This is a genomic window from Methanosphaera sp. WGK6 (genome assembly GCF_001729965.1).
In the GTDB taxonomy this organism is placed as follows: Archaea; Methanobacteriota; Methanobacteria; order Methanobacteriales; family Methanobacteriaceae; genus Methanosphaera.
The window spans coordinates 57,672-115,342 of sequence record NZ_JRWK01000003.1; the positions used below are offsets into that span (position 1 = coordinate 57,672).

At 27.8% G+C, this 57,671-nt stretch carries 40 protein-coding genes and 1 tRNA gene (1 of these 41 only partly in view); 17 read left to right on the forward strand and 24 right to left on the reverse strand.

Translation table 11 applies throughout. The annotated features are described in order from the left end of the window. Positions 1 to 505: the 5' end (the start) of a hydroxylamine reductase gene (gene hcp, locus NL43_RS02305; RefSeq protein WP_069592434.1), read on the reverse strand. Its footprint begins 797 nt before the window's first position; only the first 505 of its 1,302 coding nucleotides appear in the window; it begins with the start codon at positions 503 to 505; the stop codon falls past the left edge of the window. 129 nt (positions 506 to 634) lie between these two features. Between hcp and NL43_RS02310 the strand changes: the two genes are divergently transcribed. Then, complete coding sequence (locus NL43_RS02310) at positions 635 to 1,387, forward strand: TrmB family transcriptional regulator (protein ID WP_069592435.1); 753 nt, start codon at positions 635 to 637, stop codon at positions 1,385 to 1,387. Positions 1,388 to 1,393: 6 nt separating this feature from the next. Here NL43_RS02310 and NL43_RS02315 read toward each other — a convergent pair whose 3' ends face one another. After that, a complete protein-coding gene (locus NL43_RS02315) occupies positions 1,394 to 2,263 on the reverse strand; it encodes a DUF89 domain-containing protein (protein WP_069592436.1) in 870 nt (289 codons plus the stop codon). Between the two features lie 182 nt (positions 2,264 to 2,445). Here NL43_RS02315 and purF point away from each other — a divergent pair, with 182 nt between their 5' ends. The 3 genes from purF to cfbC are packed head-to-tail and all read left to right on the forward strand — an operon-like array spanning position 2,446 to position 5,934. Next, entirely contained in the window at positions 2,446 to 3,864 is a 1,419-nt protein-coding gene (purF, locus tag NL43_RS02320) for an amidophosphoribosyltransferase (protein ID WP_198923180.1), read from the forward strand. Between the two features lie 54 nt (positions 3,865 to 3,918). Next, positions 3,919 to 5,136 (forward strand): U32 family peptidase, encoded by a 1,218-nt coding sequence (locus tag NL43_RS02325; protein WP_069592437.1) that lies wholly within the window; start codon positions 3,919 to 3,921, stop codon positions 5,134 to 5,136. A gap of 6 nt (positions 5,137 to 5,142) precedes the next feature. Further along, complete coding sequence (gene cfbC / locus NL43_RS02330) at positions 5,143 to 5,934, forward strand: Ni-sirohydrochlorin a,c-diamide reductive cyclase ATP-dependent reductase subunit (RefSeq protein ID WP_069592438.1); 792 nt, start codon at positions 5,143 to 5,145, stop codon at positions 5,932 to 5,934. Here cfbC and NL43_RS02335 read toward each other — a convergent pair. Next, entirely contained in the window at positions 5,927 to 6,376 is a 450-nt protein-coding gene (locus NL43_RS02335) for a DUF123 domain-containing protein (RefSeq protein WP_069592439.1), read from the reverse strand. The two genes, cfbC and NL43_RS02335, sit on opposite strands and share 8 nt — an antisense overlap. 108 nt (positions 6,377 to 6,484) lie before the next feature. Between NL43_RS02335 and NL43_RS02340 the strand changes: the two genes are divergently transcribed. After that, positions 6,485 to 6,817 carry a hypothetical protein gene (locus NL43_RS02340; RefSeq protein ID WP_069592440.1) on the forward strand — a complete coding sequence of 111 codons (333 nt, stop codon included), beginning with the start codon at positions 6,485 to 6,487 and terminating at the stop codon, positions 6,815 to 6,817. A 14-nt stretch (positions 6,818 to 6,831) separates the two neighbouring features. Then, positions 6,832 to 7,242 carry a DUF371 domain-containing protein gene (locus NL43_RS02345; protein ID WP_069592441.1) on the forward strand — a complete coding sequence of 137 codons (411 nt, stop codon included), beginning with the start codon at positions 6,832 to 6,834 and terminating at the stop codon, positions 7,240 to 7,242. A gap of 45 nt (positions 7,243 to 7,287) precedes the next feature. Here NL43_RS02345 and NL43_RS02350 read toward each other — a convergent pair. Continuing rightward, positions 7,288 to 7,371 (reverse strand) — tRNA-Leu (locus NL43_RS02350). 147 nt (positions 7,372 to 7,518) lie between these two features. Further along, positions 7,519 to 8,379, reverse strand: a complete 861-nt coding sequence (gene rfbD, locus NL43_RS02355; RefSeq protein ID WP_069592442.1) for a dTDP-4-dehydrorhamnose reductase — start codon at positions 8,377 to 8,379, stop codon at positions 7,519 to 7,521. Between the two features lie 184 nt (positions 8,380 to 8,563). Between rfbD and rfbB the strand changes: the two genes are divergently transcribed. Continuing rightward, positions 8,564 to 9,505 carry a dTDP-glucose 4,6-dehydratase gene (rfbB, locus tag NL43_RS02360; RefSeq protein ID WP_198923182.1) on the forward strand — a complete coding sequence of 314 codons (942 nt, stop codon included), beginning with the start codon at positions 8,564 to 8,566 and terminating at the stop codon, positions 9,503 to 9,505. Between the two features lie 231 nt (positions 9,506 to 9,736). Here rfbB and NL43_RS02365 read toward each other — a convergent pair whose 3' ends face one another. From NL43_RS02365 to NL43_RS02390, 7 genes are all read right to left on the reverse strand, one after another. Then, entirely contained in the window at positions 9,737 to 15,187 is a 5,451-nt protein-coding gene (locus NL43_RS02365) for a cobaltochelatase subunit CobN (protein ID WP_069592444.1), read from the reverse strand. 237 nt (positions 15,188 to 15,424) lie between these two features. Then, positions 15,425 to 17,992, reverse strand: coding sequence for a hypothetical protein (locus NL43_RS02370; protein WP_069592445.1), 2,568 nt, complete (start codon positions 17,990 to 17,992; stop codon positions 15,425 to 15,427). 307 nt (positions 17,993 to 18,299) lie between these two features. Next, the gene (locus NL43_RS02375; RefSeq protein ID WP_069592446.1) at positions 18,300 to 23,840 is read right to left on the reverse strand and encodes a right-handed parallel beta-helix repeat-containing protein; all 5,541 of its coding nucleotides are present in this window, start codon (positions 23,838 to 23,840) and stop codon (positions 18,300 to 18,302) included. Between the two features lie 206 nt (positions 23,841 to 24,046). After that, positions 24,047 to 24,220 (reverse strand): hypothetical protein, encoded by a 174-nt coding sequence (locus NL43_RS08250; RefSeq protein ID WP_158005541.1) that lies wholly within the window; start codon positions 24,218 to 24,220, stop codon positions 24,047 to 24,049. Between the two features lie 61 nt (positions 24,221 to 24,281). Then, positions 24,282 to 24,617 carry a DUF2149 domain-containing protein gene (locus tag NL43_RS02380; RefSeq protein ID WP_069592447.1) on the reverse strand — a complete coding sequence of 112 codons (336 nt, stop codon included), beginning with the start codon at positions 24,615 to 24,617 and terminating at the stop codon, positions 24,282 to 24,284. Continuing rightward, a complete protein-coding gene (locus tag NL43_RS02385) occupies positions 24,617 to 25,261 on the reverse strand; it encodes a MotA/TolQ/ExbB proton channel family protein (protein ID WP_069592448.1) in 645 nt (214 codons plus the stop codon). Before NL43_RS02385 ends, NL43_RS02380 begins: the two co-directional genes overlap by 1 nt. 32 nt (positions 25,262 to 25,293) lie before the next feature. Beyond that, on the reverse strand, positions 25,294 to 25,995 hold the full coding sequence (locus NL43_RS02390) for a DUF2162 domain-containing protein (protein ID WP_069592449.1): 702 nt from the start codon (positions 25,993 to 25,995) through the stop codon (positions 25,294 to 25,296). Positions 25,996 to 26,679: 684 nt separating this feature from the next. Between NL43_RS02390 and NL43_RS02395 the strand changes: the two genes are divergently transcribed. Next, positions 26,680 to 29,757, forward strand: a complete 3,078-nt coding sequence (locus NL43_RS02395; RefSeq protein WP_069592450.1) for an Ig-like domain repeat protein — start codon at positions 26,680 to 26,682, stop codon at positions 29,755 to 29,757. Positions 29,758 to 30,234: 477 nt separating this feature from the next. Then, on the forward strand, positions 30,235 to 30,378 hold the full coding sequence (locus NL43_RS08130) for a transposase (protein ID WP_084790345.1): 144 nt from the start codon (positions 30,235 to 30,237) through the stop codon (positions 30,376 to 30,378). Between the two features lie 253 nt (positions 30,379 to 30,631). Here the strand turns inward: NL43_RS08130 and NL43_RS02400 are convergent, their stop codons facing one another. Continuing rightward, complete coding sequence (locus NL43_RS02400) at positions 30,632 to 31,060, reverse strand: hypothetical protein (RefSeq protein ID WP_143741307.1); 429 nt, start codon at positions 31,058 to 31,060, stop codon at positions 30,632 to 30,634. Positions 31,061 to 31,962: 902 nt separating this feature from the next. Further along, on the reverse strand, positions 31,963 to 34,455 hold the full coding sequence (locus tag NL43_RS02405) for an Ig-like domain-containing protein (RefSeq protein ID WP_069592452.1): 2,493 nt from the start codon (positions 34,453 to 34,455) through the stop codon (positions 31,963 to 31,965). A 259-nt stretch (positions 34,456 to 34,714) separates the two neighbouring features. On the opposite strand from NL43_RS02405, the gene NL43_RS02410 reads away from it, so the two are divergent. Both NL43_RS02410 and galU read left to right on the forward strand, forming a co-directional pair. Next, positions 34,715 to 35,782: a glucose-1-phosphate thymidylyltransferase gene (locus NL43_RS02410; protein ID WP_069592453.1), complete on the forward strand. Its 1,068-nt coding sequence runs from the start codon at positions 34,715 to 34,717 to the stop codon at positions 35,780 to 35,782. 12 nt (positions 35,783 to 35,794) lie between these two features. Then, a complete protein-coding gene (gene galU, locus NL43_RS02415; RefSeq protein ID WP_069592454.1) occupies positions 35,795 to 36,649 on the forward strand; it encodes a UTP--glucose-1-phosphate uridylyltransferase GalU in 855 nt (284 codons plus the stop codon). A 465-nt stretch (positions 36,650 to 37,114) separates the two neighbouring features. On the opposite strand, the gene hacA is transcribed toward galU, so the two are convergent. The 3 genes from hacA to cyaB all read right to left on the reverse strand — a co-directional run bounded on the left by hacA (position 37,115) and on the right by cyaB (position 40,236). Continuing rightward, positions 37,115 to 38,362 (reverse strand): homoaconitase large subunit, encoded by a 1,248-nt coding sequence (gene hacA, locus NL43_RS02420; RefSeq protein ID WP_069592455.1) that lies wholly within the window; start codon positions 38,360 to 38,362, stop codon positions 37,115 to 37,117. Between the two features lie 8 nt (positions 38,363 to 38,370). Continuing rightward, positions 38,371 to 39,543, reverse strand: a complete 1,173-nt coding sequence (locus tag NL43_RS02425; RefSeq protein WP_069592456.1) for a homocitrate synthase family protein — start codon at positions 39,541 to 39,543, stop codon at positions 38,371 to 38,373. A 150-nt stretch (positions 39,544 to 39,693) separates the two neighbouring features. Next, a complete protein-coding gene (gene cyaB / locus NL43_RS02430; RefSeq protein ID WP_069592457.1) occupies positions 39,694 to 40,236 on the reverse strand; it encodes a class IV adenylate cyclase in 543 nt (180 codons plus the stop codon). A 335-nt stretch (positions 40,237 to 40,571) separates the two neighbouring features. Between cyaB and NL43_RS02435 the strand changes: the two genes are divergently transcribed. Next, complete coding sequence (locus NL43_RS02435) at positions 40,572 to 41,123, forward strand: TATA-box-binding protein (RefSeq protein ID WP_069592458.1); 552 nt, start codon at positions 40,572 to 40,574, stop codon at positions 41,121 to 41,123. 268 nt (positions 41,124 to 41,391) lie between these two features. After that, positions 41,392 to 43,014: a phosphoserine phosphatase SerB gene (gene serB, locus NL43_RS02440; protein WP_371325639.1), complete on the forward strand. Its 1,623-nt coding sequence runs from the start codon at positions 41,392 to 41,394 to the stop codon at positions 43,012 to 43,014. Between the two features lie 213 nt (positions 43,015 to 43,227). On the opposite strand, the gene NL43_RS02445 is transcribed toward serB, so the two are convergent. The 5 genes from NL43_RS02445 to NL43_RS02465 are packed head-to-tail and all read right to left on the reverse strand — an operon-like array spanning position 43,228 to position 49,834. Further along, positions 43,228 to 45,189, reverse strand: coding sequence for an SMC family ATPase (locus NL43_RS02445; protein WP_069592460.1), 1,962 nt, complete (start codon positions 45,187 to 45,189; stop codon positions 43,228 to 43,230). Between the two features lie 28 nt (positions 45,190 to 45,217). Then, positions 45,218 to 45,943: an AAA family ATPase gene (locus NL43_RS02450; protein WP_069592461.1), complete on the reverse strand. Its 726-nt coding sequence runs from the start codon at positions 45,941 to 45,943 to the stop codon at positions 45,218 to 45,220. A gap of 9 nt (positions 45,944 to 45,952) precedes the next feature. Beyond that, positions 45,953 to 47,125: a DNA repair exonuclease gene (locus NL43_RS02455; protein ID WP_084790347.1), complete on the reverse strand. Its 1,173-nt coding sequence runs from the start codon at positions 47,123 to 47,125 to the stop codon at positions 45,953 to 45,955. A 2-nt stretch (positions 47,126 to 47,127) separates the two neighbouring features. Further along, entirely contained in the window at positions 47,128 to 48,654 is a 1,527-nt protein-coding gene (locus NL43_RS02460; RefSeq protein ID WP_069592462.1) for an ATP-binding protein, read from the reverse strand. Between the two features lie 25 nt (positions 48,655 to 48,679). Continuing rightward, the gene (locus NL43_RS02465; RefSeq protein WP_069592463.1) at positions 48,680 to 49,834 is read right to left on the reverse strand and encodes a DNA double-strand break repair nuclease NurA; all 1,155 of its coding nucleotides are present in this window, start codon (positions 49,832 to 49,834) and stop codon (positions 48,680 to 48,682) included. Positions 49,835 to 50,184: 350 nt separating this feature from the next. On the opposite strand from NL43_RS02465, the gene NL43_RS02470 reads away from it, so the two are divergent. The 4 genes from NL43_RS02470 to fen all read left to right on the forward strand — a co-directional run bounded on the left by NL43_RS02470 (position 50,185) and on the right by fen (position 53,814). Then, complete coding sequence (locus NL43_RS02470; RefSeq protein WP_069592464.1) at positions 50,185 to 50,655, forward strand: hypothetical protein; 471 nt, start codon at positions 50,185 to 50,187, stop codon at positions 50,653 to 50,655. Positions 50,656 to 50,810: 155 nt separating this feature from the next. Beyond that, positions 50,811 to 51,791 (forward strand): UDP-glucose 4-epimerase GalE, encoded by a 981-nt coding sequence (gene galE, locus NL43_RS02475; RefSeq protein WP_069592465.1) that lies wholly within the window; start codon positions 50,811 to 50,813, stop codon positions 51,789 to 51,791. Beyond that, on the forward strand, positions 51,788 to 52,801 hold the full coding sequence (locus NL43_RS02480) for a glycosyltransferase family 2 protein (RefSeq protein WP_069592466.1): 1,014 nt from the start codon (positions 51,788 to 51,790) through the stop codon (positions 52,799 to 52,801). The genes galE and NL43_RS02480 overlap by 4 nt, the downstream gene beginning before the upstream one ends. A gap of 26 nt (positions 52,802 to 52,827) precedes the next feature. After that, entirely contained in the window at positions 52,828 to 53,814 is a 987-nt protein-coding gene (fen, locus tag NL43_RS02485) for a flap endonuclease-1 (RefSeq protein WP_069592467.1), read from the forward strand. 35 nt (positions 53,815 to 53,849) lie between these two features. Here fen and NL43_RS02490 read toward each other — a convergent pair whose 3' ends face one another. Both NL43_RS02490 and NL43_RS02495 read right to left on the reverse strand, forming a co-directional pair. Then, entirely contained in the window at positions 53,850 to 55,103 is a 1,254-nt protein-coding gene (locus NL43_RS02490; protein WP_069592468.1) for an adenosylhomocysteinase, read from the reverse strand. Between the two features lie 189 nt (positions 55,104 to 55,292). Then, entirely contained in the window at positions 55,293 to 57,485 is a 2,193-nt protein-coding gene (locus NL43_RS02495; protein WP_069592527.1) for a CDC48 family AAA ATPase, read from the reverse strand. Positions 57,486 to 57,671: the final 186 nt, after the last annotated feature.

Sequence of the window (57,671 nt, forward strand, 5' to 3'; positions counted from 1 at the left end):
TTTTAAGTTCTGGATATCCATGAGCTATTAACATTTCACTATGGGTGTATATATTAATTCCCTTACCTTCAGTCTGTTTTAATAATTCTTCAAGTACTTTAAGATCATGACCTGTTACAATAATACCATGTCCTTTACTTGCACCTTTTTTGACTTCAACAGGAACAGGTTCACCGTAATTTCTAATATGTGCTTCTTTCAATCCTGCCATAGCTTTAGTATTGATGTGTCCTGCTTCAATAGCTAAGTCAATACAACTTGTTATATCAAAGTTCACATTAGTTAATGTACTGTATAATCCTTTTTCAAGAAATGCATTTATTTCTTCATCCATTACTCCAAATTCTCTCATTTGATAGGCATATGCTGAAATTCCTTTTAATTCAAAAACAAGATTATCTTGTAATCTTGCTAAAGTTTCATTTTTTCCACAAACTCCTACTACTCTACATCCTTCACCGTTAGCTGTTTGAGAACATTGATAACAAAACATGTTATTGTTCATTTTAATCACCTTATATTTTATAAATAATAATTTTATGGTGTGAATATATAATAATTTGTAACCTTCTAAGTGAAAATAGAAATGTTTTTTATACTTATTTTTAAAACTTTAATATAACTGGTGAAAGTAATGGCTGAAAAAATAAAAATATTAAAACATTTTGATTTAACAGAATATGAATCAAAAGCATATTTGGCATTGTTAAAGCTTATCTCTGCAAAAGCAGATGAAATAAGTAAAGAATCAAAAGTTCCAAGATCTAAAATTTACAGTGTGTTAGAAAACTTGGAAAAGAAAGATTTTATTAAAATTAAAATGAGTCGTCCATTAGAATATACCATAATACCTCCAAATGAATCATTAACTAACTATAAAAATAATTTATTTGATGAAATAAATGAAACAATAGAAAATATGACTTTGATCTATGAAAATAATTTACCTAATGTTAAAACACCAATTTCTGCTATTGAAGATGTGGATAAAATCATTCAAAAAGAATATAATATGATGAGACGTTCTAAAAATGTTATATTTATGAGATTGGGATTTGTAATTCCATCTGAGATTGAAAATCTTAAAAAACAAGTTATGTATTTATTAAAAAGAGGAATCACTGTAAAAATATTGGCTGCAAGGTCTTGCACAGTGAAAGATGAGGAAATTTCTATAGAAAACATATTTAAAGATATACCTGTGGATATAAAGTATATGAATCTTCCAGCAGGACAATTAATTATACGTGATTATAAGGAAATGTTACTAGTCTTTACTGAAAATAATGGTAAATCCATATCAAATAAAAATATGATTGGTTTATTAAATACATATCCTACATTGATTTCAAATTATGTATTAGCATTTAATAAACATTGGGGATGAATATGTTTAGTTAAGATTTTTCTTAATAACTACACTACTACCTAGAGGAACACCAATTTCATTTGATATAACATTACATTTAGTACTTAATAAAAAGAATACGGGTTTTTCAATAGTCATTTCAGTTAATCCTTCAAAATTACCCATACCTTTACTAATTATTAAATCAACACTATTAAGAAGATTAGTCATTTCAATAGATATGTAGTCTTCAACAATCCCTACACTAGCAGCACCAGTAGTTATTAATGTTGCATATTTATATAATTCTAGATTTTCAGCATCTTGCATCAATGCATCATTTAATATTGGTCCTTCTTTCACTGCTAGAATAATTTCAACATTATAATCTTCTTTTATTTTTTTAACTAGTAATTTATCAAATACTATTTCTCCACCATTATCCACCAAATATAGAATAGTATTAGCTTTTGTAAGTGCTGAATCTAATTTGTCTAAATCATTAATTATAAATGGCTTGTTTATTTGTTTTTTAATTAAAGTTTCCATATCAGTTGTCTGATCTAATGCTCCAAAATCAATAATATTTCCTGCAACAGCAGCTTTAACATAGTTTTCAAGTGTAGGATTTTTTTGAATCATTTCTTCAATACTGGGAATTAATTTTTCAGCAACACTATTTCCTTCTTCACGTAAAACTTTATAAGGATCATTATTTCCTGTTTTTTTCATAATAAGGTGATGTAAGTCTGTACCTAATTTGTTGGAACGTGTATTTTTTTTAAAATTTTTTTCAATAAATGTTAACACATCTAATGTAACATCCATACGTTTTTCATCATCATCCACAGCATGTTCTATTGCTTCTCTTGATTGTCTTAGCATACATGATGCACATTCATAGTTAACTTTCACTCTATCGTAACCTCTTTTAATTTATTCTAATTCTTTATTTTATTATTATATTGATTTTTACTCTTTATCTATTTTTAAATATTTTCTAGTAAAAATACCTAAAATATAAGTATTGTAAAAATGAAATCTAATAGTATAATTAACTATTAACTTTCAACTTCGATTTTTCTAATTATAATAAAATGGAGAGACATAAAGTGCAAAATGATTTGCAAGATAAATGTGGTGTTATAGGTATATACTCTTATGATGAATCTGTAGATGTAGCGTCTTGGATTTATTCTGGATTATATACTCTCCAGCATAGAGGACAAGAATCTGCTGGAATAAGTGTTTTAAAAGAAGGACGGATAAATACACATGTTGGAATGGGTTTGGTTTCTGACGTGTTTGATAATGATTTATTAGATATATTAAATGGTAATGTAGGAATAGGCCATGTACGTTATTCAACTACTGGTGATTCATCCTATGAAAATTGTTCACCTTTTGTAGAACATAAAGAAAATATTATTATTTCAATGGGACACAATGGGGATATTGTAAATTCAAGTATACTTCGTAAAGAACTTTTAGATTCAAATCATGATTTTAAATCAACCACTGATTCTGAAGTAATTTGTCACATGATTATTGATGAATATAATAAGAATCCTGATGCAGTTGAAGCAATTAAAAAAACATGTTCTAAATTAATTGGATCATATGCTTTAGTAATTCTAATTAATGGTATTTTATATGCTGTTAGAGATCCATTAGGTATGAAACCTTTGTCTTTAGGTAAAAGTGATGAATTTATAGTGGTTGCTTCTGAATCAGTAGCATTTGATTCCTTAGATATTGAGTATATTCGTTCATTAGAACCTGGGGAAATTCTTGCTATTGATGAGAATGGTAATGAATGTAGTTATTATTTAGATAGGGGAGAACATACTGCAAATTGTATGTTTGAGTACTTATATTTTGCAAGACCTGATAGTATAATTTTTGATAAAAGTGTTTATGAAGTACGTATGAATATAGGTAAAAAATTGGCTGAAGAATATCCAATTGATGCAGATGTTGTAATTGCAGTTCCTGATTCAGCAATACCTGCAACATTAGCTTATTCAAGAGCATCAGGGGTAGAATATGCTGAAGGCTTAATAAAAAATCGTTATGTTGGAAGAACATTTATCATGCCAACACAAAAAGATAGGGATCTTGCAGTAAAACTTAAAATGAATACTATTTCATCAGTACTTAAAGATAAACGTGTAATTGTATTGGATGATAGTGTTGTAAGAGGAACAACATCTAAAACCATAATTAAAATGTTACGTGATGCAGGAGCAAAAGAAGTACATTTATTAGTGGGTTGTCCTGAAATTATATCTCCATGTTATTATGGAATAGCAATGGCAACTAAAGAAGAGTTATTAGCAGTTGACAGAACAAATGAAGAAATTAGAAAAGAGATAGGTGTGGATTCTATTGGATATATAAGTATTGAAGGACTTGTTGATGCAATTGGAACTCCAAGGGAAGATTTATGTTTAGGTTGTATAACTGGTGAGTATCCAACAGTTATTCCTCCAGAACTCGAAGATAATGAAGATTAAATGCTCTTCTACTTTTTTTATTATTTATTTTTTTAATTTTAGGTATGTGATAGTATGGTTGAATTATTAGCACCTGCTAGGGATAAACGTTCAGTAAGTGCTGCAATAAATAATGATGCAGATGCAGTTTATGTAGGTATTACTGATTATAATATGCGTGCAAATGTAGCTAATATTAATATTGATGATATTAAAGACATATCTCAGCAATGTCATGATAATGATAAACAATTATATGTATGTACGAATACTATTGTCACTGATGCTCAACTAGAAAAATATAGTAAACAATTAGTTAAATTAGAACAATATGATGTAGATGCACTTATTATTTCAGATATGGGTATGATTAATGTAGCAAATAAGACATCTATTCCATTACATTTAAGTGTTCAAGCAAATATTACAAATACGGAATCTTTAAAACTTTATAAAGAATTAGGTATAACACGTGCAGTTTTATCTAGGGAATTATCATTAGATAATATAAAACAAATTAAAAAGAATTCACCCATTGAAATAGAAACATTTGTTCATGGAGCAATGTGTGTAGCAATATCAGGTAGGTGTTTTTTAAGTTCTTATTTCTATGATAGAAATGCTAATTGTGGTGAATGTTTACAACCATGTAGGCAGGAATGGGTTCTGAAATCTACAGAAGAAAAAGAAGTGATTTTAACAACACCTGAAAATAATTCAATTGAACATTCAAGGTTATTAAGTCCACGTGATTTATGTTTAATAGAACATATTCCTGATTTAATGGATGCAAAAATAGATGCATTTAAATTAGAAGGAAGAGCACGTGCTGCAGATTATGTAGCAACAGTAACGAACTGTTATAGAAGTGCAATTGATTTATACGAATCTGGAAAATGGGATGAATATAGTGATGAATTATTACCTAACTGGAAGCATGAATTAAGTTCAGTATTCAATAGGGGATTTGATACTGGATTTTACTATAGAACACCTAAAAAAACTAGCTTTGATAATAAAGCAACATATAAAAAGTTAGATATTGGACAAGTAACTAATTTTTATAAGAAAATTAATGTAGCTGAAATAAAATTATGGGCTGATTTAAAGATAGGTGATACATTAATAATTCAGGGAAATAAAACTGGAAGTATAACTGAAGAAGTTAAATCGATGCAAGTTGATGGTAAATCAGTTAAAGAAGCTTCAAATAAATATGTTGGAATAAAAATTAAGGGAATTGTTCGTGAAAATGATCATGTGTATAAAAAAGTACCAATAAATGAGGAGTGAATAGTTATGACTTTTAAAAAAATTGCTATATATGGAAAAGGGGGAATAGGAAAATCTACAACTGTATCTAATATTGCAGCAGCATATGATGGTTCAACATTTGTTATAGGTTGTGATCCTAAGGCTGATACAACAAGAACACTTGTAGGAAAACGTATCCCTACAATTTTAGATTCTATTAGAGAAAAAACAAATCCTGATTTGGATGATATTGTATATAGTGGGTATAATAATACATTATGTGTTGAATCAGGTGGTCCTGAACCTGGGGTAGGTTGTGCTGGAAGAGGTGTTATTGTTGCAATGAAATTGCTTGATAAAGTAGGTGCTTTTGATGATAATCCTGATTTAATAATTTATGATGTTTTAGGAGATGTTGTATGTGGTGGTTTTAGTGTACCATTACGTGAAGAATATGCTGATGAGGTATATATTGTAACTAGTGGTGAGTATATGTCATTATATGCAGCTAATAATATTGCGAAAGGTATTGAAAGTTTAAATGGAAAATTAGGTGGTATTATTTGTAATTGTCGTAATGTGAAGGATGAAGTAGAAATTGTTACAGAATTTGCCTCTTTAATTTCAAGTAAAGTTATTGGTATCATTCCACGTAGTGATCTTGTACAAACTAGTGAGTTTAAGGCAAGTACGGTAGTAGAAACATTTCCTGATTCTGATCAATCAAATATATATCATGATTTAATTGATACTATAATGGATAATGATAATTTTTCATCACCTACTCCTATGAATTCCGATGAATTTGAGAAGTTCTTTTATTCATATGTTAGTTAAACCATTTATATGGTTTATATTCTATTTTTTTATAAGAGTTTATACAACTTTCCAGGGCATCTTCATAAGTGTCAAAATAATATAAATGTGAATTACAATTACAGTCAGAACAGCCAAATGATTTAATATATTTTGATGTATCTTGGTTTATTTCATGGGATATTTCACATTCTATTTTTTCAGTACAGTATGTATATATCACTTGTTCTATTTTTGTAGTTTCATGAAGAAGTAAGTAATCAGCATGCCAATGTTTTTTCTTATCATTAGATAAATGACGTTTTATTCTATTAGATAATGTACCTAATGCAGAACCCACATATACATAAAATCCTTTTTCAAAATCCATATTTCCTTTAGCACCAATTTTGATTGTTGTATTTTCTTTCATATTTATTATTAAACAATAATTTCCTTTATCCGGTAAATTTTTAACATTCATATTATCATTTAATACATTATAATTATCCTATTATTATATTTTAATAAAAATATTATAGTTTTGTATATAAATAATAATATATCAATTAAAAATAAAAATATGATATTTATGAAATTAGGAAATTTAATTCAATATTTATTAGTCATTTTTTTATCATTAATAATCTACCTATTCTGTGCATTTTTTGATGTAAATACTAGTTATCCTATTATTGGTCTGGAAGTGCTGTTAATTGTATTACTTTCATTGGGTCTAGTTTATATTAGTAGATTAGGTTATGATTTAGAAATATATTCAATTTATATTGTATTAGCAGTATTATTATTAACTTTCTGGTATCATTATGCATTGATTGTTATGATTAGTCTTATATCAATGGCAATCATGGTTTGTATTAAAAAGATAACTAATAATGAATTTGATTATGAAAATATCATATAATAGGTGGTGGAATTTTGGAGTATAGTTTTATAGCTACAGGACATGAAAATGTAACCTCCCTTCATAAATCAACTTTTGAAATAACAACAGATAAATATTTAACATTAAAAGGTGATTGTATTATTGGAGTTAATTCGGATAAAACTTTAAATGATTTGCCTGATGAATTAAAAGAACTTATAATGACTGATGATACTAAAATAGAATTAATATTAGAAACAAATAATGCTTCTGATATTATAATTGGTTATGGTTCATCTAATCTAACTTTAAATCATCCCTCAGATATGGTTTGTCGTAAAAGTACATTTACATGTAGTCGTACTTTAATGATAAATTCAAATAAAGCTGCTACTGATTTAAAGAAAGAATTAATAAATGATTTAAAACAAGGTTCTAATTTAAAAGTTACTATTAGAATTTAACTTTTTTTTAAATTTTTATAGAAATAGTTTTTTTTTAAGTTTAAATGCGGGAGACGGGAATCGAACCCGCGAAGAGACTACCTCAATAGGCCCTCAACCTATCGCCTTTGACCGCTCGACCACCCCCGCATATAAAAAAATTTTTTTTATATATTTAGATGGATTTAACCAATAAAATAAATAACCTTACATAAAGGCTATTCATATCTCTTTTATTTATACTATTTATACTTTTTGGTGTAACTAGTATAAAAAGATAAAAAGAAATAAAAATATTTATTCACTATCTGCCATTCTACGCAATGACTCTGAACAAGTTTCCATAGGAATGCCTAATTCTTTTTCAACTTTACTAACATTTAATGATGAATCCATAGGTCTAGGAGCTTTTTGAACAAATTCTTCACTAGTCACTGGATTAATTAAATCTTCATTTAAATTAAATTCTTCAGCAATTTTTTTTGTAAAATCATATCTACTAATTCTATCATTACCTGCAGTGTGGAAAATACCTGTTTTATCCTGTTTTGCAATTTCAAACATAATTTCAGCAGCATTATCCGCAAAGGTAGGTGAATTAATTTGATCAGTCACAATATTTATAGGATTATTTTGTCTTAACTGATTAATAACCCATGTTGTAAAATTAGGTCGATTATGCCAACCATACAATACACTAACTCTGGCAATAGCCCAATTATTACTATATTGTTGTAATTGTATTTCACCATCATACTTAGATTTAGCATAAATTCCAAGTGGATTAACAGAATCCTCTTCTTTATAGTAACCATTTTTTCCATCAAATACAAAATCTGTGGAAACATAAATTATTTTAGCACCAATCTTTTCAGCAGCTTTAGCAAGATTACCTGTACCATTTCCATTAATAGCATATGCTTTATCTATCTCATCCTCACATAAATCCACATTAGTCATAGCAGCACAATGAATAATTACATCGGGTTCATATTTTAATATGACTTGTTCAACCTCTTGCTTATTTGTAATATCACATTTAATAGTATTTTCAGTAGGATTTACATTATGTGATGAAATAAGTTCATAATCATTATCAGCAACGGCAGATAATCTTTCACCTAAAAGACCACTACCTCCAGTTATAAAGAATTTCATATTTAATTATTAATTATTTTAAGTATAAAATTATTTTGGATAAGTATCATATTTAGGATTAAAAATTAATTTCACACGTTTTCAATAATTATTAATATTTTAAACAATAAAAATAATCATAATATAATGTTATTATTTATAAAAAATAATTCAAGAATATAATTGGGTGACTACTTTGAAAATAATGATTACAGGTGGAGCAGGATTTATAGGCTCTAATTTTGTTCACTATATAGCAAATAAATATGATGACTATGAAATCACAGTATTAGATAAATTAACATATGCTGGAGATATGGAAAACCTAAAAGGAGTAAATGTAAACTTCATAAAAGGAGACATAGCAAGTGAAGAAGAAGCATCAAAAGCAATGAAAGATGCAGATTATGTTGTAAACTTCGCAGCAGAAACACATGTTGATAAATCAATAACAAATCCTGCTTCATTTGTAAAATCGGATGTATTAGGTACACAAAACTTATTAGAACTAGTACGAAAATATGATGTAGAAAGATATATTCAAATCTCAACAGATGAAGTATATGGTAGTATAATGGAAGGTTCATTTAAAGAAACAGATAATATAGATCCATCAAGTCCATATTCAGCAAGTAAAGCAGGTGGAGATTTACTAGTAAACGCATATTACAAAACTTATGATATACCAGTAATAATAACAAGAAGTAGTAATAATTTTGGACCAAGACAATTCCCAGAAAAACTAATACCATTATTCACATTAAAAGCAATAAATAATGAACCATTACCAGTATATGGTGATGGAAAAAATGTACGTGACTGGATATACGTTGAAGATAACTGTGCAGGAGTAGATACAGTACTACATAAAGGTAAGGTTGGAGAAGTATATAATATTGGTGGAGGAAATGAGAAAAATAATCTTGAAATAACCAAATTAATACTTGAAAAACTAGGAAAACCTGAAACTCTCATACAATATGTAGAAGATCGTCTAGGTCATGATAGAAGATATTCTCTTGATGCATCAAAAACAAGGAAATTAGGATGGGAACCTAAATGGACATTTGAAGATGCAATGGAAGAAACAATAAAATGGTATAAAGAAAACGCAACAAGACTATATGATGCAGTACTAACATTATAATGCATCTTTTTTACTCTTTTTTTTTAAAATAATTTTTTCTATTTATTAAAACTAATTCTAGTAATAATTTATTTTTTCTAATAATGATTATAACACTTTTTTTAAAACAAGATAATATTTTTAATTAAATTTAATTTTTTTATAGAATTTCTTCTAAAAAAAAATAAAAAAGAAAAAAAGGGGGAATTTTTATTTATTTTTGAATTGTACTTTATGTATGATTTTCTTTGTCTACTCTTCACGAGCACTACGTCTAGTAAATCCTAAGAAGAATAACATAGCAATTAAAACAATAGCTAATATATAACCTAAAGCAATTTCAGCTTGAGAAGATGCGGATTCTCCACCACTTTTAGCAGATACTTCATAAACAGCACCAGTAGCACTTGCAGCACCACTAGATGCAGCACTTCCTCCAGCAGAACCTTCAGATGAAGAACTTGATGCTTGACCTAAAGCAGAATCACCAGAATTTGTGGAGTTACCGTTTCCATCACCGTTTCCAGATCCAGAACCTGAACCAGTTCCATTTCCCTGTCCGTTTCCAGATCCGCCGTTTCCACCATCGGAACCACCATTTCCACTAGAAGATCCACTCATTTGATTAATTGATTTTTCATTTGATGAACCTTGACCATTAGTGGTATATGCTCCAGGTCCAGAGAGTTTACCTGCATCTTTATATGCATCGAAACTTTCTTTTGAAATATCAGTTCCTGTTCCAGATCCACCAGAACCTTCATTTTCATCTCCAACATTACCATTACCAGAACCTGAACCAGTACCTGAACTTCCAGTACCTAATACAGTTCCTTTTTTGGTAGCCGAATTGTATTGTTGAGAATATCTTTCTAATCCTTTAACACCCATTGATGAACCAGTAGTTAATATCCATTCATGGAGATTAACGTTACCACAGGTGTGGTGACAACATGCAACACCGTATTTATTAGCAGCATCAACATATTTTTGGATAAGGTCTTTTAATAATTTTGTATTGGATACTTTCCAATAATTATTCATTGCCAATGTCATTGCCCATCCAGTCATTGATTGGATTGAATATGATTTATAGTTAGCATCAGCTACAAGATATTCACTATATACTAATACATAAACAGTGTTTTCAAATAATTCTTGACTAATTAATCCTGTTGAGTTTCCACTAGTAGTTCTATGAATTGCTTTTCCATTTTCATCTTCTTCATATCCTTGTGTTGTGAAAATAGATTTTATTAAATTTTCATAGTTTTGTGCTAATTGGTTCCATCCACCAACTGATGATGTCATGGTTTGTAACCATTGTGGATTAGTAATAGTAGTTCTTACTTCACGACTTACTTCTTGACTTATTGTACTTGAAATAATATTATTTCTGTTACGTATATCAAGAAGCATGGTGTTTGGAATAGCTCCATGAACATTTGCTGCGTTAAGTAATCCTCCAAACCAGTCTGTATAATCATCTGAATCAAGGTATCTCCAGGTACTATCTAAATCTTGAATTACTAAATCCACGTTAGATAATAAGTATGCAAACAATTCTTTCTGACCAGAAATAACAACTATTTGGCCATCTGAATTTATTGTCCATGCATTGGATAATCTTGATTCATATACTGTTGCTGCTTCATATGATACTCCATCGGTTGAATTTTGCCATGATGCTATGTTGTTAAGTAAATCAGATACTCCTGTACCTTCTAATTTTGCTCCATTTAAACCAAATAATCTGTATGTTGAATTAAATTCAGTATAATGTTTTTTAACATAATTATCATTTACACTTTCATTTAATGCATTAACTTTATTTGTTGCTTCATAGAGTAAACTTAGCCAGTAAGGGTTATTTGATACTATTGTAGCAAATACATCGATTCTTGGTCTTTGATAGATTGTACCATCAATTGTTAAAGTAAGTTCTTCAAGAGGTATTACTTCGGTACCATTTACTTTTCCACTTTGATCCCATGTAGGTTTTACTCCTAAAAGGTAGAGGAATTGTGCAAGACTTACTCCTTCTGTACGTAAGACTTCTGTACCCCAGATAATTTCTCCAACTAATTCAGGGTATGTATCTTCTCCAAGATTTGTCATGTATTTAATAAGCATTTGATTTACTGATTCAATAGCAGAATTCCATGCTGCTTTACTTGGCATTTTAGTAGTATCACTTGAATACATGGATCTACCTGTAGGTAATACATCTGATAATGATGGTTCTCCTGATAAACCCGAAATAACATATCCTCCACTAAGAGCATTCATTATTGATTTCCATTCACGGTTATCTCGAACACCATCAATAAATGATTTAATTTGAACAAGGTCATTATAGAAACTACTGTTTTTATCTTGATTTTGTTCAGCAGCAATTTGGGCAACATTTTCAAGACTTGTATCTTCAACTAATCTTGTCACAATGTTTTGTAATGTTGTTTCAATAGCTGTTTGATAATCTGAAAAACTAATATCTTTTATTTTTTTATAGTAATCTCCCTCGATATTATAGTATAATGTCATAATATCTTGAAGAATATTAGTTCTTGATGATGATATTGTTGTTATTCCTTGAATCATCTCAGTATCATTCCAAATATAACCTAAAGTATGTACTCCGTAGGTAATGGTATCTCCACTCATACTTTCAAGTGTTTCATGTATTGTGGATAACCATGCTTCAAATGCAGCTTCACTTGTCGTATAATTATACATTTTTTCTAAATATTCATTAAATGGAAGATTAGATTTTATTGTGTAATTATAGTATGATAACATGGATTTATTCAAACTTTGAGATAGATTTAAGATATTACTTCTACTTATTATAGTAAGATTTATATCATTTAAATCTATTCCATCCCAATATAATTCAATATTTTGACTCATTTTTAAGAAATTAGGTGATGGGAAACTACTATTTGTAGTAGTTATATTTAAAATAACTTCTTTATAGTATTGTATGTTACTACTATCACCTACTTTTTTATTTTCTTCATATTGGGTAATAGCATTTTCAAGTTGAGAATATTCTCCATATAATGTAGCAGCAGTTGTTACTGGTGTCATATGAGTTATTACTTGTGCAAAGCTTCTTTCTTTAGCAGTCATACCTTCCCCAGGGTTTGAAACAATATAAGGGTATATAATTGGTGTTTCAATTAATTGGAATGGCCAATCACTGGATTGAAGACCAAGAGTACGTCCTGGTAACCATTCTAATGTTCCGTGAGTACCCATACTTACAATTCCATCAACACTATTTCCTCTAATACCTAAATAATATTGATATAAGTATTTATAGAATGCTATATATTGTTGTGGTGGTGCAAGTGTATCACTATGATAATCAGTCACTGAATCCCAACCTCTTGCAGGTTGTATTGTTATGAATATATTTCCGAAATATATTCCTGGAATTACAAGTGAACTTTCATTATAAATCATAGATCCATTACCTAAACCATTTCCCCAACAAGCAACTAATTGTTGTTGGAGATTGGATGGTAATTCATTATACATTTTTTTAAATTCACTAGCACTGATTAATTGATGATATTTGGTTAAATCAGCTAAATTATCTTCAACATAAGATTCAAGAAGACCTTGAGCCCAATTACCTTTATTACCAATATCAATAATTTGTGTGGTTAATTCTTCAGTAGTTGGAATTTCATCCACAGACATACCAATATCATAACCTTCTTCAGCCATTTTCACTAGTAAATCATGTACACTTGTATATACATCAAGATATGATGCACCAATGTTTGCTTTACCTGGTGGATAATCGTATACGACTATTGCTATTTTTTTATCTGCATTTTTTTTCTCTTTAAGATTTGCCCATCCATTTACTAATTGAACATGTTTTTCAATACCTTCTTGAATAATAATTGTTGTACCATCATCATCAACATATGATATTGGTAGAGCACCAATTACTCCTTCAAATTGAGGTATTGTTACTTTATATGTCCATTCAGATTGAGGTCCATATTCACTTTCATAACTATACTTACTTATACCACTTAGAGCATTAAGAATAGTAATATCTGTATGTTCATAAGTTGTAATAGTAGTGTTAGTTTGCATTTCAGAATATGATGTTGACCATGAATATAATGAACTAGCAGCACTAATTCCTCGGGATAAACCATTTTTATCAGTCACTGCAATGTCTAATAATTCAGTCATTGTTGGACTTGTAGTTGCATATTGATATAGACAAAATGTTGCTCTTTTTTGTTTTTCAAATTCTTTAATTAAAGCTTCTACTTCATCATTTGTTTGATAATAACTTAAAATAGCAACAAATGGACCTTTTAAATTTACATTTTTATTGTACCATTGTTCAAATGCTCTTAAAATATCTGTTGGATTTTGATGTTCAAGAATCCATGGATTATAGTAATCAGTCATCCAGTTTAAACTTCCAGAGCCATCATTATCATAACCAGGATCACTTTCAATCCAATATTTTATTTGAGCACTTGTTGGTGTTGGTACTTTTATGTTAAATCCAGGATAATAAATACCCCATTGTGGACCACTAAGTAACGGTATATTTCCATTAGTGGTTGGATTTACATTACTTTCTCCAAGTAAGTATAATATATAATCAAATAAATTTTTCATATTGGTATTAACTATAGTTTCATTTTTTATAGCTTCTGCTTGCCAATATGATCCAACATATGTGTTTTCAACGGAGTATGGATTACCTCCAACATAACCCCAACCTAATGATTGTACTAAACTTCCATATATACCAAAAGTATAAGCAATCATTTCATTTTGGGATGCTGGTGAAGTTTTAATTCGATCAGTATCCACTCCAAATCCATTACCTAAACTATACATATCTACCAATATGAAATTTGTATAATCTAACATCCATTCATCTGATACATCATATGAACTATTTAAATTATAACTTTCAAGGAAATAGACACGATCACTTAATGCTTTCAATGCATCAACTTTATTTTTTTGTCCATCACTTGAACTTCCAGAATATGATATTATAGCAATATCTGGGATGAATACATAATCCATAGTTTGAGTACTATTTATTATATGTACGGTTTCATCACCAATAGCATAAGTACCATATTCAAATTCCATATCATAAATACCTTCAGATAATCCTCTAATAGTATAATTTCCATTAGAATCGGAACGTACAGTATTAAGAAGTTTACCTTTTGTATTGTAAACACGTATTGTTGCATTTGCTACACCAATAGCATCTTCTTCTCCTCCAACATAGGAACCTGTTGTTTTATCATAAACACAAGTTACTTTACCTTGGATGTTATATGTAGAATCAGTAGCTGCCTTTAAAGTAGCAGTCATTGTTTTTAGTATGTTTGAATTTATGTTGGTTTTTATTGTTGTATTATTTTCTTTAGTTTTTGTTGTTACACTTGACTCATTTTTTGTTGTATATGTCTTTGTTGTATCTGAAACAATGTTTTTAGTATTAGTTAAATTACTTGTTTCAGATGTGGAACTAGTCACATCATTTATAGTTTGTTGATCTATTGTGGTTATTCCTGAATCACTAACAGTATCTTCTACTGTGATAGTATCATTGTTTATGTCACTTGCAGTTACTGTTGTACATATTAAGAGAACAAAGATTATCATACATAATGAAAAGGTCTTAGTTTTCATCATATATAACTCCTTGAGCAGTGTATTCAACAATTATTTTTTTTCATACTTTATTTTATTATGAATAAGAATACACTGGTAATAGTTAAGTTTAATTATATTAATATACTTATGTATTTTTTATTTTTAATAAAATTTATTTGTTTTTTTTCAAAAAAAGAAGACTATTCATATTTTATTATATAAAATATATGATGATTTGTTTTAAATAAGCGAAAAAAAAATAAAAAAAAGAATTTTTTATAATTTTATAATTAATGCATTGGTAGTATTGGTTGCTGAATTAGCTTGATTAGAACCGGAATAAGTTAAGGTTATGTTATATGTACCTTCTTTAAGATCATTATTTAACCAAGTACTTAATGTAGCAATACCATTTGTGATGGATTGTATTTTAACTAAATTTTCTCCATATTCATCCATATTATAAAGAGTTTTACCATTTAGTTTAAATACATAATTTCCACTTGTTATTGGTGTTTTAGTAATACTTGTAACAAGCATTGCTTTAAATGTAGTATAACTTCCTGGAAGAGATACTATTTCATCAATGGTGATTATCGCATTTTGTTTTAGTATATTGAGTGTACTTGTACTTATACTGGATGTATATCTATTATTTTCACCGATAATAATTGTTAAATTATTTTCACCACTTCTTAATTGGGATGGTAATGTAATATTTGTTTTTAAAACACCATCAACAATAGTGGTATGAGCAATTGTTTTACCATTTATTTTAATAGCTACCTTGTTAGTTCCATATAAAATATTACCATTTTCATCAGTTACTATTTCATTAAATTCAATCGTTTCACCACTATTTGCAGTAATATTCTTTAATGTGAAATTAATGTTAGTTTTTTGAATTTCTAATACTTTTTTAGCTTCACATCTATTATATGATGAATTAGCAAATACTGCAGTTATAGTATAATTCCTTGCAGCATATCCTTTTAAGGTATATTCAAGTGTTGTAGTTCCATTAATAACATTTAGTTTTATTGGTTTATTGGTTTCATCTTTTAATGTAACACCATTAAGTTTGAAAACTAATTTACCATTTAATACTTCAGCACTATCGTTATCAGTTACCTTTGCTTTTATTTGGATAGTACTTCCAGTAGATATATTTTCTGGAATTATTATAGAAATCACAGCATTTCTTTTCACTGCTGGTTTGGTATTATCTGAAATTATAATATTACTGGAGTTCAAATCAATTATTACAGCATCATTACCTCCAATATTATTAGCAAGTAATATATTATCTGTTACTATTAAGTTTTTAGTACCTTCAATATTAATTGCTTTAGCGTTATCTCCAGAATCTGTTGTGATAACGGTGTTTTTAGTTATTGTGGAATTATCTGATTTTTGTTGGATTTGAATACCAATATTTGCAGGTCTAATTTCTTCAACAATCTCATTAATGTACTGGGAACTATTTCCTTTAGTTTCAATATTATTATCTTTAACAGTAATATTATTGGAATGAGCTAAACTAATACCCATACTGTAAGCACCATCATTTATAATATTATTATTAGTTACATTTGAAACTGATGTTGAGTATATTTCAATACCATATGTAATTGTACTGTTTAATTTTATATTATTGTTCGTTACATTAATTTTGGTTGTAGGACCAAAACCACCCATAGTGGATGTAATAATTCCAAAAGCCATTGCTTCATTATCTTGATCATATTCTGTTGTATTATAACAATAACAGGTAATATTATTTCCACTGATGTATAATTGGTCTGCATTATTTCCTACTTGAATACCATCAGTATATCTTTCACCTGTAGCGTTAAGGATATTATTACTTATTGTAATATTTTTAAGAGCATCTAATGCATTAACTGCATATAAGAATCTTGATCCAGAAACATTTACTTTATTATTATTTACAATAACATTAGTTCCTTGTTTTACTTCAATTCCATCAATTGTACCATAAGAATTTCCAGTACAATTTTTAGATTTAGTAGCAACTACTGTATTGTTTTCAATAAGTACATTAGTTCCACCAAAATTCATAATACCTAAAGTACTAGCTAAACCTTTACGATCTCCACCAGTCCAATCAATATCTATATCATGACCTTCAACAATAACAGTATTATTTGCAATAATGACATTATCGCCTAGGTTATTAATACCTTCTGTTACTTGGTTGGTACTACCTTCAATATAACTCATATTATCATCATTAATTATATGTATATAATTATTGATTATTGTTACATTTTCACCTTCATTCTTGAAAGCAGTTTCATAACGGGATGTATTAAGAGTAATGTTACTTATAGTACTATTTGATGCATCTTCAATAATGTATATATAACCTCCATTGATTATTGCATTATCTCCAGTTAATGTAACACCAAATTTATCTATTATAAATACTTTGTCAGTGAAATTACCACTTAATATGATATTATCATAAGCATTAATATTGGATGTTGTACCTTCATTGTCAAAGTATCTTCTGAAGTTACCATTAGTAACAGTAATTGTATTTGCTGTTTTAAGGTTATTTTCTTTTTTACTAGTTTTATTATTTACTACTGAATCTAAATCTATTTTTTTAGTAGTTGTTAGTTGTGTTTTAACTGCATTACTTATACTTGAATCTACATTCTTGTCAGTCAAGGAATTACCAGTATCTGAAATAATATTATCAGAACCTGTATTTTGTGTTGAATCATTTGTAACAGTAGTTGCTGTCACAGTACTAATTCCTATAAATAATACAATTAATGTAGCTACTAAAAGAAAAAGTTTTCTTTTTTCATACATGTAATCAGTCCTTTTATTATTTAATATATAATCAAGTTATTTCTAAATTAAACAAAAATGTTTTATAATATTTTAAAACTACTTGATTATATAAAATTTATTATATTCTTTTTAAATAATAAAATTTATTATTTTTTTTGAACATGAATGGAGTAATGTGTAAGAAAAAACATGATTTAAGGGTTATTATAAATTTAAAAAGTTATATGAATTTATTTTTTAATCTATTTAAAATTAGTTGTTTATTGTTTTTAGTTATTTTTAAAAAAAATTAGAAGAATTTATTAAATTAAATTCTTCCATTTAATTATTGGGGGTATGTGTTGTTACCAGTACTTGCAGTATTTCCTGTAAATGTGTTACTTGAAATTTTCATAGTAGCACTGTTATAAACAGCTCCACCTTTTTGTTTTGCACTATTTTTAGTGAATATATTTTTGGTAATTGTCGCATTCTTTGCATTGAATATTGCTCCACCGTTACGTGCAGAGTTTCCAGTAAATGTATTATTGTTTACTGTGAAATTACCTATATTATATATTGCTCCACCAGATACACTTGCTACACAATATGTAATTGTATTATTGGTAGTTGTTACGGTATTGTTGGAGTATATTGCTCCTCCATATACTGCTTTGTTTCCTGTTATTTTATTGGATTTGAGTGTTACTATTCCTTTGTTTGCCACAGCTCCTCCAGTTTGTGATGCGTTGTTATATCGTATTGTATTTTTCTCAATAAGTGCAACACCACCATTATATATTGCTCCTCCATATTTTCCACGATTATTTTCAAATGTGTTTGAGGTCATGGTAGCATTTGCATTGTTAAACATTGCACCACCTAATTGACCAGCAGTGTTTAGTGCAAATTTATTGGATGTTACTGTGATGTTTCTTGCATTATGTACTGCTCCACTCCATTGAGTTGCAGTATTTGATGTGAAATTATTACTTCTTAAATCCATTACTCCAAAGTTGTAGATTGCTCCACCATTTTTAGTCACATGGTTTGAAATGAAGTCGTTAATAGTAATTGTATTTACTTTTCCACTTGCATATAGTACACCACCAAATGCTGCACTATTATTGATAAATCTATTAGATTTTAGAGTAACATTTCCTTTACTGTTAATTACACCACCAGATTTAGTTGCATTATTATTTGTTACATTGTTACTTGTCATTGTAAGGTTTCCAGCATTGAGAATTACTCCACCATAATTTCCACTGTTTGTTTTAAATATGGATTGTGTTATTGTCATAATTCCATTATTATATATTGCTCCACCTTGATTTGCATAGTTATTAGTAAATGTAACTTTACTTAATGTTAATAGTCCATTATTATATATTGCTCCACCATTACTAGTGTTACCTTTGGTAAATTGAACATTTGTAATGCTTATAGTATAGCCTTTAGCTATGTTTAATAATTGATTTTTATTTTGTCCATTGAATATTATTGTTTTATTAGTTAAACCTACAATTTTTATTGTTTTTGCAGTTGTTGTTGTAGTGTTAATTACTATTGGTTTAGTTAGAGAGTATGTGTCTGATTTAGCATTGTTCATGGTTACAAGATTTATAGTTCCACCATTAGCAACAATTGTTAATGCATCAGTTAATGTTGTAGGACTATTTGCTGAAAATCCACTTCCTGTTCCATTATGACTTGCATAAATCATTTTAGTTGTTTGATTTCCAGTAAGGATAATTAATCCATTTTTAAATGTTTTTGAACTACTATTAAATTGATCGTTTCCATAGAAAGTTAATGTTATGTTATTTTTACCTTGTAGTGTTGTTGGTGCTGTAAATGTAAATTTAATTGTTCCATTATTGTTTGAGGTTCCAAGAATAATAGTATTATTGGTGTATTTTAGTACTTCACCATTAATTGCAATACTTATATTTCCATTTTTAGTAAAGAAACTATTAGTTAAATCACTAACTCTAATTGTAAGAGTTGTACGATTTCCAGTGTATGTATATGTTGTATTATAGTTAATAGAACTTTTTGTTTTCTGCACTGTTAATGTATTTGTTGCATTAGATTGTTTCAATGTGTTATTTCCATTATATATCACTACTATGGAGTATTTTTTTGTTGATACAAAGTTAGTTGATACAGTATATTTGTATGTAGCAACACCATTTGATACTTTAGCAGTACCTACTGTATCACCATTAATTTTTATGGTTACAGTTCCACTGTTAACTTTTTCTCCATTACTTGTAGTAACTGTAGCTTTTATTGTAGTTGTATTACCAATTATTCCTGTTGCACTATTTACTGTAGTGGTTGTTGTAGTTTGAACTCCTAATATATTACTTCCTTCTCCAGAAGAATGATCTTTATTTCCATTATAAATTACATTTATGTCATATACTCCTATATTCATAGTATTTGGTATTTTATAAATGTATGATGCACGTCCTGTGCTTAATGTTTTAGTAGTTAGTGTTTCTCCATTAACTATGAATGTAACATTTCCTGTTAGTTCAGCATTATATGAATCTGTTACACGAGCTGTAATTGTTACATTTTCTCCAGGTAATCCTGTTACTTTTGTAACATTTACAATACTTTCTTGCAGTGTTTTATTAAAGTTTAATGAAGCTGTTCCAGTACTGTTTTGGAAGTTATTACCGGTTACTGTTGCAATAATTGTGTATCTTGTTGTAGAAAATCCTGTTGTTGAGTTACAGGTTATTGTTGCTTTTCCATTAACTACTTTAGCTGTTCCTATTTGAGTTATACCAATTCTAAATGTCACAGTTAGATTTTTTAAATCCGTTCCTGTTGATATTACTGTAGCTGTAAGATTAAATGGTTTTCCAAGTGTTCCTTGCATTGGATGTACAATTATATTTGTGAAGTATATGAAGTTATTTGTAACTTTATTTGTTTTATGACCGATATATACTGCTTTATCACCAGAATATTTTGTAGATTGTAATGAATTTTCAACTACTGTATTATTAATAGCTTGTTCAGTTAGTTTTACTGCATATTCACTTGCATTTGTTTGTATTGTGTTTTTTGTGATATTGTTATAGAAACTATTTCTCATAAGCATAATGCCTTCATCACCATAAGGTATTGCATCTGAATGTAATGCTGGAATTATAGTTCCATAAGGCATTTGTTTTGTTGTAATGGTATTTCCTGTAATTGTATTATATGATGATTGGTATCCTGCAATTCCATAAGGATGTGATGCTTCAGCATATAATATATTATTCATTATTTTATTGTTTCTTGTACCATACATTTCAATAGTGTATACTGCAGCTCCACTTGCATTTATAGTATTATCTATGAATGTTGTATTTAGACAAGATTCAAGAGTTAAACCATACACGTAGTCTCCTCTATTTGTGTTATTGTGTAATGCTTTAACATTAAATGTATTATTTTCTACAAGAGTATTTACACTGTTTAATCCAGCAATAAATCCTGTAGCAAAGTATCCTCCAGTTACATTTACTTGGTTGTTTCTAAATGTGTTATTTGTTGCATTTGATGATGTAATTGATGAACCCCATGGAGCTCCTAATACTCCCATACCATAAGTATATGGTCCAAGACTAGTTACACTGATTTTATTATTGGTAACTGTGTTATAGTCACTTTCATAGTATATGTCTATTCCAACAACACTATTTTTGAAGTCATCATCAGGGTGTTTGTATTGCTTAAAGTTTGAGGTTATTACAACATCATTATTATTAATTACATTGTATGATGAGTATATTGCAACAATACCATAATTATGTAATACTTCATATATAGCACCTATTTTATCTTCAAACATTATTTCATAGGTATATGAAATGTTTTGTGAACTTTGATTTAAACGAACTTTATTATTTGATATATTATTTAAGTCAGATGCATATGCAAATATATTATAATTCAAGTAATCTCCTGATGTAGTTATAGTGTTATTTACTATAGTGTTACCTCCAGAAGAATATAAGAATATACCAAAACTTTCCCATTTATCATAGTTATTAATGGTTACATTACTTATTACACAATTACTTACTTCATCAAGCATAACTCCATGTCTGTTAACACTTGAAGTATCATAGTTAATGATTGTTACATTAGTTAATGTAGATGCAGATGCATCAGTAGTAAAGTCAATAGAACCATTATATATTATACAATTTTGTCCTATTACATGTACTTTCATTGGGAATACAAAGTCTTTTCCACTAAATGTTCCTCTAAGTATAACTGTATCATTTTTTAATATAGCTCTAGTATCTGCACCATCAGTAGAGAAGTAATTTGCATAATTCTGTGAAGTTATAATTATAGTTTTATTTGAATCTTTAACATCATCTACAGAACCATTTACTGGTGGAACATATGCTAATTCTAATCCAATTCCACTAGAACAATTTAATATATTTGATTCATCAACTAATACATGTGAATCTTCTATAAGTTTAGCTCCAGCTTCACTGAAATCAATAGAAGCATAACCATAACTTTGAATTCTATTTTTTGTTACAGATATATAGTTTATTTTTTTACTAGAAGATTGTTTTTTAAATAATATTCCTACTTTTTTACTAGTAATATTATTGCCTTCTATTGTAATGTTAGTATATTTACCTTTTGAGTAAATACCATAACCTTCAGATGACATTAAACTGTTATTTGCTATAACAATTTGACTTCCACTAATAATAATACAAGGACCATCATTTGATGTTATGGTGTTATTGGTAAGTATAGCTCCATCTCCTCCAATTTCAATACCTGTGGTTGAACTATTTACATGTACTATATTATTAGATACAATTGCACCTTCACATGCATAAATACCTTGAGCTGTAGCATTTACTTCATTGCCTATAATTGTATTGTTGGTAAAGTCTTGTGTAGATATACCTCTGTATCCATATTCTACTTTATTTTTTGAAATAATGTTACCAGTTCCCATAATTTGGATACAGTAACTCCATGATGTGTCTCCACCAGTTACAGTATTTCCAGTCACATTATTGTAATCACAATATCCTCCTTGGAATAATCCAGATCCCCAGAAACTAAAGTAGATTCCATTTGCTTGATCACTATGAACAGTGTTATTTACAATATTATTATAAAAACTTAAACCTAGTGCTAATGCAGTATGTGTACGGTTCATGTCTGTTCTATGTGATGTTTCAAGGTAGTTGTCAATAATTAAACTATTGTTCATTTGATCTGCAGCCATTGCAAATGCAAATGGTCCGTTTACATGTATCGTGTTATTTGCAACAAGAATGTTTTTTGTTACATTAACATAAATTCCACTACCATAATAATTACTATTTTCTATAGTTAAATTTGTAACAGTTGCACCAGTTGAATTAATTCCTTGAATATTAACAGTACAATTGTATAATTTTGCAGTTTTTCCTGTACTTGTTATAGTAATATTGGTTTTATCTATTGTGAAATTAACATTAGTAAATGTTCCTTGTAAATCTAATAAATCTCCTGATTGAACTAAACTTGTTGTTTGTGTCATATTTGATGTTTCATTGAATCGGAAATAATAATTATAATTATTACTTGTTATTTTAGTTGTTGCTTGTTTGATTGTCTTTGTCGGTGTTGTATTTACAATATTTTTGTCACTTGAGGTTGTTTGGATAGTTTTAACTGTTTTACTAGTAATATCATTTGTACTAGTTATGTTTGTATTAACATCTGAAATATCCTTATTTAAACTATTATCTTGATGATTTATATCATTCGATGTATCACCAGCAGATACACAGCTTAAACCAACCATAAATAAAACCATTGTTATTAATAAGAATTTATTAATGGTTTTCATTATTTCACCTTTTTATTTTCATAAAATATTTTTTTTCATTTTCGTTTATTTTCAATATTCTATGATGGTTATATTTTTATTTTAAGAAATTAATTAAATTAACTAAAAAATATTTCAAATTTAATTTATTATATAATCAATTTTAAAATTTAATAATGAAAACTAATTAGAATTAATTTATACTTGTATGTATGTAAAAATAGGAATTAGGTTGATATTTTACTAAATAGTAATGGTATGTAATTAATTAGATTAATAACAACAATAAAAACAGCTATTATTAATAAAATGCTAAAAATAGTTTTAATAATTCTTTTTTCCTTAAATAAATATTCAGGATCTTTTTGTATTTTATGTGATGTTCTTAGTTTGTTTTTCATATTGTTTATCTCCTTTTTTTTTAAAAAAAAAGGATTGGATATGTTGTTCATAGTATATGTATTATGAACTAACCATAACCATTTTTCCAGTTTCAGGATCCTTGTATACTTTTCCCATTTCCTGATATCCTGAACCTGATTGTGTTACACTTTCAGGGTTTTCATTAATGTCTTGTGTTTGATCTTCTAATTCTGTAGTTTGTGTGGCAGTTTGCATAGCTTCTTGTTTTTCTTGTGGTGACATATCGCTATTGGTTATATTTTCAATTCCAGTAGCCATTACTGCGAAGATTAAAAAACCCATTGCTAATACTAGCATAAGATCAGTCATGTTCACTGCTGAAGACATGGGATCTATATCTGTTTTAGTTTTTCTAGTTCTTCGTCTGAGAGTCATTATATCACCTCAAGAATTACTTCTGCTAAATCATATAATGTTGCAACATCTTCTTCATACCATCTACTACGTATTGCAGATATTACAAAACATAAACTACCTGAAGCTAACCCTGCAGTTGTCGTGTTAAATGCTACAGTTAAGTTTGAAGTTAATGTAGTCATATCTCCACTACCTAAAGCAGCAAGACCTGGCCCCATTGGAATAATTGTACCAAGTAATCCACAACCAGAACCTATTTTTGCTACTATATCTAATTTTTCAAGTGATTTTGCTATTTTAAATTCTTGATCTTCAAGAAGGTTTCTAGCTAATATTTCACGTGTTTCTTTATCATATAATTCTGTATCTAATTTTGCTACAGAACATAATAAATCTTTATCATTCTTAGTGAATTTTGTATGATTAATAACTTGACAAATTTGTTCTCGTGTTTCACATGAAGCAATATTTTTTATAATAATTTCTTTTTCTTGAGCAGTAATTGTTCTACGTCCTGTATATTCTGCAACTATTGATCCTAGTTCAACAACTGCAAATATGAGAAAGATTATCAATAATATCATTACTGGAAGTAGTAAACTTTGAGATACGACATTTAATATTCCAGATAATATTTCTCCTCCAGGAATTGTTGTTGCCATAGAGTAATCCTCCCTATCTATATATTCTTATCTTAATTTTTTAGTAATCTACTATTTCTTTTAGCATAAATAACACCTACAAACATTAAAGCAAGTATTGCTATTATCATGTAAGCTACGTTTATGATAGATTCTATTTGTATTGCTGTTCCACTTGTTGCTAAACTCATATTGGGCAGTATAATTAAACATAATACGAAATATAATCCTATAAATATCATGAAATTACCTAATACAATAGGATATGGTTTGTGAATTCTTTTAACAATCTCTGTTGAGAAAAGATATGTTAAACCCATAACTACTATGAGCATTACTGATGAAAGAGCACCTAAAGATACTGAGGATATACCTGTCATAGGAGCCACTATAAGTATTGATGTTAATATAGCTCCAAAACAACAAGGACATGGTGCAATTACAGCCATACTTGTGGTTGAACCAACATTGGTTCCAGTAATTTTCCAATCATATACAGTTTTAAATCCTGTTATAAGAATTACTATTGCAATAGCTGCAAATATATAACCAGTATAATTATATACAAATGTATATAATTGTTCAGTATATGGTTGAACAATATATGATAAAATAGTTAGACTAATTCCATAACCTGCTAGAATTTTAAGAACACCTTTCCGTGTAATACCTGCAAAACCTAATGTTAGTCCTATTTTGATACCAAATATTAAAACTGCTGCTAGTATTCCATATTGTACAAATTGTTCAAACATTCATCATCCTCCTAATTCTTTTTTTAATAAAAAAAGAAAAAATATTCAAAGTATATTGTGTAAAGTCTTTGAAAACTTTTTTGAATTTTTATAAGTATATATTTATTTTTTAATAAGTATTAATATTATTCATTTTTTTTTAAAAGATAACATATTAATTTTAATAGTTTAGTCTAAAAAACTGTAATTTCCGTGTTAAATTTAATTTTTGAACATTTTAAATAATTTAATCTTAATTTAATTTAAATTTCATTGATTAGTATTTATGAATAAACATATATAATTCTTAAATTAGAATATTATTCATGAAGAATTATTATTGTATAAATTTCAAGTTTATTTGAATCGTATAATTTTTCTTCAAGTATTAATTGAAACGGAGGTTAAACTATTAATATAAAAAGGAGTCATGTTATTTTAACTTCCCTAACAATATTATTTGTATTAGTCTCAATAACTGCAATTTCTGCAGAAAACACGGATAATTTAACAGATGCTGGTGATATATCTGATAATTATGAAAATACATTTAATAATGAAGTTAATGATAACACTGAAAATTCAATTACTACAAATTCATTAAATTCAATTCAAACGAATAATCAAATATCCAATGATGATTCGGAGAAAGATATTGAAAATTCAGAAAAAATTGATCCTGATATAAGATTAAATAATGATCCATTGGAACCTGGAAAAAATACTACCTTTATAGCAATACTACCTGAAGATGCTACTGGACAAGTAATATTTAAAATAAATGATGTTAAAGTATCTGAAAAAATAGAAGCTTCAAGAACAGTAATGTACACATATCAAGTTCCAACAAATTTTAGAAATCCTACATACACATTAACATTAGTATACTCAGGAGATTCTACATACAATATGAAAAGAGTAAATACAACTCTATCATTAAGAGCTGATGAAATAAATGTAAATCCAAACATGACTGTTGAAGATACTACAGTAAAATATGGGGATATTGTTAATATAACAGTACATTTACCTTCAGATGCATCAGGTAATGTTGTATTTAAACTTAATAGAAAAACAATTTCAGATAAAATTTCTATTGTGAATGGTTCTGCAGTATTTTCATATAATGCTACAGCAAATCCTGGAAGTTACAGATTACAAATATTATATAGTGGAAACTATAAATATGCTGGAAATATGACTAGATGTAATTTAATTATAACTAAATTAAATTCAACTGCAACAACTAATAATATAACATCAAAAGCAGGTTCTAACACTACATTCACAACACGTTTTGTTGATGAATTAGGTAATCCTGTAAATAATACCTATGTGGTTTATAAATTAAATCAAGTAACTATTGGAAATGCAACAACTGATGAAAATGGATATGCAACATATAGTTATATACTACCTTCATTATTCAATGCACAAAATTATACAATAAATGTAATCAGTAGGGAAACAAAAACTGTGGCAGGAACAAGAATAAATGCAACATTATCTCTAACACAATTATCTACAAAAGTAGAAGTACCTAGAGTAATAGCTAAAATAAATGATACAGTAACTATTGGTGCAACAATAATTGATGAAAATAGCAATAATGTATTACAAGGAAGAGTACTATTTTATCAAGATGGTAAACTAATAGCTAGAGTAAATGTATCTTTAGGACATGCATTATATTCATTCAAACCAACTACTAATATTGCAAGAATATATAATATAACAGCAGAGTATATTGGTTATTGGAAATACGCAAATTCCACAAATAAAGGTATATTAAATATAACCAAAATCGGTACTTATACAACTACAAGATATGTTGATGCAAAAAGTGGAATGAATGTAGTTCTTTCAGCAAGTGTCAAAGATAAAAACCAGTTAAATATTAATGGAGGACAAGTCCGATTTACTCTTAATGGTACTGAAGTTGGAAGAGCAGATGTTATTAATGGAGCAGCTAATCTAACATTCAATACTGGAATACGTCCTGAAGGAATTTACAGACTTAATGCAACATACATGGGTAGTGATTCATATTATTCAAGTCACAACCTAAATTACATGAATGTATCTACACTTAATACAAGAATAGTTGGAAGTCCAATCTATGTTACAATTGGTCAAAAAACTAACATAACAGTCACAGTTCTTGATGAAACTAATCATCATGCAGAAAATGGTACAATAACATTCACATTAAATGATACAGTAATTGGAAAAACACAAGTTCATAATGGAACAGCAAGTATCCAATACACACCACCTAATAAATACAATGGATTAACACTACGATATATAGCAAGACTAGAAGCAAATCAATATTATAGTTCTACATACACTGTTAATAATATAACAATATCCAGTCTATCTGATGTTTATGTAAGTCCAAAGGGTAATGATAGTAATATAGGAAGTAGTTCAAAACCATTTAAAACAATTACATATGCAGTAGGACATGTAAGCACATTTGGAACAGTACATATATCAGCAGGAACTTATTCAGAATATAATATAATGTTAAATAATTCTATAAAAATAATAGGTTCTAGTCTAAATAATGTAATTATCAATGGAAATAATAAAGGTAAACCAATATTTACCCTAACTAAAGAAAATACATTCATTACATTAAGTTATATGACTATTACAAATGGTTCCAGTAACACAAATAGAAGTGCTGGAGCAATAGTATCACATGGAAAATTAAATATTTCCAATGTATTATTCAAAAATAATAAAGCATATGGAAATTATTCTGCAGGAGCTATTTACTCAGTAGGTTTATTAAACTTAACCAACACATACTTCACAAATAACTTTGCAAAATCAGTTAATGCAGAAGGTGGAGCACTACGTTTAATAAACAATACCACTAACATAAATTCAGCAACATTCTCTGGCAATAATGTTAACGGTGCTAATAATACTGGAGGAGGAGCAATATACCTTCAAGATGGTGATTTAGTAATAAATAATGCATCATTCACATCAAACAAAGCAATGGGACAATATGTATTAGGAGGAGCTATAAAAGCAGCATATGGAGATATAGTTATAACTAAATCATCCTTCCATAAAAACACAATAAATGCCACAGGATATGGTATAGGTGGAGCAATAAATAGTCTAGGTGCAGGATTATACATCAATGATACAAAATTAACTGAAAACAAAGCATATGGATCAACAATAGCAGGTGCTGGAGCATTATACATACAATATGCAGTAGCAGATATTCAAAACAGTGTAATTAATTCTAATTATGCTAGAGCTCAATCAGTAATTGGTGGAGCAATAGAAGGTTATGAAGCATATATTGACTTTAAAAAAGATACATTTAAAGATAACAAAGCATATGCATCAAAAACAAATGCATTTGGAGCAGTACTCTATCATGAAAAAGGTAATTTAACATTCAATGGATGTAAATTTATTAACAATTCATTAAGCTCTGCAAATATATCCATTGGTGGAGCATTATATATCAATGCTAACACAACAATAGTAAAATCTGAATTCATAACAAACAATGTAACAGGTAAAAATATTGGTGGTGGAGCAATAGCAAACATGGCTAAAATGAATGTTACAAGAACAAACTTCATAAACAACAATGCTACAACAATGGGTGATGCAATAACATCACTATCCAGTGCTGAAAATACAATTGAAAACAATTACTGGGGATCAGAAGAACCAGTATGGAAACAATTACTCAATGGAATATCAACAAAACCAAAAACATATTCAAAAACACAATTCACATATTAGAATATAAAAAAAATATATTCTATGTTTTCTTTTTTTAAAAAAATTTAACTTATCTTATTCATTTCAATTAATGAAAACTATTTTACACTAAAATAGGTCCTTTTCAAATTAATTTTTATAAAATATAGTTCTTCTTGAAAAATTTAAACCATATTAATTATAATTTAAGATAATGACTAGCCCCACAAAAAAGTAAAATAGATAGAAATAAATCATCTATATCAAAAAAATAACTTAGAAGCTATCTCAAATAAAATGGTATAAAAATTTAGAGATAAATTATACAAAACAAAAATCATTAGAATCTATCAGAAGAATCTGTAATAAAGAAGATTTAAATAATAAAATAAAAATAGAAAGAAGAAAAAGAATAAATCTAAAAAATAACTTAGAAAATCCAAAAATAAAAGAATTAACAAGTAAAGAAAAAAAACAATAAATATTGTTCTGGGCAATGCTAGAATACACACAGCAAAAATGGTGCAAAAAGCTGCAGAAATATTGAACATAAATTTAATCTTTTTAAAACCATACTGTCCATGTTTAAACCCTATAGAAGATATTTGGAGAATAATAAAAAAACAATCAATAAAACAAGATATAAATCAACCAAAGAACTAATAAAAATATTTAAAAATAAATTCTATGAAATTATAGATATAAAATCATTTTATGAAAAACTGGCTTAAATTAAATAGTATAAACTTTTAAAGAAGAACTATAAAACAAGAAATAAAAAATACAACAGAAAATCTAGAAGATTTCTGTGAAAGTACATCAATTAAAAACCATTTAAAACTAGATGTAATAATATTTTAAAAAAATAAAAAATTTTATGAAATTTAATTTTTGGTGGACACCATTTCATGTAGTTTTATTTTTCCTGAATTATAGCTTTATATAGTTTTCTTGTTTCTTTTATATTGTCAAATACATAGAAATTTTCAAATATTAGTGTAATAAAAAACATTAGTTGTAATATATAACTATAATTATATGTAATAATTAATAGATACAGGATATACTCAACTATTTTGAAAATAAAATTAATACAAAATAATCTTAAACCATGTTCATAATCACCAAGATATATTAAACCAAGTCCACATAAAGGAATCCAAATAATCCATGGTACAATACTAATAATATCTGAATAAAAACATGCAAGTATCAATAATAATAGGAATACTATTCCAAACTCATGTATTATTATATTTGTTTGTTCACTTTCTTTTAATTTTATTCGCTTGATTACTTTAAATTTATTTCCTAAAGGATAAACTATTATAAGCCACAACATCATTACAATAAGGTAACTCATTTGATTAAAAATATCTAAAGAGAGAACTAAAAATTGAAAAAATAAAGAAATATATGATAAAATAAATACCATATATTTATTAGTTCTTTTATACAATTCAACCACCTATTTTTTTTAAAAAAATTTAACCAATATTCGCCTAAATTATTTTCTGGAAGATATTTTATTTTATTTCTATTGTATTATTTGCATGGATGATTTGTGTCGTAGTACTTGTTTGAGGGTTTGTTTCATCTGTTGTATAATATATATTATTATTTAATTTAATATTTTCTATTGTATCTTCATGAGATTTAATTTTTTGATTTTTGTTACTTATGTTCTGTTCTAATAAGTTACTATTACTTATTTGTTTAGTAGTATTTCCTATAATATGTGAATTATGATATATGTTTTGTGTTGATTCTATTGTTGTTTAAGTGCTATTACTTATAGAGTCATTTGCGGATACTGTACTTAATCCACATATTAGAAGTATTATGAACAAAAAGATAAAAGTATATTTATTCATATTTTTTTATCTCTTAGTTATTATACAAATAAAAAAAACATTATTAACTCTATTTTTTTTATTTAATTACATATTTCGCCGTTTTTTATAATTAATTAGATTAATTAATTCTTTAAATTCATAATCTAACTAATGTCGTTCATAATTAATATTCATATTTTATTTAAAATAATCATTATTAATTATGTTTATTTTTCCATTGTTTAAGTATATAAATATTATTATTTTTCTTAAAATTATTCATACTTAATTTAAATATAAACTCGGATTAATACTATTTTAAAGAAAAATAGATGTATGTATCTAGAGTAATACTTGAAATTTAATAATAAAGTCTATTAATATTCATAAAAAAAGTGGGTGAAGTAGGGGTTTATTGGATTGTAATTGGAATATTTATTGTAAGTTTGTTATATTTACTGTTTTCTCCATTTATGATAGTTAATGTTTGTTTTGATGTGCTTGTTGTTGGAATTGTATATTCAAATGATAGTATACTATTTGTTATAACTTTATTGTTTTCAATTGTTTTTCCATTAATTGTGTAATTTAATTTTATGGGTGTTTTTATACTGTTATTAAATATGTCTAGGAATTTAATTGAGATTTTTGTTTTATTTCCACTATGTGTAAAGTTAAGTGAAGTTGTATTTGTATGTATTGTTTGCTTTTGAATAGTTAGTGTTGTTGAGTTTCTATTTGCATTTTTATTTCCATCTCCTCCATATACAATACTTAGATTATATGTTTTAGCACTATATGATGATGGTATTATGTAGTTAATTGTAGCTGTTCCATTTTTAATACTGATTGTGGATCCAATTGTTTTTCCATTTATCTTAAATACTACTTTACCTGTTGTTAGATATTGATTTCCACATTTAATTTCTACTGTTATTTGAATTGTTTTTCCCGCGTTTATTTTTGTTGAGTTGGTGTTTATTGTTATTTTTGTTGTTACACTTCGTTTTGGTATGGTTATTGTTTTATTTTCTTCTATTTTAGAGTTATCTGATGTGATGATTATTGTTGTTTTATATTTTTGTTTATTCCATGATGTTGGTATAGTGTAGTTTATGATTGTAGATGTACTTGTTATCTCATGTTTGTTGATTATTGTAATACCATTTATTTTAATAGATATTTTTCCAGTATTTTTATTTGTTGTAATATTAAATAAGATGTTATTATTGTTATTTGTTAGTTTGTAGTTTATATTAGCTGTTAGTTGTGTTGTTATTATTTCTTCATTATCTATTGATATTATGATTGTTTTTGATGAATTACTGTTGATTGTAAGTGTCCCATTGATTATATAATTATTTTGGGTTGTAGTATCTTCTAATTTAACTATTCGTGGTGGTAGTGTACCATTTAAGGTTTTATTAGTATTTAGTGTATTTAGATTTATTTTGATTTGAGTATTTTCGTTAGTAATGGTTCTAGTAACAGTCATAACAACCCATGTATTTGGTGTAATTCCTATTTTTCTCCATCTTGGCTCATTTACTCCCCACCAGTTATTTTCAATTGATTTAATAAAGGTACTAGGTGTATATATTTCTATATAATTTTCAGCTTCATTATCTAGAAGTACACAATTTTCTAAATCAATATAGTTATTATTATAACTATGAATACTTCCACCACTTTCACCTGCACTGTTTTCTTGGAATATGGAGTTTCTTACATATATTGTACCATAGTTTTGAGAAACTTCTGTTGAATTAAATCCCACTATTGCTCCACCATTTTTTACTGCACTGTTTTCTGTAAAGTTGCAGTAAAGAATTGTTAAATTTCCATTTTCGGATGATGTCCAGGGAATATTTTTTATTGCTCCACCATTTTCTTCAGCATAATTTGAATTAAATAAACAGTTTATTACTGTGAAATTATTGGTATTTAGTATGGCTCCACCATCTTTTCGTGCATTATTTTCTATAAACTGGCTATTAGTTGTATTTGTAACTCCTGTAGAATATATTGCACCTCCAAAGAATGTTGCTGCAGTGTTATTGATAAATTGAGAATTATTTACTATCAATACTCCTTTTGCATTATAGATTGCTCCACCACTTGTCGCACGATTTTTTATAAATTTTGAATTTTTAACTGTCATGCTTCCTATTGAATTATATATGGATCCACCTACTGTTTGCACATAATCATTTGAAAATGTTGAGTTTATTATATGAGTGGTTCCATAAGTGTTTATTGAAGCACCATATGCTGCATAGTTATTTGAGAATTCTGAGTTTGAAATAGATAATGTTCCATTATTTGTAATACTACCTCCTATGAATCTGTTGGTAGTTTCAGCTCTGTTATTAGTAAATGTGGAATTTTCAATAATTAATGTTCCAAGATTTGTAATAGCTCCACTATTTTGTGATGTGTAATCTTTTAATATTATGTTAATTAATTGTAAGTAACCTGTTTCGGTTATGTTGAATATGCTTTTTGTATCATTTGCTATGAATATTGTATTCCTGTTTTGGCCAGTGATAGTTAAATTCTTTGTAATAGTCATTGATTTAAGATAATATGTTCCTTCTGTGATATGTATATGTGAATTATTTGTTATTTGATTTAAATTTGTTTGATTTAGTGTAGTATATGGGTTTGTTATACTTCCATCTCCAGTAATTATATTTGATGAAATATTAACATACACATCAGTATAATCTGATTCTTTTTTAATTATTTTTTGTGTACTTACAGTATTATCATAATTTCTATCAATAGATATAGTATCTGTATTTAAATCATCATTGGAATTAGTAGTATTGTCAGCTGCTGATATTGTTGTCACTGTTAGTAATATGAGTATAATACATAAACTTAGTAAATATGATTTTTTCATGATAAAATTTATCCTCCTATTTTATTAATTTCATGTTATATGATATATGTGAAGTATTATATTTTATTTTATTTTTTTTAAAAGACTATTTATTAGTTGAATTAACTTGTTTTAGAAATTATTATTCATTAAATGAGAATATTTTTTCTGAAAAGATATAATAATATTAAGATAGATATATCCTATTATTAAATAAAGAATAATAATCTTATCTATTAACTATTATTTTTTCTTTATATTCTCAGGAGATTTAAAAAAAATGAAAGGAGTTATTTTATCTGGTGGACATGGTACAAGACTAAGGCCATTAACACACACAGGACCCAAACAACTTATTCCAATAGCTAATAAACCAGTTATTGATTATGCTATTGAAGACTTACGTGATGCTGGAATAACAGAAATAGGTATAATTCTTGGAACAAACATGCCTAACAAAATAAAAGATGCATTAGGTGATGGATCTAGGTTTGGAGTAAATATCACCTATATTATGCAAGGAGAACCAAAAGGATTAGCTCATGCAGCAGCAACAGCTAAAGATTTCGTGGATGGTGATTCTTTTGTAATGTATCTTGGAGATAATATATTAAAATCAGGAATTGAAGAATTTGTAGCTGGTTTTGATGAATCTGATTTTTCATCAAGATTACTATTACAAGAAGTACCAGATCCAAGACAATTTGGAGTAGCAGAATTAAATGACGATGGTGAAATAATAAACCTAGTTGAAAAACCAGAACATCCAAAAAGTAACTTAGCATTAGTGGGAATATATTTATTTAAAAACAATATTTTTGATGCAATTAGTAAAATAAAACCTTCATGGAGAGATGAACTGGAAATCACTGATGCAATTCAAAAACTAATTGATGATGGATTTAATGTAGATTCATTTGTTGTTGAAGGATGGTGGAAAGACACAGGTAAACCAGAAGATGTTCTCGATGCAAACCAATTAATTCTTGAAACAATTAAAACAGACATCAAAGGAACAGTAGAAGATGATGTTAAAATCAAAGGAAGAGTAGTTATTGGTGAAGGAACAATCATAAAATCAGGTTCTGTAATAAAAGGACCTGCAATAATTGGTGAAAACTGTGAAATCAAAGGATATGTAGGTCCATACACATCCATTGGAGATAATACTAAAATAATAGAATCTGAGATAGATTCATCTATTATTATTGGAAACTCAGTAATTCACTCTGATAAAAGAATAACAGAAAGTCTTTTAGGTCAAAATTCTAAAATAATCTCTGACAAAACAACTTATCCCAAAGGACGTAGTTTTGTAATTGGTGAAAATTCTATAGTAAAATTATAAGGATATGATAAAATGAAAGCAGTGATACCAGCAGCAGGTTTAGGAACACGTTTTTTACCTGCAACAAAAGCACAACCAAAAGAAATGTTACCTGTATTTAATAAACCAACAATACAGTATGTAGTAGAAGAAGCAGTAAATTCTGGAATTGATGATATTCTCATAATCACAGGAAAAGGAAAACGTTCAATAGAAGATCATTTTGATAGATCATTTGAACTAGAATATAGTTTAAATCAAAAAAAGAAGTATGACTATCTTGAAGAAGTACAAGAAATCACAGACATGGCTGATATTTATTATGTCAGACAAAAAAACCAGAAAGGATTAGGTGATGCAATATCTTGTGCTGAAAAACATATAGGTGATGAAGCATTTGCAGTACTTCTTGGAGATACAATAACATACTCACAAACACCATGTACAAAACAATTATTAAATGTTTATGAAAAATATGGTGGCTCAACTATTGCTATAGAAGAATTACCTGAACGTAAAATAGAACGATATGGAATTATTGATGGAAAATGTATAGAAGATAATATTTATAAAGTAGATAACTTAGTTGAAAAACCTAAACTAGAAGAAGCACCATCAAATCTAGGAATTACTGGAAGATATATATTAACTTCAGATATTTTTGATAAATTAAAATCCATAGAAGCAGGTGTTGGTGGAGAAATTCAATTAACAGATGCAATAAATGAACAAGAAAATGTATATGCAACAACATTTGAAGGAACTATTTATGACATTGGAAACACTATTGAATGGCTTAAAAGTTCTATAGATATGGCTTTAACTCATGATGATGCACGTAATGAAATATTAAAACACATGCAACAAAAAATAGATGAAAATCAGTAATTTAACATTCTCTTTTATTCCTTTTTTATAAGTTTTTTCACATAATCTGCGGATGACTCATAATTATAGTTTATCTCTAAACTTTTATACCATTTTATTTGAGATAGTTTCTAAGTTATTTTTTTTTGATATGGATGATTTATTTCTATCTATTTTACTTTGTTGTGTGGCTAGTCATTATCTTAAATTATAATTCACATGGTTTAAATTTTTCGAGAAGAACTATAAATTCATGATAAATTCGAATAAGTAAATGAAAACAATCCAAATAAAGATAAAGTCAATTCAACAGGTAAAAAAATATTGAAAGAATGAATGAAAGATTAAAATATACAAAGAAATGAATAAAAATACCCTGAAAATAACTAAAACACAAAAAAATATAAAAAAAATTCACTAATTTTAAAAAATAAAATTAATATTGTGTCATCCTCATTTTTTTAAAAAAGTATTTATTTAGTGAAATTATATATCACTTGGGTTGGTAATTTCACCTTTGATTGCAGATGCTGCTACAACTGCTGGATTTGATAAATAAACATATGATTTTGCACTTCCCATTCTACCAAGGAAATTTCTATTTGTAGTAGAAATACAAGTCATATCATCTGTCATAACACCCATATGAGCTCCAAGACAAGGACCACATCCTGGATTACAGATTATTGCATTAGATTCAAGTAATGTTTGTATAATTCCATTATCAATTGCTTTTTGATAAATTTCACGTGAAGCTGGAAATACTAGTAATTGTGTGTCTTCATGTACTTTATGATTTTTTAGAATTTCTGCAGCCTGAACTAAATCTTCATATCGACCATTAGTACAAGAACCAAGTACTGCCTGATTGATGGATGTTCCTTTTACTTTATCTACATCTTCCACATTATCAACATTATGAGGACATGCTACTTGTGGTTGTAAATCATCAACATTAAAATCATATACTTTTTCATATTGAGCATCACTATCAGGGGTGGTTATAGTATAATTACTCACACCTCTTTTAGCTAAATATTCTTCTGTCTGTTTATTAGGAATCATGATACCATTTTTAGCTCCACATTCAATTACCATATTTGTCATGGTTAATCTACCATCAACAGACATTTTATCAATGGTATCTCCATGAAATTCAAGACTTTTATATGTAGCTCCATAAGATCCTAATTCGTTTATTATTCTAAGAATTAAATCTTTAGAGTATACATTTTCTTGTAGGGAACCATTAACATTAATTTTTAGTGACTCTGGAACATTAAACCATGTTTTTCCTGTTGCATAAACCATTGCAAGGTCTGTAGCACCCAGTCCTGTTGAAAAAGCTCCAAAAGCACCATAAGTACATGTATGTGAATCTGCACCAACTATTACTGATGATGGTTTTACATGTCCTTGTTCTGGAAGTACTTGATGACAAATTCCTTCACCTTGTATATACATATTTGGTATATTTTGTTTTTTACCAAATTCTCTTACAACTTGCTGAAATTCTGCTGAACCCATAGTATTTGCAGGTACATTATGATCAAAAACCAGAACTATTTTTTCAGGATCCCATACTTTATCTGCTATTTGTTCAAATACTTTTATGGTTGGAGGACTTGTTCCATCATGACTCATAGCAATATCTATATCTGCATTAATGGTATCTCCAGGTGCTACTTCTTCTTTGTTTGAATGTTTTGCTAAAATTTTTTCAGTTATATTCATGTTAATCATCATCTTTGGATGTTAGCTTTTTCTAATATTTCATCAAATTTTGCATTGGTGATTTCTTCACCTTTTTCACGTTCTTCTTTAACAAGAGTTACAATCTCTAATAGTTTTTCATTATCTACTTGAATGTTTAAAGTATCTAATTTTTCTTCTATCGCGGATTTACCTGAGTGTTTTCCAAGTACGATTTGTCTTTTAGTTCCTATCATTTCTGGAATGTATGGTTCGTAGGATAATGGATTTTGAAGTATTGCATCTACATGTATTCCTGATTCATGTCTAAATACATTGTTACCTACTACTGCTTTACTATCAGGTATTGGTATTTCACTGTATTTTGATACCATTTGTGATAATTCATTAATAACTGTGGTATTAAGACCTAAATCTTTATTGTATAAAAGTTTTAATGCCATTATTAGTTCTTCAAGTGATGCATTTCCTGCTCTTTCACCTATACCATTTACTGTTGTGGATATAGCAGAAGCACCTTCAAATAATCCTGCAATAGAGTTTGTTACAGCCATTCCAAAGTCATTATGACAATGTAGTGCTATTTCAATATCTAATTCTTTTCTAATATTTCTAACTAAATATTGCATTGCATAGGGGTTGATAGATCCTGTAGTATCTGCAATGTGGATTCTATCTGCTTTATGTTCTTGTGCTTGTTTATATACTTCAATTAGTTTTGGTAATTCTGTTCTTGTTGCATCTTCAGCAGAGAATGCTACAAATAAACCATGGTCTTTCCCATAATCCACGGCATCCATACATATTTTATTAACTTCTTCTCGAGGTTTATCTATTTTAACTTCTAAGTGTAAATCTGATAATCCCATAAATGTAATTATTCCATCTACATCAGCATCTAATGCTTTATCTATATCTTCTTGTTTTGCTCTAGTTAAACAAATAATACTAGCATCTAAACCTTCATTAGCTATTCTTTTAACAGCTTCTTTCTCATTCTCAGATACTCTTGGAAAACCTGCCTCTATTTGTGGAATTCCTAATTCATCAAGTTTTCTTGCAATTTCTAGTTTTTCATCTAATGAAAAACAGACACCAGGGGTTTGTTCTCCATCTCGTAGTGTAGTATCATATATATTTATTTTATCAGGTAGGTTGTATTCTACTTCTTCATTATATATACTTACAAATCGGTCCTTAATTTTAATTGCCTCCTCATTTGCAATAATTTTATTTTTTTGGAATTTGAAGTGTAATAATAATTGTTTTATTTTTATATTTAAAAGAAAATTAATTTTATTTAATATGTTAAATTATATATGTATATTATTTTTTTTAATTAATATTATTTGTTATTCAAGTTGTTCTAATAATCCTAGATATGAAGTTCTTTCAAAACCTGATGTTATATCCATTTTCTTAAATACTTCTATTATATTGTTTCTAATTTCTTCAATATCACTATCTTCTTCAGCAACGTATTCTATTTCCATATAATATCCTAACTTATTTAATTTATCTAAAGTTATAGTATATTCATCATACTTAAATATGCGTCTAACTTTATTTACAATAGCTGTTGGTCTAAAACCTAATTTCACGAGAATTTCAGTCATATTTTCTGTATTATCAATTTCCACTTCTACTTCTTTTCGAGTTTTACTTTTTGAATCTAATTTAGGTCCTTTGTATGTTAATATACATTTAAATTCTTCACCATTAGGTATTTCTCTAATTCTTAGAGCTTCATCACTTTTTTTAAAGTCTTTTTCTGATGAATTAAAATATATATCATGCTGTTTTTCACTATGAGAATAAATTCCACCAATTTCTTTAATTTTTTCTAGAGCTGTTATTTTATCATTTATTTTAGCTTTCATTTCTACTTCAATCATACTATCACTATTGTTTAATATGTTAGTGTTTTATTATTTTTATTCTTTTTACACTTTTAATTGATAGGTATATTTATAAAGTAAAAAGATACATATATAAATACATAATATGTTATTTGGTATTTTTTTTAAAAAAGATAATATAAAAAAAACTAAAATGAGTGATTGTAGTAAAAGTTTCTTAAACCCCAAGATATGGATTAAAATTTTCTAAGAAATAACTTTTTATAAATTATTATTTATTTATAATTATGGTACTTAACTATTTTATTAATAGTAATCTCTCGTTACATATTTAATGCTAAATTTTTTATCACTTAAATGGAGGAGAAATAATGGCAGATGTAGAAATTAAAGTTGAAAATATCGTAGCATCCGCAACTTTAGGTAAATCATTAGAATTACCTAGAATCGCACCAGCTTTAGAAAATGTTGAATACAATTTAGAACAATTTCCTGGATTAGTATTTAAACTTAAAGACCCTAAAACTGCTGCTTTAATATTTGGATCTGGTAAATTAGTATGTACTGGAGCAAAGTGCATTGAAGACTCTATAAAAGCAATTCACATGACTGTAGATAGAATAAGAGAGTTAGATACAGAAATACCAGAAGAATTTGAAATAAAAATTCAAAATATAGTTGCATCAGCAAACCTAGGTAAAGTTCTAAATCTAGAAGCAGTTGCATTAGATTTAGAAAATACTGAATATGAACCAGAACAATTCCCTGGTTTAGTATACAGATTATCTGATCCAAAAGTAGTATTATTATTATTTGGATCTGGTAAAGTAGTATGTACTGGAGCAAAAACAGCAGATCAAGCTTTATTAGGTGTTCAAAAAACTAAAGAAAGATTAATTGAATTATACCTAATTGAAGAGTAGATTTACTATAAATGAATCCAATATTAATGAGATAATTTATTTATACTCCAACAAAATAATCCCCCAACATAAACACCCACAACAATCAATAAAAAAAATAAGATGAAAAAAAGGTAAAATAAATTTATTAAGAAAAACAAATAGAAAATATAAGAATAATATTCTTAAAAAAAATCTAATATAATAAATAAAATGATTAATAATACCTCAATTAATTTATCATTCTTGTTTTATTTTATTAAAAAAAATCGGTGATTTTTTGATTAAATTGGTAGTATTTGATCTAGACAATGTCTTAATAGACACGGAAACAATAGATGAAATAGCAAAAATAAAAGGTATTGAAAACGAAATAAGTGACATAACATTACAAGCAATGCAAGGAAAAATTCCTTTTGAAGAATCAATAAGACAAAGAGTTAAAAAACTAGAAGGCATAAGTACTGAAGAGATAGATGAAGCATTAAGAGATATACCCCTTAACAATGGTGCAATAGAAACAGCATCAGAATTAAAAAAACAGGGATATAAAATTGCTATCATCACAGGAAGCTTTGATGTTATGGCTGAAAGAATAAAAGAAGAAATAGATGCTGATTATGCATTCTGTAATATTCTAGAAGTAGAAAATGGAAAACTTACTGGAGAAGTTTCAGGACCATTAGTAACACAAAACAAAGTTGATGTACTTAGACAATTAGTCGATGACATAGGAATAACATTGGATGAATGTGCCGCAATTGGTGACGGGGCAAATGACCTTGAAATGATTAAAAATGCTAAAATAGGAATAGCATTTAACGCAAAACCAATCTTAAGAGAAAATGCTGATTTTGAAATAAATGAAAAAGACCTAAGGAAGGTACTTGATATAATGGCAGACGAAGAAAAAATTACTCAAGAAGAAGTAGTAGAAGAAACAATTGAACAAGAACCAGAAGTAACTGAAAACACCACTACTGAAGAAGAAATAGTAGCAGAAGAAGAAACTGAAGCTACAGAAGAAGTTGAAGAAACAGAAGAAGCTACAGAAGATGCTTCAGAAGAAGAAACAATTGATTACTCAATACTCAACTTCCAACAATTACTTCAATGTAAAAGAACTTTAGAAGCTGAACTCACAGATCTCAAAAATGTAAGAGATAAAATGAATGAAGAAACTAAAGAATTCAGAAAAGAACGTGACGAATTAAATCAACAACTCAAAGACACATTAAAAATAGCTTTAGAGAAAAGAAACACTCGTGACGAAATAAACAAAGAAGTAAGAGAAAACAAAAATCTCAGAAACGAATGCAATGAAGAACTCAAAAAAGTAGAATGGAATTCTGGTAAAAAAGAAATCTCAAATATACAAGCAGAAATCAATAAAATTGATAAAACAATACAAACAAAAGTATTAGACATCAGAAAAGAAAATGAGCTTGTAAAAAGAGTATCTGATTTAACAAAACAACTCAAAAAAATTCAAAGTGATGAAGAAGAAGAAAAAACAGCAGCTCAATTAAAAGAAAAATCAGAACAATTCCATCAAAAAGTAGTAGAATTATCTGACAAAGCACAAGCAATACATGAAGAAATGATTGAATACTTCAATCAAATAGATGGAATCAGAGAAAAAGCTGATGCAAAACACCAAGACTTCATAAATTCCAGAAACAATGCTACAGCAAAACATGAAGAAGTTAAAGCAAAACTTTCTGAAATTAGAAAAGTTAATAAATTCATGGATCAAGCTAAAGCAGCTCCTAAAGGAAGAAAAGCTGAAGAAAAATCAGATAATGATGTAAGAGAAAAAGAAGAAGCAGAAGAAATCTTCCAAAAATTCAAAGATGGTAAAAAATTAACCACAGATGAATTCTTATTACTTCAAAAATATAATATAATGTAATTTTGATTTCTTCAATCTCCTTCTTTTTAGTAGAGATTACAATTAATATGGTATAAAATGGGGTTTATCATTAAAATTGTTTTTATTGGTATAGTATCATATTAATTTTTTATTATTTTTTTAATAATCTTATCTTAACCCTAAAATAATTTTTTTAACATAATACATTATTTTTCAAAAAAAGTTTAAAAAAAGAAGTATTTTTGTATATTATTAAATTTCTTCAGATGAAGATATTCCATTTTCTTTGTTAATTTTAATAATATTATTTGCTAAGGGTTCCATTTCATTATCATGTGTAACAACTATCATTTGTGGAACAAAATTAATTTTACCAATAATATCAACTAATTCTTTTCTACGTTCTTCGTCAAGATGTATTGTAGGTTCATCTAGAATTAATAGTTCTGTTTTATTTTTAGTAATTACTTTAGCAATACCTAATCTTAATGAAAGGGCAAGTGCAATTCTTTCTCCACCACTAATCATGTTTAAATTAAGAGTGCTATTTCCATTTTTTACAGTAATACTGTAATCTTCATCTAATTTTATTTCAGGATATGGGAAATCAAATTCATTAAATAAGTTCATAGTATTTTTTTCGATTTGTGGTTTAATTGAATTTCTTAAATCTTTCTGAGCACCATCTTTACTATATACTTCTCTGATTTTAGTTAATAATTTAATATATTCTGTGAGATTATTTTGTTCTAATTTAATTTGGTCTAGTTCTTTAATTTTTTCTGTTTTTTCACTTAATCTTTCTTTATCACTAGTTCTGTTTGATTCTTCAACTGCTAGATTTGTTTTAATTTCATTGAGTTTTTTATCACATAATGTATATTTATTATGTATTTTTTCATGTTCTTCAAAGTCATAGGATAATTCATGAATTTTTGATGAAATATCTTGAATAGTTATATGGTCTTGTTTTATTTGCTCACTTGTATCTTGTTGTTCGTGTAATAATTGTTCTTTGTTTTGAATTTTACCAAGTAAGGTATGGTATTTTTGTTCTTGTTTTTCAAGGTGTTTAATGGTTCTATGAATATCATCTTTAACACGTACTGTTGTCATAATCTCCTTAATTTTATTTGTTTTTTCAACAATTTCAGATTCATATTCATCTCTTTTTATTATAATATCCTCAATTGAAGGTAGAATGGCATATGTTTTAGTATAATGGATATGATTTTGGTAATTGTTTTCTAGTGAATTTATCTGTTCTTTAATATTATTTATTTCAGATTGATTATCTTGATAGTCTTGTTCTATATTTAATCTACTTTTAAGATAATCTTTTATTTGACTAATGTCTTTATATAATTTAACTGATTCATTACTTCTATTTTTTAATAATGAAAGATCAATTTTTCCAACAGATTCTTCATATTCTTTTAATTCTTTTAATGAGGTATATTGTTTTTTATTTGCTTCTTTTAGTTCTTCAATTCTAGTTTCTGCATTTATTATTTCATTTTCATATTTTTGAGATAATTGTTCATGTTTTGAATGACTTATTTCTGATTGGCATATTGGACATTTATCTTTTGTATTTTTGAGATCTTTTAGGGATTTTTTAATAGTTTTAATTGTAGATTCCAAGGAGCTTAGTTCTTTTTCATTGTTCATTATTTTCTTTTCAAGAATTTCTTTAAATGCATTATTTTTTTCTTTTTCATTTTGAACTATTTTTTCTATTTCTTCAAGACTGGTTAAGGTATCATTTTTGAAAATTTTTTGAATGTAATCTAGTTGGATTCTATTTTCTTTATTTATATTTTCTCTTTCATTTTGTTTGCTGTGTAGTTCTTGTTTTTTAAGTTCATTTATCTTTGTTTCTTCACTTAATTTAGTTTTATTCTCTTCAAGTTGAGCAAGTGTTTCTTTTAATTTCAAGTAATTATCATGGTCTTTTTGTGTATTTTTAATGTTATTTTCGGTTTCTGTAATGTGGGTTATTGTTTCATTTATTTGTTTTAATTGTTGGGTTAGTTGTGTTTGTTCTTGTTTTATTTCTGTGATTTCTTTTAGTTTAGGTAAGGGTTTTATTTCTTTTTCTATTTTTTTTATTTTTTCTTCATCTGTAAGAATAGATTTAATTTCTGCATCTATTTTCTCTTTTCGTTGTATTATTAGGTTTAGTGTTGTTTGTTTTTCTTTAAGTAAGTTCATTAGAGTATCATGTTCATTTTTCTTTAAATCACTTTTTTTTCATATTTATTTTATTTTGTTCTAGTTCTTGTTCTAGTTTTTCTTTATCTGAATTTAATGAGATTATACTTTTTTCGGTGTGTTTTATTTTTTTAGTTATGTATTCTTTGTCTTGAACTAGGTTGTCATATTCTGATAATTTCCCAATATTTTCTTGTTGTGTTTCTTTGTATGTGTCAATTAGTGTTTTTATTTCTTCCCATGATTTTTCAAGAGCATCTAAATTTAATAGTTTGCTTATGAATTCTTTTCTCTCTGATGCTGTTTTTTCAACAAGATCAGTAATTTCACCTTGACGTATATAAACTGCATTTAGGAATGATTTTGAATCCATTTCAATTAGATTTTGAATTTCATGGTTAACAGTTCTATCTCCTTTGGCTTTCAAGTGATTTTTTCCATTTTCTTGGAAATATAATTCAGCTACTGATTTACTTTTATTTTTTCCTCTTTCTATTTTATAATGAGTACCATTGTGTTCAAAATATAATGTTACTAACATGTTTTCAATAACATCATTGGTTTTTGGAGATTTACGGATTAAATCATCTATTTTTCCTGTTGTATCTTTGAATAATGCATAACTAATAGCTTCAAGAATTGTTGATTTTCCTGCACCATTTTCACCAAGTATTAGTGAAATACCTCTATTAAATTCAATTAGGGTATGTTCATATGATTTAAAATTTTTTAGTTCTAATTTATTTAATATCATGGTATTCTCCTAGTTTTCTTCTTTATGAAATAATTTATTGTAATATATATCAGCAACTTCTTTAGCATTATTTAAGTCTTTGATGGATAGTTGCTTGTATAATTCAAGTCCTAGTGTTGCTATCTCTTCACCATAATCTGTTTCTAATTTTTCTTTTATAACATGTTCTGGTGTTAAATTATTTTCTTCAATGTTGTTTATTAGTTCATCATCATTTTGAGTAGGTTCAAATTTCATTCTAAGAGTTAATGTTATTTCACCTAATTCATTTTTTATTTTTTCATCTACTTCTGACCTATCAAAATCACCATATCTTATAGTTAAATTAACAATAGGTTTTTTAAATCCATCAGCATTACTTTTTTCAATTTTATTTTTTAATTCTTCTAGTTCCACATCTAGATTTGGATAGTTAATTATTTCATTGAAGAATCCTCTTTTCAATTCTAAATTTATGAATTCTGGAGTTATTTTAGTGTCATCTATTGTTATTAATGTATATCCTTTACCTGTTTTTAGGTAATCTTCCAGTTCAGCTTTTGTTCTAATTTCTGTAGAACCCGGGTATGATAATTGTCCATTCTTAAAAGTGTCCATTATACGATTATGTAAATGACCCATAGCATAATAATCATAACCATCGGGAATTGTATTTAATTCAAATTCTGGTTCGATTTGGAAATATTTTTGTAGAGAACCATGTAACATTAATATTTTCCATTTATATTCTTTAGATATCTCTGTTATTTCCAGTAATTTTTCATGGATTCTATTTTCCATATTTTTGGATAGATATGGTAATCCTCCAAGAAATATGGATTCTTCTAATATATAATGATTATTTTTTGTACTTATAATGTGGAAGTTTTCATTTTCAAATAATTCTTGTGGAAGGGTTGTGTTTTGTCTTTGAAGAATATCATGATTTCCAGCTATAACATATACTGGAATTCCATGTTTCATTAATTTTTCAAATCCTTTCTGGGCACATAGTATTGCTTTAATTGGTGGACGTGGTGTTTCAAATAAGTCACCTGCATGTAAAACATAATCTACTTCTTTTTTAATAATATCTTCAATTATATTTTCAAAAGCTTCATAATAGTCTTCTTCTCTTTCCAATAATCCATATTGTCTGTATCCAAGGTGTGTATCTGCAATGTGTGCTATTTTTATTGTCATTTTTATATTCCCATATCATCTATAAATTCTTCTTGTTCTTCACGTTCTAACTCTTCTTTTCGTTTAGCTTTCTCCCATTCTTTAAGAATATCTAAGTCACTACCAATACTTGTTCCTTCAAATTCTTTAACTTTTACCATTGTTGGTATTTTAGTCATTTGACCAAGTACTACGGCTTCACCTACATTTAATGATGGGAGTTGTTTTAGTAAATCTTCACTTAAACTTTCACTACTTCTCTGTACATGTGATTGATCTCCTGGTTCTACCAGACGAAGTATTATCATATTATTTACTTGTGATAATGCACTACTGTCTAATGATTTAGGACTTTGACTTATTAAACATAGCCCCACACCAAATTTACGTCCTTCTCTTGCAATTCTTCCAATTATACTTTTAGATTTTGTGCTTCTACCTTCTGCTGCAAGGATATGTGCTTCTTCAATTACACAAAATATTGGATATTCTAGTTGTTGTCCACTTTTACCTGTTCTCGTGTTTTTTCGTCTTTTTAGAATATTTGTTAATGTGTGATTTACTATGATGTCTGTTGCTCTTTCATCAACAGAACCTAAACTCACTACATTTACTTTTCCACGAGCTATTGAATCTACAATATCTGATGTATCTACTGATTCAAGTAATGTAGAATATTTCCGTTTCATATCTTCTAGTTTGAATATAACTTGTTGAACTGTTTCTTCATGTTTGTTTTTCTTATCTTCATTTTGCATACTTAGTAATGTTGAACTAAGATTTTCAAGCATTAAATCTATGAAATTAACATTTTCTGGAGCTTTGTTGTTATTAATAAGATCATTTGCATATTCATATGCATCACGCAAATATTTTTCCTGATTAACTGCACTATCGGGGATTGTTGCTAAGTCTTTATATTCGTGGATTTTTAGATCTCTTGGATTTATATTTGCTGTAAATGTTTTTTTACCACCATTTTTAAATTTAATATTACTATATTCGGAGTGCATATCAAAGACTATTATTGTTCCATTTTTAGCTAGTAATTCATCTAGTATAACTGATGTTGTATTAGATTTACCTGCACCGGTCATAGCAAGTATGGCAAGATGTCGTGATACCATTTTATTTACATCTAGTTTTATTGGAACATCTGGTTCTGTAAGTACTGAACCTATTTCAATTCCATTATTTTGTTGGAATATTTCTTGGAGTAGTTCTTTATCTGCCTTTTTTACTTCAGTACCTGGTGGTGCAGGAGTTCGTGGTATCTTAAGTTCATCTTTATCTCCTAGAATTGTAATGGTTCCTCTAATATAATGGTCTAAGTCACCTTCAATATTAAGAATTTTAGCTATTGTTTCGGGATTTCTAATACTTTCATCTAGTGTTGTGCTTCCTCTAAGTAGTGAATCTATCATTCCGAGAACTATTTTATCATTGTATTCTAAATATACATATTCTCCAACTTCTGGTGTTTTTTTAGATACAAATCCTACACTTATAGGACTTGTTTCTCCAATACATCTACCTATTATTTCTGTCATTTAAGTATCCTCCATTTTTATCTAATTAGTTTAACATGTCACGTCCTGTTTTTTCAAAAATTTCTAATTTTCTTATAATGTCTTTCATATCTTCATTGGTGATTAAAACTTCATTATGTGCTTTTTTTAGTATGTATGGGTAGCCATCAATACATGTACTGTATATTTCTTCAAGTAATGGTATTGCTTTTTCGTGGGTTATTGTTCGTGGAATTTCTATTTTCAATACATTTGAGTGATTATCTAGTCTTGTGAAAAATACAGTATAGGTAATGTCTGTTAATTCGCTTGAATTAATAGGATATTCTATGAGGAATTTTTGTCCTATTGAGTCATATCTTACCATTTTATTATTTTCTTTAGGAACTAAATTACTAAGTCCTGGTTTTTTACAAGAATATTCAATTGCTGCTGCATCAGGTATTTTTTCATTAAAGAAGTCTTTTGTACTACTTGTTTTTGAAATACAAATTATTTTATTTTTATAGTGGTTTAAAAGATGTGTTATACAAGTTAGTTGTTCTAATCCTTCAAAATATCTGAGAACATCAAATTCTATTTCATCAATGGCTATTTCTAGTTTTTTCTCCTCAATTACTTCACGTACTTTAAGTAAAATTTCTGATTTTTTGGTGATGGTTGTAACTTCTAATGGGAAATCCTTGTTTTCTATTGATTTTTTAAGTTCACGACTATAATCTTTTAAAGTTCGAGTTATATCAGAATCTAGTTCATAGTTTGTTTTGAAATTCATTAGTGTTCCACGTATTGATCCATCCATTAACATATAGTCTATTTCTTCATGTTTTTGTAGTGTATCTATTGTACTTTTAAGCTCTAGTATATTCATGTGTTGTGATAATAAACTATCCATATTTTTACTTCTTATTGTTGATATGATGTTAATATCACATGTTGCTGATTCTTTTAACATGCCTTCAGTTGGACTTGATATTATTGTTTGGCTGTCTATAGCATATACAAAGTATGCCATGAATTTTGTTTTGTTAAAACTACCATCTATTGCTGCAAATACTTTATCTTGTTTATCTTTAGTAAATATGTATTCTGTGTAATCTTTTCTTATTTTTGAGGTATCAATACTGTTTTGTAGTTCATTGAAAAATGTGGTGATTTCTTTTTTACGTTCTATTGTTTTACCATATAATGGTTCTAACATTTCTTCTTAGACCTCCATTTTTTTAATTTTTTCATGTTCACTTATTTTCTTAATTATTATCTATGTAAGTCATCCTATCAAAAATTTTATCATTAATTTTCATGTTTTTAAAATTTCTTATTTCATATTTTTTTTTATTTAAATAATATTGTCATTATTTATTTTAGATAATAATTATTATACATTATTATTTGTTAATTATATTTATTTAATTCTTTTATTTTCTAATTTAATTTGATTAAATTGTACTTTTCAATGTTATAATGGGGCTTTTTTTTGGAAGTATAGAATGTGTTATTAATTAGAAATAAGAAAATGTATTAATAGAAATTAAATATGGGTGGATTTAATTGCAGATAATTACTAAAGATGAAAATAAAATTTTATTATTAATCAAAAATAATATTGATAAATATCCTACAAGTATTTCCTATGAAACTATTAGGGAAATTCTAGATGTATCTGAAACAGAAGTTGTGGATTTACTTAATTCTCTTCAAAATAAACATTTTCTTGAAGTAGATATGAATACTAAAGAAGTAACTTATGATAATTTAAATGAAGAAATTAAAGTAGTGGAAAATAAATCTGAATTAAAAAAATTCATGTTAAATAAAACAGAAGAAGATGCTTATGTAATTATCCAAGAGGTCATATCTAAATATGAAGGTTATGTTCCACGATATATACTAGAAGGTGCATTATTATATGGTGAGTTAGAACTCACACCTAAAAGAACATATAATATTATTGTATCTCTAGAAAATAAGAAGTTATTAAATAAAGTAAGACGTGCTGATGGTGAATATTATACTATCTGATTAGTTTTCATCATCTTTTCTATTTTTTTTATAACCTTAGTTCCTTTTGGTCTATGAATTTTATTATTTTTATTTTAGATAATTTTTTAAATTTATAATGATATATCTATTCTATAGAATATTTTTTTATTAAAAAAAATTAGGAGTTTATTATTTTGATTTTAATTGTTGGTGGAGCCGGATATATTGGTTCTCATGTAAATAAGTCTTTAAATGAAGCAGGATATGAAACAATTGTCTTAGATAATCTAAGTTATGGACACGAAGAATCAGTTAAATGGGGTAGACTATGCAACTGTGATTTAAGTAATATTGATGATGTAGATGAAGTATTTAATAAATATGATATTTCTGCAGTAATGCATTTCTCATCATTTATAGATGTAGGTGAATCAGTAACAAATCCTGAAAAATATTATAACAACAATGTAGTAAACACAATGAATTTATTGCATGTAATGTTAAAACACAATGTTAAAAAATTCATATTTTCTTCTACATGTGCAACATATGGAATACCTCAAAAAATACCCTTAGTAGAAGACCATCCACAAAATCCAATAAATCCCTATGGATGGACAAAACTAATGGTTGAGAGAATATTAAAAGATTATGATACAGCATATGGATTAAAATCAGTAATACTTCGTTATTTCAATGCATCAGGAGCTGATGCATCTGGAATAATAGGAGAATGGCATAACCCAGAAACACATTTAATACCATTAATATTAGATGCAGCAATAGGAAAACGAGAAAATATTAAAATTTTTGGAACAGATTATGATACACCTGATGGAACATGTATAAGGGATTATATTCATGTTACTGATCTTGCTGATGCACATATAAAATCACTTCAATATCTAGAAAAAAATAATGAAAGCAATCAATTTAACCTAGGAAATGGACAAGGATTCTCAGTAAAAGAAGTTATAGAATCTGTAAAAGAAGTTACAAACAAAGAATTCCAAGTAATAGAAACAGAAAGACGAGAAGGGGATCCAGCAATACTCATAGGTAGTTCAAAAAAAGCAAAAGAAACACTAGGTTGGAATCCACAATACACAGATATAAAACAAATAATTGAAACAGCATGGAATTGGCATAAAAAATTAAACAAGGAATACCTATGAACAACACAGTATGTGCAGTAGTAGTAACATTTAATCGTAAAGAACTATTAATTAAATGTCTAGATTCACTATTAAATCAAACATTAAAACCTGATGCAATATACATAGTAGATAATAACTCAACAGACAACACACCAGAACTACTAAAACAAAACAACTATCTAACTCAAACATCAATCATAAATACAAATGAAATATGGACATCACAAACAAAATATGATGAAGTAAAAATCAAATACATTCATTTACCTGAAAACATAGGTGGTGCTGGAGGATTCTATCATGGAGTCAAAGAAGCATATGACGATAACTATGATTTTATATGGATAATGGATGATGATGCTTTTCCAACAAAAACATGTCTTGAAAATCTAAAACCATACTTCAACTTAGAAGATACAGTAGGACTAGCAAGTCTAAAATTAGATCTAGAAGATAATATATTATATCATCATAGAGGATACTTTAACTTTAAACATGGACTACCCATACAAGAACACATAACAGATGAAGATATTAAAAATCCAGTAAAAGATATAGATATGGTATCATTTGTAGGATTACTTGTAAAAAGAGAAGCAATAACAAAAATTGGTTTTCCAAAAAAAGAATTCTTCATACATACAGATGATTTAGAATACTGTATTAGACTTAGAAGTGTAGGAAAAATTAAATTAATACCTAAAAGTATAATAAAACATGCAGAAGGTAGTGTAAAAGGAACATTTAAAAAAACAGTACTTGGTATAACAGCAAATAGACGACCATATGACAAACTATGGATAAACTATTATATGCAAAGAAATCTCATATGGATTGGGAGAAAATATTCTGAAAACAAACTATCATTATACACAACAATTCTAAAAAATTATCTCATGACAATTATAGGAATACTAGTATTTGATGATCATAAATATAGAAGAATCAAATTCTTCACAAATGCATATCTTGATGGATTTAAATCAAATTTTGATAATAAAAAAGCAAAACAGATTTTATATAACTAAAACTAATAATTTGGAGGAACTATATAATGGGAGTAAAATTTAAAGACATAACAAATCCAGAACCTATTGGAATGAAAGAATTACGAGGAAAAATACTAACAATTGATGCTTCAAATACAATATACAAATTCTTATCAAGTATGAGACAAGCAGATGGAACACCATTAAAAGACATAAATGGTAATATAACATCACATTTAAATGGAATAATGTTTCAAACAGCCACACTAATTGAAAAAGAAATAAAACCAGTATATGTATTTGATGGAAAAGCTCCCGAACTAAAAAAAGAAACCCAACAAAAAAGAATTCAGGTTAAAAAAGAATCAGAACAAAAATACATTGAAGCAAAAAATGCGGGAGATGTGGAAAATGCAAGAAAATATGCTGCAAGAACAACACACATCAATCGTGAAATAATAGAATCCTCTAAAAAATTACTTGATTTAATGGGTATACCCTACATACAATCAAAAACAGAAGGAGAAGCACAAGCATCATACATGGTAGCTCAAAATGATGCATGGGCAGTTGTTTCACAAGATTATGATTGTCTTCAATTTGGAGCAACAAGAATGCTTAAAAACTTCAGATTATCCAAAAAACAATCTAAAAATCTAGAATTAATATCACTCGAAAAAACATTAAAAGAACTAGAATTAACAAGAGAACAATTAGTGGATGTAGCAATGCTTGTAGGAACTGATTTTAATGAAGGAGTATATGGAATTGGTGCTAAAAAAGGAATTAAACTCATACATAAACATGGAACATTAGAAAATGCTTTAAGAGAATTAGATGAAACTATGGAAGTAGATCCTGATTTAATAAGAGAAATATTCCTGAATCCTGATGTTGTTACAGATTATGATTTAACATTCAGAAGACCTAAAAAAGAACAATTAATTGATTTTTTATGTGGGGATCATGATTTTGATGAACTAAGAACAACAAATGCAATAAAAAAATTACAACAAAAAACAGCACAAACTAGCCTTGAAAATTGGTTTTAAAAGATAATAATGGGGGAGTGAATACATAAAACTATTTATGTACCAACATCCCAACTATTCATATATTTTTCTTGTTCTTGAGATAATTGATCTATTTCTACACCCATAGCTTTAAGTTTTAATCTTGCTATTTCAGTATCTACTTCATCTCTTGTTTTATAAACTCCAGGTTCCATATCTTCATTTAATAATCTTTTCGCTGATAATGCTTGCATTGCAAAACTTAAATCCATAATTTCTGCAGGATGTCCTTGTCCATGTTCACCTGCAAGATTCACTAGTCTTCCACCAGCTAATAGGTAGATGTTACGTCCATCAGGCATTTCAAATCCTTCAATGTCTGGTTTTAATAATTCTCTATTCACTGCTTGAGCTGCAAGATCATTTTCATTAATTTCCACATTAAAATGACCTGAATTAGCTAACATACAACCATCTTTCACATGTTTAAAGTCATCACCAGAAATAATATCACGATTACCTGTTGCTGTTACTACAATATCTGCTTCTTCAAGTGCTTTTTGAACAGTCATTACTCTGTATCCATCCATTTTTGCTTCTAGTGCTCTAATAGGATCTACTTCTGTAACAATTACATTTGCCCCAAGACCATCTGCTCTCATAGCAATTCCTCTTCCACACCATCCATAACCACATACAACTACAGTTTGTCCTGCAATTACAGAATTTGTTGTTCCCATAATTGAATCAAAAGTAGATTGTCCTGTTCCATACCTGTTATCAAATAAATATTTCATATATGAATCATTTACAGCCATAACTGGTATTTTTAATGCATTATCGTGATGCATAGCTTTTAATCTATGAATACCTGTTGTAGTTTCTTCACATCCACCTCTTAGTTTTTCAAGTAATTCTGGTCTTTCTTTATGTATTAAAAAGATTAAATCGGCTCCATCATCAATAACAATGTCTGGTTCATAATCTAATACTTTGTTTAATTGTTCATAGTATTCTTCGTTAGTTTGACCAGTCCAACCATACATGTTTAATCCTAATTTTGCACCTGCAGCAGTCGCATCATCTTGTGTTGATAGAGGGTTGCATCCAGTCATTACAACTTCAGCACCTCCTGCTTGTAATGTTAGACCTAAGTTTATTGTCTTAGGTTCTAAATGTAAACAGGATCCAATAGTGATTCCTTCAAATGGTTTTGTTTCTTCAAATTCTTTTTTGATACTTTCTAAAACAGGCATATGTCTTTGAACCCATTTGATTTTCTTTTCTCCTTCTGGAGCTAAATTAATATCTTTTATGTCATATGTCATTAAATTCATCCTCTTCGAAAAATATTTATTAATATAATATATCTATTTGTTAGTTATTAGTATTTTATATATAATTTAGAATATATTACTTGTTTTATAAGAATTGGATTAATAAAATAAAAAAATAGTTTAATAAAAGAAAAGTAGGGGGAGAAGAGGAAAATTCTATATTATAGGGGTTTTGAGTATTTAGTTGTATGAAACTGATTCTGTTTCTTTTATTGGTTTAACTTTTTTCATTGCAGTTTCAAATTCGGACATATATACTTCTACTGATTCAAGATCTTCTCTTAATGTTAATAGTACTGCTTCACGGCATACTGCTTCAATATCTGCTCCTACAAATCCTTCAGTTCTTCTAGCAAGTTCTTCAATGTTAACATCTTCTGCTAGTGGCATGTCTTTTGTATGTACTTTAAATATTGCTTCTCTTGATTTTTGGTCTGGAAGACCTACTTCTACATGTCTATCAAATCGTCCAGGTCTTAGTAATGCTGGGTCGATGATGTCTTTTCTGTTTGTTGCTGCTATAACTGATATGTCATGTAATTCTTCCATTCCATCCATTTCTGTAAGTAATTGATTTACAACTCTTTGTGTTACACCACTATCATTTCCATATCCTCTTGCGGATGCTATTGAGTCTATTTCATCGAAGAATATTACGGTAGGTGCTGTTTGTCTTGCTTTTCTGAATATTTCTCGTATTCCTTTTTCAGAATCTCCTACCCATTTGGATAATAGTTCTGGTCCTTTTACAGATATGAAATTTGCATCACTTTCATTTGCTACTGCTTTTGCAAGTAATGTTTTTCCAGTACCTGGTATTCCTGTAAGAATTACTCCTTTTGGTGGTGTGATTCCGAATTGTTTGAATTTTTCAGGGTTTTTAAGTGGCCATTCTACAGCTTCTTTTAATTCTTGTTTTGCATCATCTAATCCACCTACATCGTCCCAGTTTACATCAGGGATTTGTACTAATACTTCTCGGAGTGCTGATGGTTGAATTTCTTTTAATGCATTTTTGAAATCTGTTTTTTGTAGAATCATTTTTTCAAGTACGTCTGCTGGTACTTCTTTATCAGTTTGTATTTCTGGAAGTATTCTTCTAAGTACTCTCATTGCTGCTTCTTTACATAGTGCTTCTAGATCTGCTCCTACAAATCCATGGGTTACTTCTGTAATTTCATCAAGATTTACATCTTCTGCTAGTGGCATATTTCGTGTATGTACTTCAAGTATTTCTTTTCTTTCATCTTTGTCTGGTACACCTATTTCTATTTCTCTATCAAATCGACCTGGTCTTCTTAATGCTTCATCTATTGCATCTGGTCTGTTGGTTGCTCCAATTACAACTACTTCTCCTCTGCTTTTAAGACCATCCATTAATGTGAGAAGTTGTGCTACTGTTCTTCGTTCTACATCTCCACTTACTTCTGCTCGTTTTGGTGCGATAGCATCGATTTCATCTATAAATATGATTGATGGGCTGTTTTCTTCTGCTTCTTCAAATAGTTCTCTTAATTGTTCTTCTGATCCTCCAACATATTTGCTCATAATTTCTGGACCATTGATTACTATGAAGTGTGCATTTGTTTCATTTGCTACTGCTTTTGCAAGTAGTGTTTTTCCAGTACCTGGTGGGCCATGTAATAATACTCCTTTTGGTGCTGATATTCCTAATTGTTTGAATAATTCTGGTCGTTTAAGTGGAATTTCAACCATTTCTCGTATTTTTTTTACTTCATTTTGTAGTCCACCTATGTCTTCGTAGGATACATCTATTAGATTATCAAATCCTTCATATTTACTTGGATCTACTGGTTTTGTTTCCATTTCTATATGTGTATTTTCTGTTATTTTTACAGGACCTAAAGGTCTTGTGTTTATTACTGCTAGTTTAATTTCACCAATGGATGCCATATTGGACATCATCATTTGATTTATGAAGTCATCAAAACCCATGTTTGTTCGTGGTTGTTGTTTTTTAACACCTGTTACTATGATATCTCCTTTATTTACTATTCTGTTTAAGAATGCTCCGTTTAAGTTTCCTTGTATTGCAATTTCTTGGTCTACTGGTGCTAGTTTTACTTTTTTTGCTTCTTTGATTTCTGCTTTTCGTATTGTTACTTGTTCTCCAATGGATGTTCCAGCGTTTTTTCTAAGATAGCTATCTATTCTGAGTATGCCTAGGCTTACATCGGATTGTGATGCCATTACACTTGCTGTTGTAAGTTTGTCGCCTTCTATTTCAATAATGTCATGGTCTTTTAATCCTAATTTTTCCATACATTTTGGATCAATACGTGCTACTGATTGGCCTATGTCGCTTTGTGAGAATGCTTCTGCTACTTTTAATTTTAATTCGTTTTCCATAATGTTTTCCTCCATATTTTTTTTTATTTATTTTATTTACTTTTTGTAATTATAATTATGTATTTCTATATATAAATGTTGTTTAATTATTATTTTTGTATCATCTTTTAGTTACTTTTTGTAATAATAAGTTTCATCGTAATAGTATATATACTTTTCGGTTAATTTAAAAATATATTATTTTATTAT

Coding starts and splice junctions, on each gene's coding strand:
- NL43_RS02410 (WP_069592453.1), top strand. CDS start 34,715: ATGAAAGGAGTTATTTTATCTGGTGGACATGGTACAAGACTAAGGCCA.
- NL43_RS02335 (WP_069592439.1), bottom strand. CDS start 6,376: ATGAATGTTAAAAATTTACCGGATAAAGGAAATTATTGTTTAATAATA.
- hacA (WP_069592455.1), bottom strand. CDS start 38,362: ATGAATATAACTGAAAAAATTTTAGCAAAACATTCAAACAAAGAAGAA.
- NL43_RS02310 (WP_069592435.1), top strand. CDS start 635: ATGGCTGAAAAAATAAAAATATTAAAACATTTTGATTTAACAGAATAT.
- NL43_RS02445 (WP_069592460.1), bottom strand. CDS start 45,189: ATGAACTTACTTAAAGAAAAACAAACAACACTAAACCTAATAATACAA.
- galU (WP_069592454.1), top strand. CDS start 35,795: ATGAAAGCAGTGATACCAGCAGCAGGTTTAGGAACACGTTTTTTACCT.
- NL43_RS02460 (WP_069592462.1), bottom strand. CDS start 48,654: ATGACAGAAATAATAGGTAGATGTATTGGAGAAACAAGTCCTATAAGT.
- NL43_RS02365 (WP_069592444.1), bottom strand. CDS start 15,187: ATGATGAAAACTAAGACCTTTTCATTATGTATGATAATCTTTGTTCTC.
- cfbC (WP_069592438.1), top strand. CDS start 5,143: ATGACTTTTAAAAAAATTGCTATATATGGAAAAGGGGGAATAGGAAAA.
- NL43_RS02405 (WP_069592452.1), bottom strand. CDS start 34,455: ATGAAAAAATCATATTTACTAAGTTTATGTATTATACTCATATTACTA.
- NL43_RS02400 (WP_143741307.1), bottom strand. CDS start 31,060: ATGATGTTGTGGCTTATAATAGTTTATCCTTTAGGAAATAAATTTAAA.
- cyaB (WP_069592457.1), bottom strand. CDS start 40,236: ATGATTGAAGTAGAAATGAAAGCTAAAATAAATGATAAAATAACAGCT.
- NL43_RS02325 (WP_069592437.1), top strand. CDS start 3,919: ATGGTTGAATTATTAGCACCTGCTAGGGATAAACGTTCAGTAAGTGCT.
- rfbD (WP_069592442.1), bottom strand. CDS start 8,379: ATGAAATTCTTTATAACTGGAGGTAGTGGTCTTTTAGGTGAAAGATTA.
- purF (WP_198923180.1), top strand. CDS start 2,446: ATGGAGAGACATAAAGTGCAAAATGATTTGCAAGATAAATGTGGTGTT.
- NL43_RS02480 (WP_069592466.1), top strand. CDS start 51,788: ATGAACAACACAGTATGTGCAGTAGTAGTAACATTTAATCGTAAAGAA.
- NL43_RS02340 (WP_069592440.1), top strand. CDS start 6,485: ATGAAATTAGGAAATTTAATTCAATATTTATTAGTCATTTTTTTATCA.
- NL43_RS02450 (WP_069592461.1), bottom strand. CDS start 45,943: ATGATATTAAATAAATTAGAACTAAAAAATTTTAAATCATATGAACAT.
- NL43_RS08130 (WP_084790345.1), top strand. CDS start 30,235: ATGGTGCAAAAAGCTGCAGAAATATTGAACATAAATTTAATCTTTTTA.
- NL43_RS02370 (WP_069592445.1), bottom strand. CDS start 17,992: ATGTATGAAAAAAGAAAACTTTTTCTTTTAGTAGCTACATTAATTGTA.
- NL43_RS02385 (WP_069592448.1), bottom strand. CDS start 25,261: ATGGCAACAACAATTCCTGGAGGAGAAATATTATCTGGAATATTAAAT.
- NL43_RS02390 (WP_069592449.1), bottom strand. CDS start 25,995: ATGTTTGAACAATTTGTACAATATGGAATACTAGCAGCAGTTTTAATA.
- NL43_RS02380 (WP_069592447.1), bottom strand. CDS start 24,617: ATGACTCTCAGACGAAGAACTAGAAAAACTAAAACAGATATAGATCCC.
- rfbB (WP_198923182.1), top strand. CDS start 8,564: ATGATTACAGGTGGAGCAGGATTTATAGGCTCTAATTTTGTTCACTAT.
- NL43_RS02490 (WP_069592468.1), bottom strand. CDS start 55,103: ATGACATATGACATAAAAGATATTAATTTAGCTCCAGAAGGAGAAAAG.
- NL43_RS02455 (WP_084790347.1), bottom strand. CDS start 47,125: ATGACAATAAAAATAGCACACATTGCAGATACACACCTTGGATACAGA.
- fen (WP_069592467.1), top strand. CDS start 52,828: ATGGGAGTAAAATTTAAAGACATAACAAATCCAGAACCTATTGGAATG.
- NL43_RS08250 (WP_158005541.1), bottom strand. CDS start 24,220: ATGAAAAACAAACTAAGAACATCACATAAAATACAAAAAGATCCTGAA.
- NL43_RS02375 (WP_069592446.1), bottom strand. CDS start 23,840: ATGAAAACCATTAATAAATTCTTATTAATAACAATGGTTTTATTTATG.
- NL43_RS02435 (WP_069592458.1), top strand. CDS start 40,572: ATGGCAGATGTAGAAATTAAAGTTGAAAATATCGTAGCATCCGCAACT.
- NL43_RS02465 (WP_069592463.1), bottom strand. CDS start 49,834: ATGTTAGAACCATTATATGGTAAAACAATAGAACGTAAAAAAGAAATC.